The organism is Pseudomonas fluorescens, assembly GCF_018614775.1.
GTDB lineage: Bacteria > Pseudomonadota > Gammaproteobacteria > Pseudomonadales > Pseudomonadaceae > Aquipseudomonas > Aquipseudomonas fluorescens_BY.
The window spans coordinates 1-57671 of sequence record NZ_JAGGOF010000009.1; the positions used below are offsets into that span (position 1 = coordinate 1).

Consider the following 57671-nt stretch of genomic DNA (forward strand, 5'->3'; position numbering starts at 1 on the left):
CTCCGGCATTGCTCCGTGGGCCCGCCGCGAAGGGCCATCCATGGCCCAGCGCGGCTAACCCGGCATCCATGCCGGGTTGCCCACTCCTCAATACCTGCGTTCGGCCAGCGTGGTTAACGGGGCGCCCAAGATCAAAGGCTCGCCGAGGCGGCCTTAGAGCCGACCTGTCTTTGGAGAGTTACGCGTTTCCCCTGTGGGAGCGGGCTTGCTCGCGAAAGCGGTGCAGCAGTCAACCTCATCACCCACTGCCCCACGCCATCGCGAGCAGGCTCGCTCCCACAGGGGCCATTTGTTTACATGCAAATCTGAAGTGGCCCCCGGTCAACTGTGGGAGCGAGCCTGCTCGCGATGACGACAGCACATCCACATCAATACAACCTCACACACCGCGATCGCAAGCAAGCTCAGCGCCTACAGTTTCTGCTAGCATCGACCCCGACATCGACCGTTCGACCCGGCCCATCACTCAGGTTGCCCATGCTCGAGACACCAGCACTGCAAAGGACCGCGACGCTGCCGCCGCCACTGGACACGCGGTATCAGGTTGAAACGCCCGAAGGCATCGACCTGCCGCTGCGCCCGGCGGGGTTGATGGTCCGTTCCCTGGCCTTTGCCATCGACCTGGCGATACGCGGCCTGGTGCTGGGCCTTGTGTTCCTCATTCTGGCGTTTTTCGGTGAGCTGGGGATGGGCCTGGGTTCCATCCTGCTGTTTGTCATCAGTTGGTGGTACATGGTGCTTTTTGAAGTGCTGCACCAGGGACGTTCCCCAGGCAAACAGATCATGGGCTTGCGGGTGGTGCAGGACGATGGCCGGCCCATCGGCTGGTCGGCGTCGCTGATCCGCAACCTGTTGCGCTTTGTCGACATGCTGCCCTTCGGCTATACCTTCGGCGCGATCAGTTGCCTGCAACATCCTGCCTTCAAACGTCTGGGCGACCTGGCGGCCGGTACGCTGGTGGTGTATCGCGAGCAGCCGGTCAAACGCCCCGCGCTGCCCTTGGCAGAACCGCTGCGTGCGCCGTTTGCCCTGAGTGTCGACGAGCAACGCACCGTACTGGGTTTCGCCGAGCGCCAGGCTGATTTGTCCCCCGCGCGGGTCAACGAACTGGCCGTGATCCTGGCCGCGCCATTGAACGTCCAGGCTCACCAGGCCGTTGGCCGACTCAATGGCATCGCCCGTGGCCTGCTGGGGCCCACATGAAGCAAAGCCTTTTCGAAAGCCGCCACCAAGGGGAATGGGATCAACTTTCCCGGCTGCTCGACCAGCTGGAACGCAGCCGCAACGTGCCCGAGGGCAGCGACTTTCCACCCGCCTACCGCCGGCTTTGCCATCACCTGGCACTGGCCCAGGCCCGGGGTTACAGCAGCTTGCTGGTGGACAGCCTGCAACAACTGGCGTTGCGTGGTCACCAGCAACTCTATCGGGACCGCAGCCGTCCCTCAGCCCGCCTGTCGGACTTCATCCTCGCCGGCTTTCCTCGACTGGTGCGCGAACAATGGCGCTTCGTGTTGGCCGCGAGTGTGATGTTCATGGGCAGCCTGGTGGGCATCGGGCTGTTGGTCTATCTGTTTCCCGAATTGGTCTACAGCGTGCTGGGCGCCGACGAAGTCAGCCAGATCCGCAGCATGTACGACCCCGCCGCCGGTCACCTGGGGCGCTCCATCGAACGGGCCTCCAGCGAAGACTGGGTCATGTTCGGCTACTACATCATGCATAACATCGGCATCGCTTTTCAGACGTTCGCCAGTGGCCTGATGTTTGGCCTGGGCAGCGCGTTCTTCCTGTTTTTCAACGGCCTGACCATCGGCGCGATCGCCGGCCATCTGACCCAGATCGGCTCCGGGGGGACGTTCTGGTCGTTCGTGATCGGCCACGGTGCGTTCGAACTCACGGCCATCGCCCTGGCGGGCGCCGCCGGCCTGCAATTGGGCTGGGCACTGATCGCACCGGGACGCCTCACCCGGGGCGAAGCCCTGCGGCTCGCTGCCGGCAAGAGCGTGCTGATCATCGCCGGGGTCGTCCTGTTCCTGCTCATCGCCGCCTTCATCGAGGCGTACTGGTCGTCCAGTGCGGTGACGCCCGCAACCAAATACACCGTCGGCGCCTTGCTGTGGCTGCTGGTGATCAGCTATCTGTCGCTTGCCGGACGGGTCCGCCATGCGCCTGAGTGACGCCACCGTTGTCATCCGCCCCCGCACCACCTGGGAAGCCATGGACCTTGGCGTGCTGATGAGCCAGCAACATCGGCGATTGCTGATGACCAGCTGGGCCATCATTACCTTGCCGGTGTATGCGCTGCTGACGCTGTTGCTATGGAAGTCGCCCTCCCTGGTGGTGTTCCTGTTCTGGTGGCTGAAGCCGGCCTTCGACCGCCTGCCACTGTACATTTTGTCCGAGGCGCTGTTTGGCGAAACGCCGACGTTGAAGCAAGCCTTGCGCCAGTGGCCCGCGCTGCTCAAGCCGCAGCTGTTGGCGAGCCTGACCTGGCGCCGGCTGAGCCTGAGCCGCAGCTTCCTGATGCCCGTGGTACAACTGGAAGGCCTTGCCGGCGAGGCGCGGGAGCAGCGCTTGCGAGTGCTATTGCAACGCAACGGCGGCGCGGCGCAATGGTTGACCATCATCGGCGTGCACCTGGAAACCGTCCTGTGGTTCGGCCTGATGGCCCTGTTCTATCTGTTCGTGCCGCAACAGGTCGAACTGGAATGGGACTGGCAAAAGCTGATTGCCGCGACCGAACAGGACTGGCTGTGGTTTGAACACCTGCTCAACGTGCTATATCCGCTGTTGCTGATCGTCTGGGAGCCGATCTACGTCGCCTGCGGTTTCAGCCTCTACCTGAACCGCCGCACGATCCTCGAAGCCTGGGACATCGAGCTGGTGTTCCGCCGCCTGCGCCAGCGCCTCAGCGGCGTGGCCCCGGTGTTGATGCTGCTGGCCTTGACGCTCGTGCCGCTGGCGCCTCCGGCCTGGGCCGACGAGGCCAGCATCGCCCCCGACAGCCCGCGCCTGCTCAACCAGCCGCTCACCAGCGAAGCCTCCCGGGACAGCATCAAAGCGATCCTCGAAGCGCCACCGTTCAAGAATCCGGAGACGATCACCCGTTATCGTTTTGACGATGAAACTGCCGAGTCTCCCGACACCAACACCCAGTCGAACCCGGGCTGGCTCAAGGCATTGTTCAAATGGCTGGCCGGTCAACGCTTCGACCTCGTCGCCGGGCTGATCCAGATTGTGCTCTGGGCCTGCCTGGTGGGCGCGATCGTCTGGTTGGCCTGGCGTTATCGTGAACGATTCAAGGCCCTGGTGATTCGCCGCCCAGCCCAACAACCGAGCATCGAGCGACCGGCACCGGCGCGCATGTTCGGCCTGGATATCCGCGAAGAGAGCCTGCCGGTGGACGTCGCGGCCAGCGTCGAGCAACTGTGGTCAGCCAATCCACGAGAGGCCCTGGGCCTGCTGTACCGGGCGCTGCTGAGCCGCTTGCACCACGACTTCAAGGTCCCGTTGAAAGCTGCCGACACCGAAGGCCAGGTGCTGCAACGGGTCGAACAGCTTGAACATGAAAGCCTGCTGGGGTTCAGCAAAAACCTGACCCTGCATTGGCAGAACATTGCCTATGGGCACCGGGCGCCCCCGTCTGACGTGCAACAGCAGCTGTGCGACGGTTGGCGCGGGCTGTTCGGCCCGGGGGCGCCCCAATGAGCCGGCGCACGGGATGGCTGGTCGTGGCCCTGGTGGTGGCGCTGACAGGCGCCCTGGTCATGTACCTCGGCGCCAAGGCCGTGCCGTACCAGGAAACCATCGATCACGGCCCGTCTCCTGAAGCCCAGGCGAACCCTTACCTGGCGGCCGAACACTTCCTGCGTCAACAGGGCATCAGCGTTGCACACGCCAACAACCTCGATGTCCTGCCCACCCTTGAACCGCGCCAGCACAGCCTGTTGTTGCTGGGCGAACGCACCAACATGACGCCCCGACAAGTCGAGCAGGTGCTGAACTGGACCCGCGCCGGTGGCCGCCTGTTGTTTGTCGCCGAAGCCCTGTGGGATGACAGCACCGGCAGCAGCGGCGACTTGCTGCTGGACCGCGTAAGCCTGCACCAACTCATGAGCAAGGACCTCAAGGAACCGGCACCGGACCTCATCAAGGACCCTTACCCCAAGCTGACCAAGTTGTACCTGGAGGATGAAGAGGCGCCGGCGTATGTCGACTTCGACACCGACTTCCACCTCGAAGACCCGCACAACCTGGCCCAGGCCTGGGCGAACAGCGCCCTGTCGACCCACATGATGCAAGTCAACCATGGCCTGGGCTCGATCACCGTGATCACCGACGCCGAGCTGTGGAAGAACGACCATATCAGTCAATACGACAACGCCTGGCTGCTCTGGTACCTGAGCGCCGACACCACCGTCACGCTGCTGTTCAACACCGACCACGACAGCCTGCTGACCCTGCTGCTGCGTTATTTCCCCCAGGCGCTGGTGGCGCTGGCGGCCTTGATTGCGCTGTGGCTCTGGCGTTCGGCGGTGCGCCTTGGCCCGACCCAGCAACCCGCGTCCAAGGCCCGGCGCCAACTGGAGGAACACCTGCAGGCCAGCGCCGGTTTCCACTTGCGTCACAACGGCCGGCAACACCTGCTGCACGCCCTGCAACAGGACGTACTGCGCCGCGCCCGCCAGTTGCATCCAGGCTTCGACCAATTGGCCGTGGCCGAACAATGGCAAGTCCTCGCCCGCCTGACCCGCCAGTCGACGCGAGCCATCAGCCAAGCCTTGAGCCCACGGCCGAAACAACGCCTGTCCCACGCCGAGTTCTGCCGCCAGGTCGCCCATTTGCAAACCCTCAGGAATGCCTTATGAACGGCAGCGGGTCCCGAATGACTCAATCGTGGTTTTGCGCAGAAAAATCCGCAAAACCGCTGGCTTATTTCCAACGAAAAATATCACTATACCTAGCGATTACGGGCATTAGCGGCTGTTTATTTTTCCGCATAAATTTCCGCAAATATTTTCGAATAGATGGCCGTTTTTGTTCGTTGGAAGCCAGACAATGATTACCTCGAAAACATACCTTGACCCGGTACTGCCAGAAAATCTGCCCGACTCGATCATTCAGGCCGCAGATCAGTTGCCGCGCAAGGCAGAGTTTCTTGCAGGACGGCTGGCCGATGAGACGTCCAGGCAACTGGCAGGCCTGTTGCGCATTACCAACACCTACTACTCGAACCTGATTGAAGGTCATCGAACCGAGATTGCTGATCTCCAGGCCGCCCGCACAACACCCAAACGGGAAAGAAAGCAGCTCAAAGAGCTTGCTGTGCAACACATGACCCAGCAGGAGGTGATGGAGCGAATGCTTCGCATGCGACCAGCGGACAGCTTCTCTGCCATGTTCGATCCCAAGTTGATCGCTGCCATTCATCGCCGTCTGTTCAAAGCCGCGTCCACAGAAGAACTGCCCCTTGGCGATGGCCGCTTGATGGAGCCGGGCAGACTGCGGGCCGAAGAGGATGAACAGGTCCAGGTCGGCGTTCATGTCGCTCCAGCGGCCGCAGCTGTATTGCCCATGCTTCAGCACCTGCAGTTGCACTATGGGCGAATCAGGGATCCGCGTCGCCAGTTGATCGCTGCCCTGGCAGGTCATCACCGAGTGGCGCTTGTTCACCCCTTCCTGGATGGTAATGGCCGGGTGACCCGGATGCTCACCCACCTGCAACTTATTCACCTCGGGCTCAAACCTTTCCTCTGGTCACTGTCTCGTGGCCTGGCTCGCAGGCAGGATGACTACTATCGCTTCCTGGCGTTGGCTGATCGTCCCCGTGAAGGTGATTATGACGGGCGCGGCCAACTCTCACAGCGCCACTACTTCAACTTCATCGAGTTCATGCTCGATGTCTGCCGCGACCAGATTGAATACATGACGACCTCGCTGAACCCGGCCAAGTTGCGCGAGCAGGTTGTTCATGTGTTCTCGACGGATCCTGGCCTTCATCGTGCCGGCATCCGGCCTGGCAGCGCCGCTGCTGTGTTGGCGCTTCTTACCCAAGGTGCTATGCCGCGGGCGGAGTTCAAAGTGTTCACAGGATTAAAGGATCGACTTGCAACGGAGGAGCTGGGCCGCCTGATCGAAGCGGGAATAGTGGTCAGTAGCACCCCCAGATCCCGCACGGTGGAAGCGGGTTTGCCGGCACGCTTCGCTGGATTGATCTTTCCGAACCTGCATTTCCAAATGAGTTAGATGTGCCAGATAAGTGCACGTCCTCACAAAATCGCGCGGCCCTGATGTTTTATAAAAGGGTATTAGGATTCAACCGTTATGAGAGCGCCAGAACCGATGACTGAACAAAACGAACCTGTCGACGGCCAGGCCCACGCCGTCCAGCAGCGCCAGCGCGCCAGTCAGCTGGCCCAGGCCATCCGCACCGAGTTGCACAAAGCCGTGGTCGGCCAGGTGGCGGTGATCGACGATGTGCTGACGGCCTTGATTGCCGGCGGTCATGTCTTGCTCGAAGGCGTTCCCGGGTTGGGCAAGACCTTGCTGGTGCGTGCCCTGGCCCGCTGTTTCGGTGGCGAGTTCACGCGCATCCAGTTCACCCCCGACCTGATGCCCAGCGACGTCACCGGGCACGCGGTGTACGACTTGCAGACCGAGCAGTTCAAGCTGCGCAAGGGCCCGGTGTTCACCAACCTGTTGCTGGCGGATGAGATCAACCGCGCGCCGGCCAAGACCCAGGCCGCGTTGCTCGAAGCCATGCAGGAGCGCCAGGTCACCCTCGAAGGCCGCGCCCTGCCCATCGCCCAGCCGTTCATGGTGCTCGCCACCCAGAACCCCATCGAGCAGGAAGGCACTTACCCGCTGCCGGAAGCCGAGCTCGACCGCTTCATGCTCAAGGTGCGCATGGACTACCCGGACGCGGAGCGCGAGCTGGACATGGTTCGCCAGGTCAGCCGCTCGACCCGCGCCGACATGCTCGACGTGCAGCCGCTGCGCACGGTGTTGCAAGCCAAGGACGTGCAAGCGCTGCAACGCATCGCCAGCGATCTGCCGATGGACGACCAGGTGCTCGACTACGCCGTGCGCCTGGCCCGCACCACCCGCAGTTGGCCGGGCCTGACCCTCGGCGCCGGGCCACGGGCCTCGATAGCACTGGTGCGTTGCGCGCGAGCGCGGGCGCTGTTGCGCGGTGGCGAATTCGTGGTGCCGGACGACATCAAGGGCTGCGCCCTGGCCGTGCTGCGCCACCGGGTGCGACTGGCGCCAGAGCTGGACATCGAAGGGCTCTCGGTGGACCAGGTGCTGGGGCAATTGCTCGATCAAGTGCCGGCACCGCGGTTGTGAAGCCGAATATCATGACAACGATGCCCACTGTGACAGACGCCATCGTCAGTGGAACGCGCCCATGAAACCCTCGCGCCTGCTGCTGATCTGGCTCGCGGTCCTGCTGGCCGCGAGTGTCCTGCCGGGCGCATTGCGGGCGCTGGGGATTGCCATTGCGCCGACGCTGCTGTCGATCAACTGGGGCTTGATGCTCGCCCTGCTGGCCCTGGCGCTGCTCGACGCCGTGCGCCTCAAGCGCTTGCCCTCGCCCCAGGTGCGGCGGCAGATGCCCGGCAGCCTGGCGCTGGGACGCTGGGGCGAAGTCCGGCTGGAACTCGCGCATGATTTTACCCAGCCCTTGCACATCCAGGTCTTCGACCACGTACCGGACGGACTGGACTTTGAAAACCTGCCCCTGATGGTCGAGCTTCAACCCGGCCAACGCAGCCAGGTCGGCTACCGCTTGCGGCCACTCAAGCGCGGTCACTTCCGCTTCGAACGCTGTGAAATCAGCCTGCCGAGCCCGCTGGGGTTGTGGTCTGACCGACGTCTGCTGGCCGCGCTCGACGCCACCCGCGTCTACCCGGACTTTGCCCGGCTCTACGACGGTCAACTGCTGGCGGTGGACAACTGGCTCAGCCAACTGGGCATCCGCCAGCGTCAACGGCGCGGCCAGGGCCAGGAATTCCATCAACTGCGCGAATTTCGCGAGGGCGACAGCCTGCGCCAGATCGACTGGAAGGCCACGGCCCGCCACCGCGCGCCGATTGCCCGGGAGTACGAAGACGAGCGCGACCAGCAGATCATCTTCATGCTCGATTGCGGCCGGCGCATGCGCAGCCAGGACGGCGAACTGTCGCATTTCGACCACGCCCTCAACGCCTGCCTGCTGCTCAGCTACACCGCGCTGCGCCAGGGCGATGCCGTGGGCCTGAGCACCTTCGCCAGCGACCAGGCCCGCTACCTCGCACCGGTCAAGGGCAGCGGCCAGCTCAACGTCCTGCTCAACACGGTGTACGACCTGGACAGCAGCCAACGCCCCGCCGACTACCAGGCCGCCGTGACCCAACTGCTGGCCCGACAGAAACGCCGGGCGCTGGTGGTGCTGGTGACCAACCTGAGGGATGAGGACGACGCGGATCTGCTCGGGGCCGTGAAACGGCTGGGGCAACAGCATCGGGTGCTGGTGGCCAGCCTGCGAGAAGAGGCCCTCGATCGGTTGCGCCAGGCACCGGTGCAAACCCTGCCCGAGGCCTTGGCCTATTGCGGGACAGTGGATTACTTGAATGCACGGGCCGAACTGCACAAGCAGTTGGCGGCCCACGGCGTCCCGGCTCTGGACTCGCGCCCCAGCGAGTTGGGCGCGGACCTGGTGACGTTGTACTTGGGATGGAAGAAGGCGGGGAATTTGTAGGTAATCGACAGTGAATATCAACGATCCCTACGCCGTAACCGCTTCCCTAGTTCTCTCCGATGAAAAATCTATAAGGCGGTGATTCCGTCCAGCCACCGCCAATGTCGCTAAATTTTTGAACCGCGCTCAAGTCGTGACGACCAAATACCCAGCTCTCGATTGCCTCCCATTTGCCATCGATCACTGACGCCATGATCAGCCTCGGGGAAACGGGACCGGAGAGGACTGTAATCTGAACCAATGCGCCGGTATCGCCTTCGCCTGAAAACTTGATCGTAGTGTCAGTTGGGTAGGTAACGTTGATATGGGTCAATGCGCCAGGACGAACGTTGAACGACCGGGGAACGCCAGGGGAGGTTTCTTCTGCACCATTCTTACCGATCGCGACCAATGACCGGATACCCGGACGGACCGTAACAGCACAACGCCAGTCATCGTCTATCACCAGATCGCTTACGCCGACTGGCTGGTTTTCTTCGTCGAAAATGTGAATTCTGTCGTTCAGTCGTGCGTTGGAGCCAGTCAAAGTAAACGACGTGGATTGGTAAGAACCCTCTGCGGGTTCAGTAATGACAGGATCGGCAAGGAACCTTATAGGAATAAGAACTCCCGGCGAATACACCTCGTCAATACTCTGCGAGACAGCAAACGTATATCCCCCTGTCACAGGAACGGGAAAGTACACCGTCGTACGCCAGCTCCCATCCTCCTCAACCGGCACTTTTAAAAGGTGAGTTTCAGCCCCCTTTACAAGATAGCCAATATCCACATACGCCCCGGGTACACCGGTGCCAGAAAAAATCGTCCTTCTGCGCATCTCCGAATTTGGGCGTGGGGCTTCAACGCCCGGCACGGTCACTACTGTTGCGGTGACATGGGGGGCCCAATCCGAGTATTCGACTGCTAGCCTCTGTCTGGCCGTTAGGGTGATTTCTCCCCCCACGAGCAAAGACGCATTCAAAAACGTCTCCCAAACACCATTGACGACAAAAGTCTCATCGGACAGTACTTGGCCGCCCTGCCGGAAAACCTGCACAAAAGCGTTTGACTCACCCGTGCCACGCAAAAGACTGGTCGTAGTGAAAACGCCCCCTTCTTCAGGGAATGTAATGCGCGGTGGCGGGACAACCCTCATGGCGTCTTCAGGGCGGCTGTTCTTGAAATCATCATTGGTGTCCATGATCAATGCCTCGATAGGAAGCGAGCGCCAGCAACGTGCCAGCAGACCTTGAGGCCTATTGAATAACGAGGCGGACAAACCCTACACCTGTCAAACCTGACAGGTCCGACAGACGTAGCCCCCCGGGTGCATGGAAATGTCCGGGTGGCTACAGCGTCTTGCGCAACGGACTACAGATCCGCCAGAATCCGCCGACTTGTGCGCCTTGGCCTTGCCCCGTAACTTGATTCGCGTCGCTGATCTCCAGCGATCGGGTTTAGTCGCCCGGTGGTAAAAGTGGTGCGCACAGGCTTCATCCAGTCGGGTTCCCCTATCCCCGTACTTGATGGTGGCTGTTCGCAGGGCGCCCTCGGGCGCGCCGGGCTTCGCTTTTCCACCGGTCGACTAACCTGCGTCCAGCCGCCACCCCTCGTTTAGTCGCGAATTGGGTGGCAGCCACATCATGGAAAAGTGAATCATGATCAAGCCAACACCGAATCCTCCGCACACTGATCCGCTCCTAGATCCCGAAAAACTCGAACAGGCTACCCAAAGGGCCCTGGACTATTACCTCAAGCCCCACGCCGAGCAACCCGACCCGAAAACTGCCAAGCAACTGGACTACTTCATCGTCGCCCCGGATGCCGACCCCGAAGGCATGCTCGCGCACACCTACGAAACCTTCTGCTCGGTGAGCACGCTGATCCTGGATTTATCCGAAGACCTGGAAGGCGCCCCGCGCAACCTGGCCCTGGCGATTCACCAGATGGGCGAGATGGGGGTGTTGTTGCTGGAGCGGATGCTGGATAACGAGGCGAAGGTTCAGCGCTGATACAACAGCCGGTGACGAAATGACCTGTGGGAGCGAGCCTGCTCGCGATGGCGGTGTATCAGTCGACAGCGTTGCCAACTGATCTACCGCCATCGCGAGCAGGCTCGCTCCCACAAGGGATTAGGGCTATCCCGACCATCAAGCCGAAGCCGGCAGCGTGTGGAAACTGAAATACTGTTGCAACGCGCAGACCAGTTGGCCGTACTCCGGCGGCGCCCAGTGCAGGCTGAAACCGGCGTCGAAATGTTGCGGCGTTACGTCCTCCCGGCACCACAGGCAATTGGCTCTCAACACAATGTGCTGCAGGCCATCATCGCCAGGGACTTTCAGCAACAGATCAAAATCCGCGCCCACCATCAACGGCAAATGGCTGATCAACATCAGACCATCCTGGGACACATTGCCCAGGAAACCGATGGGTTTGTCGTTGATGCCATTGAATACTTTCAGAAAACACGGCAGTTGCTGCCGCTCTATGCGCCGCTTTTTGTACATGTCTTGTATCGCTTTTTGAACGCCCCAATAAGGGGCACCCGAATACTTCGGAACGAACCCAAACGGCTCGCTCTCCCCGATCCCGGTGCCAGACGCTTGCCAGCGTTTTGGCCTTACTGCTGCCGGTCACAGGTGCCCCTTGCTCTAGAGGGTTAGCTCTAGCAACTTGTACAAATATAGCTCAAGGTTGCGACGCAACCACCCCTGAGACGAATCTTTCATCTCGGACAATGCGCCGACGCATAAGTGACCGGGAATTTTACCGGGCCGGGTTCGGAGGGGCAGTATCAAGACGCCGCAGGGCGGATGGCCGTAGCACTGCGCGTCGGGTAATGGCCCAGGCTCTGCAAGGTTTCGAGGCGGGCGCGGGCACGGAACGCGTATTCGCTGGTGGGGTATTGCATGATGATGAACTGGTAGGTCTGCGCCGCGTCGACAAACAGTTTCTGCCGTTCCAGGCACTGGCCGCGCAGCATCGAGACTTCCGGCTGCATGTAGCGCCGGGCACGGCTGGCGCGATCGACCTGGGACAGCTCGAGCATCACCTGCTCGCAATTGCCACGGTCATAGGCTTTGTAGGCCAGGTTCATGTGATGGTTCATCGACCACCGGGTGCAGCCCGTGATGCTCAGGGCCAGGGCAATAAAAAGCACGAATCGCATGGGAGGTTCTCCTGTCTTGAGCACTGTATCGACCCGTTTGCAGAAATCTTCAGTGCCGAATCCGTGGGAGCACAGGCCATCCCTCGGAACAGGCGTGAATATTTTCAGGAATGTTCATTTCGAAAAAGAAACGAATAAGTAGTGCATATGAACAATGACTACACCCTAAGAGCATAGTAGCCTTCGCTGGCGCTTGAACTTGAGGAGTCTTGCATGTCCGTCCGTCGCACCAAAATCGTCGCTACCCTTGGCCCGGCCAGTAACTCGCCGGAAGTTCTCGAACAGCTGATTCTGGCTGGCCTGGACGTTGCCCGTCTGAACTTCTCCCACGGCACCCCGGAAGAGCACAAGGCTCGTGCCAAGCTGGTGCGCGACCTCGCCGCCAAGCACGGCCGCTTCGTTGCCCTGCTGGGGGACCTGCAAGGCCCTAAGATCCGCATCGCCAAATTCGCCAACAAGCGCATCGAGCTGAAGGTCGGTGACACCTTCACCTTCTCCACCAGCCATCCGCTGACCGAAGGCAACCAGCAGGTGGTCGGTATCGACTACCCGGACCTGGTCAAGGATTGCGGCGTGGGCGACGAGCTGTTGCTCGACGACGGTCGCGTGGTGATGCGCGTCGATACCGCCACCGCCACCGAACTGATCTGCACCGTGACCATCGGCGGCCCGCTGTCGGACCACAAGGGCATCAACCGTCGTGGCGGTGGCCTGACGGCGCCGGCCCTCACTGAAAAAGACAAGGCCGACATCAAGCTGGCCGCGGAAATGGAAGTCGACTACCTCGCCGTGTCCTTTCCCCGTGACGCCGCCGACATGGAATATGCCCGTCAACTGCGCGACGAAGCCGGCGGCACCGCCTGGCTGGTGGCGAAGGTCGAACGCGCCGAAGCCGTGGCCGACGACGAAACCCTCGATGGCCTGATCAAGGCGTCCGACGCCGTGATGGTCGCCCGTGGTGACCTGGGCGTGGAAATTGGCGATGCCGAGCTGGTGGGCATCCAGAAAAAGATCATCCTGCACGCACGCCGCCACAACAAAGCGGTGATCGTGGCGACCCAGATGATGGAGTCGATGATCCAGAACCCGATGCCGACCCGTGCCGAAGTGTCCGACGTAGCCAACGCTGTGCTCGACTACACGGACGCGGTGATGCTCTCGGCCGAAAGCGCCGCCGGCCTCTACCCGCTCGAGGCAGTGCAGGCCATGGCGCGCATCTGCCTGGGTGCGGAGAAACACCCTACCAGCAAGACCTCCAGCCACCGCATCGGCAAGACCTTCGAGCGTTGCGACGAGAGCATCGCCCTGGCAACCATGTACACCGCCAACCACTTCCCCGGTGTGAAGGCGATCATCGCCCTGACCGAAAGTGGCTACACGCCGCTGATCATGTCGCGCATCCGCTCCTCGGTGCCGATCTACGCGTTCTCTCCGCACCGTGAAACCCAGGCCCGCGCGGCCATGTTCCGGGGTGTCTACACCGTGCCGTTCGACCCGGCCGCCCTGCAACCCGGCGAAGTCAGCCAAGCGGCGGTGGATGAGCTGGTCAAGCGCGGCGTCGTGCAGACCGGTGACTGGGTCATCCTGACCAAGGGCGACAGCTACCACACCATCGGCGGCACCAACGGGATGAAAATCCTCCATGTCGGCGACCCGATGGTCTGAGTGACCGGCTGACAGACAAAAGCCCCGCCAGGTAAATGGCGGGGCTTTTTGGTTTCCGGGCTGGGGGATGTGTTGCTTGGTCTACCGCTATCGCGAGCAGGCTCGCTCCCACAGGGATCTGTGTTGACCCGAATATTGCCAATCACCGCCAACCCTGTGGGAGCGGGCTTGCTCGCGAATGCGGTGGCACATTCAACATGGATGCAAGCTGACCCGGCGCTTTCGCGAGCAAGCTCGCTCCCACAGTGGTTCAGGGGTGACCTGGGGGATTGGGCAACACAAATCCCTTGTGGGAGCGAGCCTGCTCGCGATGACGCCAGCCCAAACGCTACAAAACCTAAGACCTGTTGATAAACCCCAACAACGCCGCCATCGCTTCCGGCGAGCGCAACCGCTGGATGAACAACGCCCCCTCCTCTTCAATCGCCCGACGCAGCGCTTCGCGGTCCGGTGCTTTCATCAGTTGCTTGCTGACGCGCATCGCTTCAGGCGGCAGCGACTCGAAGCGCAGCGCCACTTCCCGGGCCTTGGCCAGGGCCGCTTCACCCGACTCCAGCGCCTCGCTCGCCAGGCCCCAGGCGGCCGCCTGCTCACCACTGAAGCCCTCGCCCAGCAGCAACAATTGCGCGGCCCTGGCCTGGCCCAGCAACCGTGGCAGGATCAGGCTGGAACCGAATTCCGGGCACAGCCCCAGGTTGACGAACGGCATGCGCAGGCGCGCGTCCCGACTGACGTAAACCAGGTCGCAATGCAGCAACATCGTCGTGCCGATACCCACGGCCGGCCCGGCCACGGCGGCGATCACCGGTTTGCGGCATTCGAGCAGCTTGAGCATGAACTGGAACACCGGGTTGTCGAGGTCGTTCGGCGGCTGCTCAAGGAAATCGAGGATGTCGTTGCCAGCGGTGAAGCAGTCGATCGAGCCGGTGAGCAGCACTGCACGAATCTGCGGGTCGGCATCCGCCGTCGCCAGGGCCTGGGCCAATTGACTGTACATGGCCCGGGTCAGGGCGTTTTTCTTGTCCGGGCGATTCAGCCGCAAGGTCAGCAGGCCGCGCTCACGGTCATGTAGCAGGGTGTGTGTCATGGTCGGTCTCGCGTCTGGAAATCAGCGCTCAACCACGGGGCAGGAAGACGTCAGCCAGCAGTTGGTTACGCGGCAGGCCGGCCAAGTACAGGCGCTTGGCAAAGGCCTCGACCCGGTCGGGATGGCCGCAGAGTAAGGCTTGGGTTTGCCGGGAAACAAGCCGCAGTTGTGCCAACGCCGACGACGCCTCGGCCGCGGTGAAAAGCTCTACGCTGAGGTTTTCATGCTTGGCCGCCAGTGCCGCCAGGGGTTTGGCCAGATAATGTCCGGCAGCGTCATGGGCGACGTGAATGAGGCGGATTGCGCCTTGGTGATGCTGGCGCAGGGCTTCACGAAGCAGGCCGAACAGCGGCGCCAGGCCTGTACCGGCGGCGAGCAGCCACAGCGGCCTGGCGTTCCAGTCGGGGTCGTAATGCAGGGCGCCGCCGCGCAGTTCGCCGAGGCGGATCGGATCGCCGGCCTTCAGCAGTCGCGCCGCCTCCACGAACTGGCCGGGCTCGCGACAATCGAGGTGGAACTCCAGGAAACGGTCTTCCTCGGGCAGGCTCGCCAGGGAATACGGGCGCGCCACGTCGCCGGCCCACAGCACCAGGTGCTGCCCAGCCCGGTAACGCAATGGTCGTTCAGGGGTGACCCGCAAACGCAACACTTGGGCACCGAGCCAATCCACCGCCGCCACTTGGGCCGCCCGGCCGTCGCGGTGCGGATCGAAGGTGTGGATCTGCACATCCTCGATGACCTGGCATTGGCAGGCCAGCCGCCAGCCCTGATCGCGTTGCGTCGGGCTCAGGGCATCGGGCCGGCTGTCCCGCACGTCGCCGCCCACGCATTGCACCAGGCAGGCATGGCAACTGCCGGCACGGCAACTGTAGGGCACCGCCACACCGGCCCCATTCAACGCGTCCAACAGGTTACTGCCCGCCGCCACCGTCCATTGCCGGCCAGCGACTGTCAGTTCAGGCATCGACGCTCTCCCAGGCGGCGGCGCACCGATTGCGGCCGTCTCGCTTGGCACGGTACAAGGCCTGGTCGGCGCGTTGCAAGGCGTTGTCCAGGTCATCGCCCACTTCCAGCAGGGTCATGCCCGCCGACAAGCTGAGCGCACCGATCTGCAGGCCGACCAGCTCGACTTCGGTAAACGCCAGCCGCAAGCGCTCGCAACAGGCCGTCAAGCGCGAGGGGTCGCAGGCCGGCAGCAGCATGACGAACTCTTCGCCGCCATAACGGGCCAGCACATCGCCCTCGCGCAGGCACGCCGTAGCGACACTGGCGAACGCCTGGAGCACCTGATCGCCGGCGGCGTGGCCGTGCAAGTCGTTGATGCGTTTGAAATGATCGAGGTCGATCAGCGCCAGGCCATGGGCGACGCCGGGCCTGAGGGTGTTGAGTTCACGGGACGCCAGGCGCAAAAAGTGCCGACGGTTGAACAGCCCGGTCAACTCATCCGTGGCCACCAGATCTTCGAGTTGGCGCATCATGCCGCGCAGCGTGTCCTGGTGCGCCTGCAAGGCAAACCGCCGCTGCCGCATGCGCTGACGTGAGGTCTGGACGTAGCGGGCGTAGAACACCAGCCACACCAGCACCATGAACAGCACGCACACCTGCAACCCGGCCAGCGTAGGGTCGGGAAGCCGGAAGAAGTAACCGTCCCAGAGGGTAATGCCGGTAAAGCTGATAAACACCAGCGTCGCGCAGCGCACGAAGACCCGCCGCGTCAGATGGAACAGGCCGAACAGCAGGATCAACACGTAGAACACCAGGAACACGCCCCGGGCCTCGTCCAGGTGCGCCATCATCCAGGTCTGCCAACCCAGGCCGACCAACACCTGGATTTCGGTGAGGCTGGGGTCGGCGAACCGCAGGTTGCGTCCGGTGATAAACAGCGCGAACAACCCGGCCTGGCACAGCACCACCAACACGCTGCCGATGATGGCACCGCGCAGCGAATCGAGGTAATGACCACTGAAAAACGCCAGCCACAACAACACCAATGCCAGCGCGTAAGTCGCGGCCGCCAAAGCGAAGCGTTTCAGCAAAAGACGTTGGATGGCGTTATGGGTCAATCGTTGACTCACCATGGGAAAGGGGGGAACTGACAGAAGCGTCCTACGCTACAGGCCAGACGCCACTTTAGTGGCGTGCAGGCCAAATGACCATTCAATTCTGGCGCAGAAAAATGGCGTCAAAGCAATGGCCCAGAATGACGCAGGGTTTACCGCACAGGCATGGGACCGGCGCTCAAACTATGGGAGGGTGGCGGTGGAGGCAATGGCAGCTTCTGTGGGAGCAAGGCTTGCCCGCGATGAGGCCGCCACGGTCTTCTGGAGAATCGCAGCGCTGCATCGCGAGCAAGCTTTGCTCCCACCGGTTCGCGCCCCGCATTGCTTACACCAGGCCTCCCACAAAAACTGATCCTTTCCAGTCAGGCGCGATATACTGCCGCGCCTTTTTAGTGTCGCGCCAGCATACCCGGCGTGCCTTGACCCTGAGGGTCCGCTTCAAGCCGCAAGCTTCAAGCGGCAAGCTGAAGCAGTACGCGTACCGCCCTGAACTTGCCGCTTGAAGCTCGCTGCTTGAGGCTGCCTTATAGAATGTTCCCGTCTTTTAGAGGAGCGCGACTCATGACCGTGATCAAGCAAGACGACCTGATTCAGAGCGTTGCCGACGCCCTGCAATTCATTTCCTACTACCACCCCGTGGATTTCATCCAGGCGATGCACGAGGCCTACCTGCGCGAGGAATCGCCGGCAGCCCGTGACTCCATGGCGCAGATCCTGATCAACTCGCGCATGTGCGCCACCGGCCACCGGCCGATCTGCCAGGACACCGGCATCGTGACCGTGTTCGTGCGCGTGGGCATGGACGTGCGTTGGGATGGCGCAACCATGAGCCTGGACGACATGATCAACGAGGGCGTGCGTCGCGCCTACAACCTGCCGGAAAACGTCCTGCGTGCCTCCATCCTCGCCGACCCGGCAGGCGCACGCAAAAACACCAAGGACAACACCCCGGCGGTCATCCACTACTCCATCGTCCCGGGTAACACCGTGGAAGTGGACGTGGCGGCCAAGGGCGGCGGTTCCGAGAACAAGTCGAAGATGGCCATGCTCAACCCGTCCGACTCCATCGTCGACTGGGTGCTCAAGACCGTGCCGACCATGGGTGCCGGCTGGTGCCCACCGGGGATGCTCGGCATTGGCATCGGCGGCACCGCCGAGAAAGCCGCCGTCATGGCCAAGGAAGTGTTGATGGAATCCATCGACATCCACGAGCTCAAGGCCCGTGGCCCGCAGAACCGTATCGAAGAGATGCGCCTGGAGCTGTTCGAGAAAGTCAACCAGCTGGGCATCGGCGCCCAGGGCCTGGGTGGCCTGACCACCGTGCTCGACGTGAAGATCATGGATTACCCGACCCACGCCGCCTCCCTGCCGGTGTGCATGATCCCCAACTGCGCCGCCACCCGCCACGCCCACTTCGTGCTGGACGGCAGCGGCCCGGCGGAGCTGCAAGCGCCACCGTTGGACGCCTACCCGGAAATCGTCTGGGAAGCCGGCCCGTCGGCGCGCCGCGTCAACCTCGACAGCCTGACCCCGGAAGAAGTCCAGAGCTGGAAACCGGGCGAAACCGTGCTGCTCAACGGCAAGATGCTCACCGGTCGCGACGCGGCGCACAAGCGCATGGTGGAAATGCTCAACAAGGGTGAAACCCTGCCGGTGGACCTCAAGGGCCGCTTCATCTACTACGTCGGCCCGGTCGACCCGGTGGGTGACGAAGTCGTCGGCCCGGCCGGCCCGACCACCGCCACGCGGATGGACAAGTTCACCCGCCAGATCCTCGAGCAGACCGGCCTGTTGGGCATGATCGGCAAGTCCGAACGCGGCCCGACCGCCATCGAAGCGATCAAGGACAACAAGGCCGTGTACCTGATGGCCGTTGGTGGCGCCGCTTACCTGGTGGCCCAGGCGATCCGCAAATCCAAGGTCCTGGCGTTCGCCGAACTGGGCATGGAAGCGATCTACGAGTTCGAGGTCAAGGACATGCCGGTGACCGTTGCGGTCGATAGCCAGGGCGAGTCGGTGCACATCACCGGCCCGGCCATCTGGCAGAAGAAGATCAGCGACAGCCTGGCGGTAGAAGTGCAGTAACACACCCTTCGACGCTATGAAAAAGGCCGGTGAGCTTCATGCCCACCGGCCTTTTTTGTGTGTTTTCCCCAATAAAACCCTCTGCGGAACCCTGTGGGAGCGAGCCTGCTCGCGATAGCGGTGGGTCAGCTTGCATCCATGCCGGATGTACCGCCGTCATCGCGAGCAGGCTCGCTCCCACAGGGGGGTTTGTGGTTGCCTGGGAAAATGATGTTCACGCCATGCTATGGTGCCCGCCCGACTTGCAAACTGTTCACACCCGCATGCTGCCAACCACCCGTACCTTGCGTCTGTCGCTGTACACGTTGATGATCCTTGCTGGCGCCGCCGTCGCCGCCACCCTCGCCGTGCGCCACGCCGAGCGCGCAGCCCTGGAGGAAGACGCCCACCGGGCCAGCCAGCAACTGGCGCTGTACGCCAATTCGCTGCACACCCTGATCGAACGCTACCGGGCCTTGCCCGCGGTGCTGGCGCTCGACCCGGAGTTGCGCGCGGCCCTCAAGGGGCCGGTGGAGGGCGCGCGGCAGGACGCGTTGAATCGCAAACTGGAGCAGATCAACGGCGCCGCCCAATCCTCGACCCTGGAACTGCTCGACCACAACGGCCTGGCCGTCGCGGCCAGTAACTGGCGCCTGCCCAGCAGTTATGTGGGGCACAACTATGGCTTTCGTCCCTATTTCATCCAGACCCGCACCCAGGGCTCCGGGCGCTTCTATGCGGTGGGCGTGACCAGCGGCATCCCGGGCTACTTCCTCTCCAGTGCCGTGACCGGCGACAACGGCGAGTTCCTCGGCGCGATGGTAGTGAAACTGGAGTTTCCCGAGCTTGAACGCGAATGGCGCCAGGGCAGTGACACCCTGCTGGTCAGCGATGCCCGTGGCATCGTGTTCATCGCCAATCGTCCGGGCTGGCGCTATCGCCATTTGCAACCGTTGACCGACAGCGACCGCGCCGAACTCAAGGCTACCCGCCAGTACGACAAGCAACCGCTGCAACCCCTGACCCTCGAACCGCTGCGGCGCTTTGACGACAACAGCCACCTGGCCCGTGTCGCAGCCCCCGGCGGCAGTGCCGATTACCTGTGGGAATCCCTGCCGCTGGCGACTGAAGGCTGGACGCTGCACCTGCTGCGTCATCCACAGATCGCCTTCGAAGACCTGCGCAATGCCGGGCTCGCTGCTGCCGGATCATGGCTGGCGCTGGTGTTCCTGCTGCTGTTCCTCAACCAGCGTTGGCGCCTGGCAAAGTTGCGTCAGCGCAGCCGCGAAGAACTGGAGCGCCTGGTGGAAGAACGCACCCGAGATCTGCGCACGGCCCAGGACGGCCTGGTGCAATCGGCCAAATTGGCGGCCCTGGGGCAGATGTCCGCGGCGCTGGCCCATGAAATCAATCAACCGCTCACCGCCCAGCGCATGCAGTTGGCAACCCTGCGCCTGCTGCTGGATCACGGCCGGGTCGATGACGCCTACAAGGCCCTCAAACCGGTGGACGACATGCTGACCCGCATGGCCGCCCTCACCGGCCACTTGAAGACATTCGCCCGCAAAAGCCCCAGCGGCTTGCGCGAACGCCTGGACCTGGCAGCGGTGGTCGATCAGGCACTGCAATTGCTCGACACGCGCCTGCGGGACGAACAGGTCAGCACCGTGCTGCACCTGACGCGCCCGGCGTGGGTGCGTGGCGATGCGATCCGCTTCGAACAGGTATTGATCAACCTGCTGCGCAACGCCCTCGATGCCATGGCCGAGCAACCCCTCAAGCGCCTGGAAGTGCGCCTGGAGGCCGATGAGCAATTGTGGCGCCTGACCGTCAGCGACACCGGCAGCGGGATTGCCGAGGAGCATCTGGCCCAGGTGTTCGACCCGTTCTTCACCACCAAGCCGGTGGGCGATGGCCTGGGCCTGGGCCTGGCGGTTTCGTTTGCGATCATTCATGAATCGGGCGGGCGACTGACCGCAGACAACCATAAGAACGGCGCGGTGTTCTGCGTGACGTTGCCCATCGATCAGGAGGTGCAGTTGCATGCTTAGCCACACCCAACTGAAAAGCGTAACGGTCGTGGATGACGAAGGCAGCATCCGCAGCGCCGTCGAGCAATGGCTGAGCCTGTCGGGGTTCGAGGTGCAACTGTTCAGCCGCGCCGAAGAATGCCTGGCGCAGTTGCCGGAGCATTACCCGGGGGTGATTCTCAGCGACGTGCGCATGCCCGGGCTCAGCGGCCTGGAGCTGTTGGCCGAAGTGCGCCGCCGGGACCCGGACCTGCCAGTGATTCTGTTGACCGGCCACGGTGACGTGCCAATGGCCGTGGAAGCCATGCGTGACGGCGCCTACGACTTCCTGGAGAAGCCCTTCAGCCCCGACGCCCTGCTCGGCAGCCTGCGCCGGGCCCTCGACAAGCGCGCCCTGGTCCTGGAGAACCGCCGCCTGCATGAACTGGCCGACGCCAGGGCCCGGCTCGACGCGACACTGCTGGGTGTTTCACGGGCGCTGCAAAACCTGCGGCGTCAGGTGCTGGACCTGGCGACGCTGCCGGTCAACGTTTTGATTCGCGGTGAAACCGGCAGCGGCAAGGAACTGGTCGCTCGCTGCCTGCATGACTTCGGCCCGAGGGCGAACAAGCCCTTCGTCGCGCTGAACTGCGCGGCCATCCCCGAGCCGCTGTTCGAGGCCGAATTGTTCGGCCATGAGAGCGGTGCGTTTACCGGCGCCCAGGGCAAGCGCATCGGCAAGCTTGAATACGCCGACGGCGGTACGTTGTTCCTCGACGAAATCGAGAGCATGCCCCTGGCCCAGCAGGTCAAGTTGCTGCGGGTGCTACAGGAACAGAAGCTTGAGCGCCTGGGCTCCAACCAGAGCATCCGTGTGGACCTGCGCATCATCGCCGCGACCAAGCCCGACCTGTTGGACGAAGCCCGGGCCGGGCGTTTTCGCGAAGACCTGGCCTACCGCCTGAACATCGCCGAACTGCGCCTGCCGCCGTTGCGGGAACGGCGCGAGGACATTCCCCTGCTGTTCGAACATTTCACCCACAGCGCCGCCGAGCGCCTGGGCCGCCCCGCCGCCCCCCTGAGCGGCCCGCAGTTGAGCCATCTGCTTAGCCATGCCTGGCCGGGTAATGTGCGTGAACTGGCCAACGTCGCCGAACGCCAGGTGCTGGGATTGGATCAGCCGCACACCCTGGACACGGAGCCCGGCCAATCCCTGGCGGCCCAGCAGGAAGCCTTCGAAGCCCAGTGCCTGCGCGCCGCCCTGACGCGGCACAAGGGTGATGTGAAAGCGGTGCTCGAAGAGCTGCAACTGCCCCGACGCACCTTCAATGAAAAAATGCAGCGGCATGGGTTGAACCGGGAGATGTTTTTGCAGGACAGTTGATTTTGGGCGACTGGACTGACGTCATCGCGAGCAGGCTCGCTCCCACGGGGGGCTAGGTGCATGCAGGTAAGACACAGTAAAACCTGTGGGAGCGGGCTTGCTCGCGAAAGCGCTGGGTCAGCTTGCATCAATGCTGGATGTACCGCCGCCTTCGCGGGCAAGCCCGCTCCCACAGGGATTGTGTGTATGCAGGTCAGGATGTCCCTACCGCCGATGCGCCCAGCGCTGGCGCAACCACTCCAGGTCTTCAGGACGGGTGATCTTGATGTTATCCGCCCGCCCTTCAATCAAACGTGGCGCCAGCCCGGCCCATTCCATGGCCGAGGCTTCATCGGTGATGACCGCGTCCGCCACCAGGCTGTCGGCGAGGGCCCGATGCAGGGCGCCGAGGCGGAACATCTGGGGGGTGTAGGCCTGCCAGATCACGCTGCGATCAACGGTTTCCAGCACGCGGCCATGCTTGTCGACGCGCTTGAGGGTGTCCCGGGCCGGGATGGCCAGCAGGCCGCCGACCGGGTCGTTCACCAACTCACCGAGCAGGTTGTCCAGATCGTCCCGGGACAGGTTGGGGCGGGCGGCGTCGTGCACCAGCACCCAATCGTGGTCATCGGCACCCTGCCCGTGCAAGTGCAGCAAGGCATTGAGCACTGAATCCGAACGTTGCTCGCCACCGTCCACGCGCTGGATGCGCGGGTCGCTGGCGCAGCCCAGGGTCGGCCAGTAGGGATCATCGTGGGCAACGCTCACCACCACGCCTTTGACGGTGGGGTGATCGAGGAAACAGCCAAGGCTGTGTTCAAGAATTGTGCGTCCGCCCAGTTGCAGGTACTGCTTGGGACGGTCCGCGGCCATCCGGGCGCCAACGCCCGCGGCGGGAATCACGGCCCAGAAGGCCGGCAAACGAAGACTCATTGGGCCAACTGGTAGAGGGTTTCACCCTCCTTGACCATGCCCAATTCATGGCGAGCCCGCTCTTCAACGGTCTCCATGCCTTTTTTCAACTCGGTGACTTCGGCGTCCATCACCCGATTACGCTCCAGCAACGCCTCGTTCTCGGCATGCTGGTCGGCAATCTGCTGCGTCAGGTCGGCCACTTGCGCCAGGCTGCCATTACCCACCCACAGGCGGTACTGCAGGCCGGCCAGCAACAGGAGCAAGACTAGAAACAACCAATTGGGACTGCGCATCGAATATCAGGTATCCAGTGAAAAAAGACCGCCATGCCAAACTTTGCAGCGTCTGATAGCACGAAGCCTGGAAAACCCAGGCTTGTGCTTGATAAGGCATCAGATTAGAGGGAAAACCACCACCGGGGCGAGTTTTCCGACGCAATCCGCTGTCTTTTTACCATCTACCGCTTAACCACGAAACTCCGCACGACCGTTGTACTTGGCCTTGCCGTTCAACTGTTCTTCGATACGCAGCAGTTGGTTGTACTTGGAAACGCGGTCGGAGCGGCACAGCGAACCGGTCTTGATCTGGCCTGCCGCCGTGCCCACGGCCAGGTCGGCAATGGTCGAATCTTCGGTTTCGCCGGAGCGGTGGGAGATCACGGCGGTGTAGCCGGCGGCCTTGGCCATCTGGATGGCTTCCAGGGTTTCGGTCAGGGTGCCGATCTGGTTGAACTTGATCAGGATCGAGTTGGCGATCTTCTTGTCGATGCCTTCTTTCAGGATCTTGGTGTTGGTCACGAACAGATCGTCACCCACCAGCTGGGTTTTCTCGCCGATCTTGTCGGTGAGGATTTTCCAGCCGGCCCAATCGGACTCGTCCAGGCCGTCTTCGATGGAGATGATCGGGTAGCGCTCGGTCAGGCCCTTGAGGTAGTCGGCGAAACCTTCGGCGGTGAACACCTGACCTTCACCGGACAGGTTGTACTTGCCGTCTTCGTAGAACTCGCTGGCGGCGCAGTCCAGGGCCAGGGTCACGTCGGTGCCCAGGGTGTAGCCGGCATTGGCCACGGCTTCGGAGATCACTTTCAGCGCGTCTTCGTTGGAGGCCAGGTTCGGTGCGAAACCGCCTTCGTCGCCCACTGCGGTGCTCAGGCCACGGGCCTTCAGCACAGCCTTGAGGTGATGGAAAATCTCGGTGCCCATGCGCAGGCCTTCGGAGAAGGACTTGGCGCCTACCGGCTGGACCATGAATTCCTGGATGTCGACGTTGTTGTCGGCATGCTCGCCGCCGTTGATGATGTTCATCATCGGCACCGGCATCGAGTAGACACCCGGAGTGCCGTTGAGGTTGGCGATGTGGGCGTACAGCGGCAGGTCCTGGTCCTGGGCAGCGGCCTTGGCGGCAGCCAGGGAGACGGCGAGGATCGCGTTGGCACCCAGGGTGGCCTTGTTCTCGGTACCGTCGAGCTTGATCATCGCGTGATCGAGGGCTTTCTGGTCGGCAGGGTCCTTGCCCAGCAACAGGTCGCGGATCGGACCGTTGATGTTGGCCACGGCTTTGAGCACGCCCTTGCCCAGGTAACGGCTCTTGTCGCCATCACGCAGCTCCAGCGCTTCGCGCGAGCCAGTGGAAGCACCGGACGGCGCGCAGGCGCTGCCGATGATGCCGTTGTCGAGAAGCACGTCCGCTTCAACAGTGGGGTTGCCACGGGAGTCGAGAACTTCACGACCTTTGATGTCGACGATTTTTGCCATTGTTGTAAACACTCCAAAGTTGACGAAACGCTGTAGGCGCACGGCCGGATGGCGATGGGAGGTCAAGGGCGCCATCGCGGGCAAACCTTGCTCCCACCAAGCCATGCTCCCACAAGGAACGGTGCTTTTAATCGAGCGGTACTTTACCGGAGAAAACCGCGTTACGCGGTTTCTATCGTCGGAAAACCCTTGACCAGGTCGTCCAGCGCCTTGAGCTGAGACAGGAACGGCTCCAGCTTGTTCAAGCGCAAGGCACAAGGGCCGTCGCACTTGGCGTTGTCCGGGTCCGGGTGGGCTTCGAGGAACAGGCCTGCCAGGGACTGGCTCATACCGGCCTTGGCCAGGTCGGTGACCTGGGCGCGACGACCGCCGGCGGAATCGGAACGGCCGCCCGGCATCTGCAGCGCGTGGGTCACGTCGAAGAACACCGGGTATTGGAACTGCTTCATGATGCCGAAGCCGAGCATGTCCACCACCAGGTTGTTGTAGCCGAAGCTCGAACCACGCTCGCAGAGGATCAACTGGTCATTGCCGGCTTCTTCGCACTTGCTCAGGATGTGTTTCATTTCCTGGGGGGCGAGGAATTGGGCTTTCTTGATGTTGATCACCGCGCCGGTCCTGGCCATGGCGACCACCAGGTCGGTCTGGCGCGACAGGAAGGCCGGCAACTGGATGATGTCGCAGACCTCGGCGACGATCGCCGCCTGGTCAGGCTCATGGACGTCGGTGATGATCGGCACGCCAAAGGCTTGCTTGATGTCCTGGAAGATCCGCATGCCCTCCTCCAGGCCAGGACCACGGTAGGAGGTCACGGACGAACGGTTGGCCTTGTCGAAGCTGGCCTTGAAGACGTAGGGGATACCCAGTTTCTGGGTGACCTTCACGTACTCCTCGCAGACCTGCATCGCCATGTCGCGGCTTTCCAGCACGTTCATGCCACCGAACAGCACCATGGGCTTGTCGTTGGCAATCTCGATGTCGCCGACGCGGATGATCTTCTGGGCCATCGTCTTATGCCTTTTTCTGATGTTGAGCCAACGCGGCTTTCACGAAACCGCTGAACAGCGGATGACCGTCCCGTGGCGTCGAGGTGAACTCGGGGTGGAACTGGCAGGCGACGAACCATGGGTGGTCCTGTGCTTCCACCACTTCCACCAGCGCGCCGTCACCGGAGCGCCCGGAGATTTTCAGGCCCGCCTCGATCAGTTGCGGCAGCAGGTTGTTGTTCACTTCGTAGCGATGGCGGTGACGCTCGACGATCACGTCCTTGGCGTAGCAATCGTGCACCAGGGAGCCGGCTTCGAGCAGGCATTCCTGGGCGCCGAGGCGCATGGTGCCGCCCAGGTCGGAGCTTTCGGTGCGTACTTCCACGGCGCCGGTGGCATCTTCCCACTCGGTGATCAGGCCGACGACCGGGTGGCCGCTGGCGCGATCGAACTCGGTGGAGTTGGCGTCTTTCCAGCCCATCACGTTACGGGCGAATTCGATGACCGCCACTTGCATGCCCAGGCAGATCCCCAGGTAAGGCACCTTGTTTTCGCGGGCGTATTGCACCGCGGTGATCTTGCCTTCCACGCCCCGCAGACCGAAGCCGCCCGGCACGAGGATCGCGTCGGCGCCTTCGAGCAGGCCGGTGCCCTGGTTCTCGATGTCTTCGGAATCGATATAGCGCAGGTTGACCTTGGTGCGGTTGCTGATGCCGGCGTGACTCATCGCTTCGATCAGCGACTTGTAGGCGTCCAGCAATTCCATGTACTTACCGACCATGGCGATGGTGACTTCGTGCTCCGGGTTGAGCTTGGCATCGACCACGGCGTCCCATTCGGACAGGTCGGCGCCGGCGCATTGCAAGCCGAAGCGCTCGACGACAAAGTCATCCAGGCCCTGGGAGTGCAGGATGCCCGGGATCTTGTAGATGGTGTCGGCGTCTTCCAGGCCGATCACCGCGCGCTCTTCAACGTTGGTGAACTGGGCGATCTTGCGACGCGACGAGAGGTCGATCGGGTGATCGGAGCGGCAGATCAGCACGTCCGGTTGCAGGCCGATGGAACGCAGTTCCTTGACCGAGTGCTGGGTCGGCTTGGTCTTGGTTTCACCGGCAGTGGCGATGTACGGGACCAGGGTCAGGTGCATCAGCATCGCGCGCTTGGCGCCGATTTCGAAACGCAACTGGCGGATGGCTTCGAGGAACGGCTGGGACTCGATGTCGCCCACGGTTCCGCCGATCTCGACCATCGCCACGTCGGCGTCGCCGGCACCCTTGATGATGCGGCGCTTGATTTCGTCGGTAATGTGCGGGATGACCTGGATGGTCGCGCCCAGGTAATCACCACGACGCTCCTTGCGCAGCACGTGCTCGTAGACGCGTCCGGTGGTGAAGTTGTTGTTCTGGGTCATGGTCGTGCGGATGAACCGCTCGTAGTGGCCCAGGTCCAGGTCGGTCTCGGCGCCGTCGTGGGTGACGAACACTTCACCGTGCTGAAACGGGCTCATGGTGCCCGGGTCGACGTTGATGTACGGGTCCAGCTTGAGCATGGTGACCTTAAGTCCCCGCGCCTCCAGGATGGCCGCCAATGAAGCCGAGGCAATGCCTTTCCCCAATGAAGAAACAACACCGCCCGTGACGAATATGTAGCGCGTCATGAAAAACCCTAGAAGTCTGCGTTAAAGCGGTCCGAGCCGCCGGGGAAAGCGAAGGAAGGCCGAAGCCCCCGATCACCTGCATTAATCACAGTGCACCTTTCAAAAAAACCGCCGCGTTGGGACAGACCGGAAGTGAAATCACCGGTACGTTGCTCGCTACACATTTTTTGGAATCGCCCAGCAAAGACTGCTTGGTAATCGGCAACTGCTGCAATTCAGGCGAATCCACAGAAGTTGTATCAAGAAGGGAGCGTAGTCTACCGGAAAGCCCCTTTCAGCTCAAACCCCGATCTTGGCCTCTGGCTTCCAGATCAGTTGCCAACTGCCATCAGCCGCAGCGTCGAGCCCGGGCAGATTGGCCACTGCCAGCAATTGCTCGCCCCGATACAGCAGCGGCAATCGGCCGCGAGCGAACGCCGGCACCGCGCGTTCATTGAGTAAACGCTTGATATCCCGATGACCACGGCCCGGCAGCTCCAGCACTTCGCCGCCTTGACGATAGCGCACGCAAAGTGGGCCCGCCGGGCGCCTGCCGTTGAGGATGACCCGACCGTTGTCCGGCAACTGCAAGGGTACCGCCGGATCCGCCCATTCGACGGGGCCCGCAGCCGAACGTAGCCAGTGGTCGGATAACCACCAGGCGCGCCCGTCCCCCCGGTGCAGTTCACCGCCGGCCAGCCGCCAGATGGGCCGGGCATCTTCAGCCGCATCGCGCAACGAATCCCAACCGGACCAATGATCACTGTCCGGCAGCGTCGTCATTGACGCCAACCAATGGCTCAAGGCATTGCGCTGACGAGCCGGCGACAAGGCTTTCAACGCTGCCAATTCAAGCGAGGGCAAGCCCAGCCAATCGAACGCACCCGGGGTGGTGGCGCCAGCCAGGTCGAGCCGTGCCAGGTCATCCAGCAAGCCTTGGGCCTCTGTCATGTGCGCAGCGCTGCGAGCCAGGCTCATCGACACTTGGGGCCATTGCTCGGCAAGCAACGGGAACACCCGCTGGCGCAGGTAATTGCGCGAATAACGGTGATCGTCGTTGGACGGGTCGTCGATCCAGCTCAGCCCCTGCTGCGTTGCATAGGCCTGCAGCTCCGCGCGGGACACGTCGAGCAGCGGGCGCAGCAAGTGCCCGGGGCCCAGAGGACGTTGCCGCGGCATCGCCGATAACCCCCTCACCCCCGCCCCCCGCAACAAACGAAACAGCAGCGTTTCGGCCTGATCGTCACGGTGCTGGCCGGTGAGCAGCACTTCGTTGTCGTGGATGGCCGCGACAAAGGCGCCATAACGTGCGTCCCGGGCGGCGCGTTCGATGCTCGCTCCGGGACGGACCTGGACGCTAACCACGCGCAGCGGTACACCCAAGGCCCTACACACCGCGCGGCAATGGTCCGGCCAGGCATCGGCCGCCGCCTGGAGGCCATGATGAATATGGAGGGCGCTGAGTGCGGGCAGGGTGTGGTGTTTCGAGAGAGATGCGAGCAGGTGCAGCAGGACGGTGGAGTCGAGGCCGCCGGAGAAGGCGATGCGCCAAGTGGCGGCGTTGCGCCAGGGGGACAGTTGGGTGAGGAGCCGGGCGGGTAGATCAATCCTGGACTGATTCATAGGAACTGGCCTTCACACCAATCAAATGTGGGAGCGGGCTTGCTCGCGAATGCGGTGTCTCAGTTAACGATTATGTCGACTGACACTGCGCTTTCGCGAGCAAGCCCGCTCCCACAGAGGTACAGCAGTCAGATCAGAGACCGTAGCTCATCAACCGCTCGTAGCGGCGGGTCAGCAGCGCGTCGTTGTCGAACTTCTTCAGCATCGACAGTTGCGAACTCAGCTCGGCACGGATCAGCGCAGCAGCCGCAGCCGGGTCGCGATGGGCACCGCCCACGGGCTCGTTGATCACTTTATCGACGATGCCCAGGCCTTTGAGACGCTCGGCGGTGATGCCCATGGCTTCAGCGGCGTCCGGGGCCTTCTCGGCGGTTTTCCACAGGATCGAAGCGCAGCCTTCCGGCGAGATCACCGCGTAGGTGGAGTATTGCAGCATGTTCAACTGGTCGCAGACACCAATGGCCAATGCGCCGCCGGAACCACCCTCGCCAATCACGGTGGCAATGATCGGGGTTTTCAGGCGGGCCATGACGCGCAGGTTCCAGGCAATCGCTTCGCTCTGGTTGCGCTCTTCGGCGTCGATCCCCGGGTAGGCGCCCGGCGTGTCGATGAAGGTCAGGATCGGCATCTTGAAGCGCTCGGCCATTTCCATCAGGCGGCAAGCCTTGCGGTAGCCTTCGGGACGCGGCATGCCGAAGTTGCGACGGACCTTCTCGCGCACTTCGCGGCCTTTCTGATGGCCGATGACCATGACCGGCTGGTCGTCGAGACGGGCGACACCGCCAACGATCGCGGCGTCGTCGGAGAAGTGACGGTCACCGTGCAGTTCGTCGAACTCGGTAAAGATGTGGTCGATGTAGTCCAGGGTGTACGGACGACGCGGATGACGCGCCAGGCGCGCGATCTGCCAGCTGGTCAGCTTGCCGAAGATATCTTCGGTCAGCGTGCGGCTCTTGTCCTGCAGACGAGAGATTTCATCGCCGATATTCAGCGAATTGTCATTACCGACCAAGCGCAACTCTTCGATCTTGGCTTGCAGGTCGGCGATCGGCTGTTCGAAATCTAGAAAATTCGGGTTCATAGGCGTCCGTCTTGGGTCGACGTCCAAGAGAGCTTGGGCCGGCCGGTTGTCTATTCGCGCCTACCTTAAGGGAGAGGCGCGTTCAGGTCGAGATTAAAAATTCGGGTCGAGATCAGGGGCGTTCCAGTTTCAGGAGTGGCCCCTGGCCGTCAACGGTATTGGAGGAAGACGTTGTCTTTGCCGAACTGGTCACGCAAGGCTTGAATCAACGCATCCGCCGGATCGATCCGCCAGCCTTCGCCAAACTGCAACACGGCCTTGGCGTCGGGGCGCACGTACTCCATGGTGATCGGGCAGGCACCGCGATGGCGCTTGAACAACTCGCCCAACCAGCGGAGCTGATCGCCCTTGAGGTCCTGGGTCTGCAGCTTGAGGCGCAGGCTCTCGGCCAGGTTGGTCCTGGCATCTTCCATGCTCATCACCCGCTTGACCCGCAGCCGCAGGCCACCGGAAAAGTCATCGTTGCTGACCTCGCCTTCCACCACCACCATCGCGTCGGTCTGCAACAGCGATTGCGCCGAGTGGAACGCATCGGCAAACAACGACGCCTCGATGCGCCCGGAGCGGTCATCGAGGGTGATGAAGCCCATCTTGTCGCCCTTTTTGTTCTTCATCACCCGCAGGGCGATGATCATGCCGGCGACGGTTTGCGTGTCGCGCGCCGGCTTCAGGTCAATGATGCGCTGACGGGCGAAGCGGCGGATCTCGCCTTCGTATTCGTCGATCGGGTGCCCGGTGAGGTACAGGCCCAAGGTGTCTTTCTCACCCTTGAGGCGTTCCTTGAGGGTCAGCTCCTTGGCCTTGCGGTGGTTGCCGTAGACGTCGGCATCTTCCTCGACGAACAGCCCGCCAAACAGGTCGGCGTGACCGCTGTCGTGGGTGCGGGCGGTCTGCTCGGCCGCCTTGATCGCTTCTTCCATGGCCGCCAGCAACACCGCACGGTTGCGGTCGATGTTGGCCTGGTAGGCCTTGGACTCGTCGTGGAAGTACGGACCGAGCCGGTCCAGCGCGCCACTGCGGATCAAGCCGTCGAGGGTGCGCTTGTTGATGCGTTTGAGGTCAACCCGGGCGCAGAAGTCGAAGAGGTCCTTGAACGGACCGTCCTGGCGCGCTTCGGTGATGGCTTCCACCGGCCCTTCGCCGACGCCCTTGATCGCGCCGAGGCCATAGATGATGCGGCCCTCGTCGTTCACGGTGAACTTGAACTCCGAGGCGTTCACGTCCGGCGCGTCGAGACGCAGCTTCATGGTCCGCACTTCTTCGATCAAGGTCACGACCTTGTCGGTGTTGTGCATGTCCGCCGACAGTACCGCGGCCATGAACGGCGCTGGGTAATGGGCTTTCAGCCAGGCGGTCTGGTACGACACCAGACCATAAGCGGCAGAGTGGGATTTGTTGAAGCCGTAGCCGGCGAATTTTTCCACCAGATCGAAGATGTTGCCCGCCAGGTCCCCGTCGATGCCGTTGTTCGCACAGCCTTCGATAAAGCCGCCGCGCTGCTTGGCCATCTCCTCGGGCTTTTTCTTACCCATCGCCCGGCGCAGCATGTCTGCACCGCCGAGGGTGTAGCCGGCCATGACCTGGGCAATCTGCATCACCTGTTCCTGGTACAGGATGATGCCGTAGGTCGGCGCCAGTACCGGCTTGAGGCCGTCGTACTGGTAGTCCGGGTGCGGATACGCCAGCTCGGCGCGGCCGTGCTTACGGTTGATGAAGTCGTCGACCATGCCCGATTGCAGCGGGCCCGGACGGAACAGGGCCACCAGTGCGATCAGGTCTTCCAGGCAGTCGGGCTTGAGCTTCTTGATCAGCTCCTTCATGCCCCGGGATTCCAGCTGGAACACTGCCGTGGTTTCGGCTTTCTGCAACAGGCTGTAGGTCGGCTTGTCGTCCAGCGGGATGAAGGCGATGTCCAGCGGCGCTTCGCCAACCTTGGCCCGGTCACGGTTGATGGTCTTCAGCGCCCAGTCGATGATGGTCAGGGTCCGCAGGCCGAGGAAGTCGAACTTCACCAGCCCTGCCGCCTCGACGTCATCCTTGTCGAACTGGGTGACCAGGCCGTCGCCCTCTTCATCGCAATAGATCGGCGAGAAGTCGGTCAGCTTGGTCGGCGCGATTACCACGCCACCGGCGTGCTTGCCGACGTTACGCACCACGCCTTCAAGCTTGCGGGCCATCTCCCAGATTTCCGCAGCTTCTTCGTCGACCTTGATGAAATCGCGCAGGATTTCTTCCTGCTCGTAGGCCTTTTCCAGGGTCATGCCGACTTCGAACGGGATCATCTTCGACAGACGATCCGCCAGGCCGTAGGACTTGCCCTGCACCCGCGCCACGTCACGCACCACTGCCTTGGCGGCCATGGAACCGAAGGTAATGATCTGGCTCACCGCGTTGCGGCCGTACTTCTCGGCCACGTAATCGATCACCCGGTCGCGACCGTCCATGCAGAAGTCGACGTCGAAGTCGGGCATGGAGACCCGTTCCGGGTTGAGGAAACGTTCGAACAGCAGGTCATATTCCAGCGGGTCGAGGTCGGTGATCTTCTGCACATAGGCCACCAGCGACCCGGCGCCCGAGCCCCGGCCCGGCCCCACCGGCACGCCATTGCTCTTGGCCCACTGGATAAAGTCCATCACGATCAGGAAGTAACCGGGGAACCCCATCTGGATGATGATATCCAGTTCGAAATTCAGCCGGTCGACATAGACCTGGCGCCTGGCTTCGTAATCTTCGGTGGTCTCCTTGGGCAACAGGACGCTGAGGCGCTCTTCCAGGCCGTCGAAGGACACTTTGCGAAAGTACTCGTCGATGGTCATGCCATCGGGGATCGGGAAGTTGGGCAGGAAGTGCTTGCCCAGCTTTACTTCGATGTTGCAGCGCTTGGCGATCTCGACGGTGTTCTCCAGCGCCTCGGGCAGGTCGCTGAACAACTCGGCCATTTCCTCGGCGTTCTTGAGGTATTGCTGGTCGCTGTAATTCTTCGAACGACGCGGGTCGTCGAGGGCGCGGCCTTCACCGATGCAGACACGGGTTTCGTGGGCCTCGAAGTCTTCCTGCTTGATAAAGCGCACGTCGTTGGTGGCCACCAGCGGCGCCCCGAGCTTGTCGGCCAGGGCCACGGCGGCGTGCAGGTGCTCTTCGTCGTTTGGACGGTGGGTGCGCTGCACCTCGATATAGAAGCGGTCGGGAAACACCGCCATCCAGTCACGGGCCAGTGCTTCGGCTTCTTCGGGGTTGCCACTGAGCAGGGCCTGACCGACTTCACCTTCCTTGGCGGCCGACAACATGATCAGGCCTTCGCTGGCCTCGGCCACCCACTGGCGCTCGATGATGATCGAGCCATTGCGCTGACCATCGATAAAGCCACGGGAGATCAGCTCGGTGAGGTTGCGGTAACCGACGGCATTCATGACCAGCAGGCTGATTCGGCTCAGCGGCGCGTCCGGGTCCTTGTTCGCCAGCCACAGGTCGGCGCCACAGATCGGCTTGATCCCGGCACCCATGGCAGTCTTGTAGAACTTGACCAGCGAGCACATGTTGTTCTGGTCGGTGACCGCCACGGCAGGCATGTTCATGCCCACCAGGGTCTTGACCAGTGGCTTGATCCGCACCAGACCGTCGACCAGGGAGTATTCAGTGTGCAGGCGTAGATGGACGAATGAAGCCGGCATAGTGATCCTGCGTTAAGTCATGAAAACAACAAGGCCCGGATTGTACCGGGCCTTGGGTATGAGTGGCGAATGCCCGTCAGTCGGAATACCGACCTTGTGGGAGCGAGCCTGCTCGCGATAGCGCTGGTTCAATCGACAAATGATGTGAGTGATCGATTGCTATCGCGAGCAGGCTCGCTCCCACAGGGGGCAGCACTTGGCTGGATCGGGCCGATGGTTACCAGGCCCTCGCGCGCTTCATAAGCCAGCCGCACCGGCGCAAACGAACGCCGGTGGATCGGCGTGGGTCCGAGGCGAGCCAAGGCTTCCAGATGAACGGGGGTCGGGTAGCCCTTGTGGCCGCCGATGCCGTAGCCCGGGTAGATCAGCTCGAAAGCGCTCATTTCCCGGTCGCGGCTGACCTTCGCCAGGATCGAGGCCGCAGCGATGGCTGGCACCTTGCTATCGCCCTGGATGACCGCTTCGGCGCGCATCGACAGTTTCGGGCAGCGATTGCCATCGATCATCGCCAGCTTCGGCGTGATGTGCAGGCCCTCCACGGCACGTTGCATGGCGAGCATGGTGGCGTGGAGGATGTTCAGCTCGTCGATCTCTTCGACCTCGGCCCGGGCAATGCACCAGCTCAGAGCTTTCTCGCAGATTTCGTCGTAGAGCTTCTCGCGACGGGCCTCGGTGAGCTTCTTGGAGTCATTGAGACCGAGTATCGGCCGGTTCGGGTCGAGAATCACCGCCGCCGTCACCACCGCGCCGCACAAGGGCCCGCGGCCCACTTCATCGACACCGGCCACCAGCGCTTCCGCTTCGGCGACCAGGTTGAAGTCCAGGCCCAACTGCAGCTTCGATTGGCTCATGGTTTTGCGCCAATCAGGGTCAGCACCGCGTCAGCCGCCTGGTTGGAGGCGTCGCGGCGCAAGGTCCGGTGGATTTCATCAAAGCCGCGAGTCTGCTCCTGCCCGCCGTCGATCAGCGGCGCCAGAGTGTCGGCCAGGGCGTCAGCCGTTGCAGCGTCCTGCAACAACTCCGGCACCAGCAGGCGCTGGGCCAGCAGGTTCGGCAAGGAAACGTAAGGGCTCTTGACCATGCGCTTGAGTATCCAGAATGTCAGCGGCGCCAGGCGATAGGCGACCACCATCGGGCGTTTGTACAGCAACGCCTCAAGGGTAGCAGTGCCCGAGGCAATCAACACGGCATCACACGCTGCCAGCGCGTCATGGGAGCGGCCGTCGAGCAGCGTGACCGGCAGATCACGCCCCGCCAGCAGCGTTTCAAGCTGCTCACGACGTTGCGGGCTCGCGCAGGGCAGGACAAACCGCACGTCGGGACGCATCGCCCGCAGGCGTTCGGCGGCGTCGAAAAACAAACCGCCCAGGCGACTGACTTCGCCGCCCCGGCTGCCGGGCATCAACGCCACCAGCGGCCCGCCGACCAGACCCAACGCCTGGCGAGCGGCGTCACGGTCGGCTTCCAGGGGAATGGTGTCGGCCAGGGTATGTCCGACAAACCGCACCGGCACACCCTTTTCCTCGTAGAACCGGGCTTCGAACGGCAGCAGCGTCAGCATCAGGTCGCAGCCTTCGCGGATCTTCAGCACCCGCTTCTGGCGCCAGGCCCAGACCGACGGGCTGACATAGTGCACGGTCTTGATCCCGGCCTGACGCAGCTTCAATTCAATGTTGAGGGTGAAATCCGGCGCATCGATGCCGATGAACACATCCGGTTTTTCCTCGATCAGGGTCGCGATCAGCTTCTTGCGCCGGGCCAGTAGCTCGCGCAAACGACCGAGCACTTCCACCAAACCCATTACCGAGAGGCGTTCCATCGGAAAATAGGACGTCAGCCCTTCGGCTTGCATCAACGGACCGCCGACACCTATGAATTCGACGGCAGGATGCTGCGCCTTGAGCGCGCGCATCAGACCGGCGCCCAGAATGTCGCCGGAAGCCTCGCCCGCCACCAGCGCAATACGCAGACTGGCCATGATTAACGGGTGATGCCGCGGGTCGAAGACTGGATGGAATCGCGGAAGGTCGCAACTTCCGGGTACTGCGCCGAAGACTCGGCCAGCTCGGCGAGCGCCTGCTCGACGGTAAGGCCCTGGCGATAAACGACCTTATAGGCGCGACGCAACGCGGTGATCGCCTCTTCGCTGAAGCCGCGACGGCGCATGCCTTCGAAGTTCATGCTGCGGGCTTCGGCGGGGTTGCCGAACACCGTGACGTAAGCCGGAACGTCCTTGCCGATGGCGGTGCCCATGCCGGAAAAGCTGTGGGCGCCGATATGGCAATACTGGTGCACCAGCGTGAAGCCGGACAGGATCGCCCAGTCATCCACGTGCACGTGGCCGGCCAACGCGGTGTTGTTGACCAGGATGCAATGGTTGCCGATCACGCTGTCATGACCGATGTGCGCATACGCCATGATCAGGTTGTGGTCGCCCAAGGTCGTTTCGGCACGATCCTGAACGGTGCCACGGTGAATCGTCACGCCTTCGCGGATCACGTTGTGATCGCCGATGACCAGGCGGGTTTCTTCACCTTTGTACTTGAGATCGGGCGTGTCCTCGCCTACCGAAGAAAACTGGTAGATGCGATTGTGACGGCCGATCCGGGTCGGTCCCTTGAGAACTACGTGGGGACCGATCACCGTACCCTCGCCGATTTCCACACCTGCGCCGACGATCGACCACGGGCCGACCTCGACATCGGCGGCCAGGACGGCCGTCGGATCGATGATTGCGCGAGGGTCAATCAAACTCATAGTTTGCGTTCCGCACAGATGATTTCAGCGGAGCAGACTGGCTTGCCATCGACCGAAGCCTGGCACTCGAACTTCCAGATCTGGCGCTTGCAACTGATGAACTTGGCTTCGAGGATCAACTGATCGCCCGGAGTGACCGGCTGGCGAAAACGCAGCTTGTCGGAGCCGACGAAGTAATACAGCGTGCCGTCGGCAGGCTTGACGTCGAGCATTTTGAAACCAAGGATCCCGGCAGCCTGGGCCATCGCTTCGATGATCAGCACACCCGGCATGATTGGATGCGCGGGGAAGTGACCATTGAAGAACGGCTCGTTGATGCTGACATTCTTGTAGGCGCGAATGCGCTTGCCTTCAACATCCAGATCCACCACCCGGTCCACCAGCAGGAACGGGTAACGGTGAGGCAGGTATTCGCGAATCTCGTTGATGTCCATCATTTCGGGGGGAAGCCTATGTAAAGATTGGGAGCGCACGAGTGACGCGCACTCCGCTAGCAAATCAAGGAGCCCTAACGGCTGTGCACACTTGATATGGAAATGGTATCAGCCATCTGATGAAGCATTACCGCCAGGGGTCACGTCCCCTACACGCTTTTCCACCTGTCGCAGACGTCGCGCGATGTCGTCGAGCTGACGGATACGGGCCGCGCTCTTGCGCCATTCGGCCGCCGGCTGCATCGCCGTACCGGAAGAATAGGCTCCCGGCTCGGTAATCGAGTGGGTCACCATGGTCATCCCGGTCAGGAACACGTTGTCACAGATATCGATATGCCCCACCAGTCCCACGCCACCGGCGAGCATGCAATGCTTGCCGATTTTGGTGCTGCCGGAGATGCCCACGCAGGCTGCCATGGCGGTATGGTCACCGACCTGGACGTTGTGGGCGATCTGGATCTGGTTGTCGAGCTTGACGCCGTTGCCGATGACGGTGTCAGCCAAGGCGCCACGGTCAATCGCGGTGTTGACGCCGATCTCGACGTCGTCGCCAATGGTGACGCCACCGATCTGGGCAATCTTTTGCCAGACACCCTTTTCGTTGGCAAAGCCGAACCCTTCACCGCCCAGCACTGCGCCGGACTGAATCACCACGCGCTTGCCGATGCGCACGTCGTGGTACAGGGTGACGCGCGGAGCCAGCCAGCCGCCTTCGCCAACTTCGCTGCGCGCACCAATGAAGCAATGGGCGCCCAGGGTGACACCGGCACCGATTCGCGCGGCGCTTTCGACCACCACGAAAGGACCGATGCAGGCCGTGGGGTCAACCACCGCATCCGCGGCGATCACCGCGCTGGGATGAACACCTGCGGTCGCTTTGGGCTTGGGATCGAACAGGTGGGAAATGCGCGCATACGCCAGGTACGGATCGGGCACGATCAGGGCGGCGCCGGCAAACCCTTCGGCGTCAGCCGCCTTGAGCAACAGCGCGGCGGCCCGGCTGTCGGCCAGGTACTTGCGGTACTGGGGATTTGCCAGGAAGCTCAACTGAGCTGGGCCAGCCTCTTGCAAAGTGGCTAGCCCAGTGATTGCCTTCTCCGGGTCGCCACGCAGGGTGGCGCCGAGGAACTCGGCCAGCTGGCCGAGCTTGATAGTCGCTGTCATGGATTACTTCAGCTGATTCATGCGCTCGATCACCTGGCGCGTGATGTCGTACTGTGGCTTGACATCGATCACTGCACCACGCTCGAACACCAGGTCAAAACCACCTTTCTTGATGACTTCTTCCACGGCACTGTCGAGTTTCGGCTTGAGCTGCTTGAGCATTTCACGGTCGGCCACGGCCTTGGCTTCGTTCAGTTCCTTGGACTGGAACTGGAAGTCACGGGCTTTTTGCTTGAATTCAAGCTCCAGGCGCTCGCGCTCACCCTGGGCCATCTTGTCACCACCGGCAACCAGACGGTCCTGAATACCCTTGGCGCTGCTTTCCAGGCCTTTGAGCTTGGTCAGTTGCGGGCCGAATTTTTTCTCGGCATCCACGGCGTATTTCTTCGCCGCGTCGGACTCCAGCAAAGCCATCTGATAGTTCAGCACGGCAATCTTCATGTCGGCGAACGCCGGGCCTGCAACCAGTACGGTCGCCAGGAGAACCAATTGAGTCAACTTACGCACGATGTACTCCTACAAAATCCATTGTCGTTGTCTTGGGTCAGACGCTTAGAACGTCTGGCCGAGGGAGAATTGGAACACTTGGGTTTCAGCGTCATCCGGTTTCTTGATCGGCATTGCCAACGCGAAGCTCAAAGGACCCAGCGCAGTGACCCAGGTCACGCCCACGCCGACGGAACTGGCCATGTTGCTCAGGCTGATGTCGTTGCACTGGGTATTGGACTTGGTACCATTCGCGTTGGTGGTGTCACTGCACTTGGAGTCGAATACGTTACCCACGTCCCAGAATACCGAAGTACGCAGGGAACGTTGATCCTTCACGAATGGCATCGGGAACAGGACCTCGACGCCGCCTTGAATCAATACGTTGCCACCGAACGGCAGTGGGTCTTGGTCCGGGTCCTCAACCGTACCCGGATTGGTACCCTTGCTCGGCGTACTGCGCGGGCCAAGGGTACTGTCCTTGAAGCCACGCACCGAGTTGAAACCACCTGCATAGTAGTTCTCATAGAACGGCAGGCCGTCGGTCGAACCGTAGCCATCACCATAGCCGAGCTCGGTGTGCAGGCGCATCGTGTAGTTATCGGTCAACGGCTGGAACAGCTGGCCGCGGTAGTCGAGCTTGAAGAACGACAGGTCGCTGCCAGGCGTAGTGGTTTCCAGCACCAGGCTCTGGGAATGACCACGGGTCGCCAGGACGCCCTTGTTCAGGGTCGATTCGGACCAACCGGCAGACGCCTTGAAGTTCAGGTAGCTGTCGCCTTCTTTTTTGACGAAGTCGAAGATCTCGTCAACGGTGTACTTGCCAGTGTTGATCTTGTCCTGCTGGGCAGTAAGTCCGAAGGTCAGGCGCGAGGTCTCGCTGATCGGGTAGCCGATGTTGGCGCCCACACCGTAGCTGTCCACGGCATAACTGGAGATGTCAGCATCGAGCTCTTTGTAGTCGGTGGTGCGGTAGAAGGCGTTGTAGCCCAGGCTCACGCCATCAGCGGTCCAGTAGGGGTCTACGTAACCGAAGTTGTAGCGGGTCTGGTACTCACTGCGGGTCAGGCCGATGCTGACCTTGTTACCGGTACCCAGGAAGTTGTTCTGGGTGATCGAACCGCCGAGGATCAGGCCGGCGCTCTGGGCGAAGCCGACGCTGGCGGTGATCGAGCCGGAAGCCTGCTCTTCGACGCTGTAGTTCACATCGACCTGGTCATCGACGCCCGGCACGGCCGGTGTCTCGACGTTGACCTCCTTGAAGAAGCCCAGGCGCTCCAGGCGGGTCTTGGACTGGTCGATCAGGTAGGTCGAGGCCCAGCCACCTTCCATCTGGCGCATTTCACGGCGCAGCACTTCGTCCTCGGACTTGGTGTTGCCACGGAAGTTGATGCGGTTGACGTAGGCACGCTTGCCCGGGTCCACGGCGAAGGTGATGTCGACGGTGTGGTCTTCGTCATGCGGTTGCGGCACGCCGTTGACGTTGGCGAAGGTGTAGCCCTCGTTACCCAGGCGACGGGTGATCAGCTCGGACGTGGTGGTCATCAGCTTGCGCGAGAACACCTGGCCCTTCTGCACCAGCAACAACGACTTGACCTGGTCTTCAGGTACCTTCAGGTCACCGCTGAGCTTGACGTCACGAACGGTGTATTTCTCGCCTTCGTTGACGTTGACGGTGATGTAGACGTGCTTCTTGTCCGGGGTGATGGACACCTGGGTCGAAGCGATGTCCATGTTGATGTAGCCGCGGTCCAGGTAATAGGAACGTAGGCGCTCCAGGTCACCGGAGAGTTTTTCACGGGCGTACTTGTCGTCGTTCTTGAAGAACGACAGCCAGTTGGTGGTCTTGAGCTCGAACAGGTCGATCAGGTCTTCATCCGGGAAAACCGTGTTGCCCACCACGTTGATGTGCTGGATGGCCGCCACGGTGCCTTCGTTAATGTTGACCTTCAGGCCGACGCGGTTGCGCGGCTGCGGCACCACTTCGGTGTCGACGGTGGCCGAGTAGCGGCCCTGGGCAACGTACTGGCGTTGCAGTTCGTTACGCACACCTTCGAGGGTGGCACGCTGGAAGATCTCGCCTTCGGCCAGGCCGGATTGCTTGAGCCCCTTCATCAGGTCTTCAGTGGAGATCGCCTTGTTGCCTTCGATCTCGATGCTGGCGACCGACGGGCGCTCAACGACCGTGATGACCAGGACGTTGCCGTCACGGCCCAGTTGGATATCCTGAAAGAAGCCGGTCTTGAACAGCGCACGCGTGGATTCCACCAGGCGCCGATCATCCGCCTGCTCGCCGACGTTCAACGGCAAGGCACCAAAGACGCTACCCGCGGAGACCCGCTGGAGGCCGTTGACGCGAATATCAGAGATAGTGAAGGACTCGGCGTGAACTTCGGCGATCATCAGTACGGTGAGAACCGCAGTTAGCAGCAGACGTTTCATGAAGTCCTTTCTTATTCCAACTGGCAATAAACAAACTGCCGCAAAATGCGGCAGATTCGCAATTCGGCGAAGCGTTACAAACGACCCAGATCGTTGACGAGGGCAAGCAGCATGACCCCGACCACCAAACTGATACCGATCTGTATCCCCCAACCTTGCACCCGATCCGACAAGGGACGACCACGCGCCCACTCGATCAGATAAAACAGCAGATGCCCCCCATCCAGTACCGGAATGGGCAGCAAATTCAGAACCCCCAGGCTAATGCTCAGATAAGCAAGGAAATTCAGGAAATCAGCAACGCCCGACTGGGCAGAAGCGCCCGCCACTTTAGCAATGGTTATCGGTCCACTCAAGTTTTTTACCGAGAGCTCGCCGAACAACATTTTCTTCAGTGAGTCGAGGGTCAGGACACTCATGGTCCAGGTGCGCCGCGCACCCTCGCCAATCGCCGCCACCGGACCGAAACTGACTTCGCGGATCATTTCCGGCGGCCACTCGACTGCCTTGACGCCAGCCCCCAGGTAGCCGGTCGGCGCCTTGCTCTCGCCACGGGCGGCCAAGGTGACCGGGACGTCGATTGGAGCACCGTCGCGCTCGATGCGCAGCACAATTTTGGTATCGGGACGTACACGAACCGAATCGACCACCTGCTGCCAGTCGCTGACCGGCTGGCCATCGAGTGCCAGCAACCGGTCGCCGGTCTTCAGGCCGGCGGCCTGGGCCGGGCCTTTCGGATCAAGCTCGGCGAGTACCGGTGGCAACGCAGGGCGCCATGGGCGGATACCCAGCGAGCGAATCGGATCCGGCTCGTCGGCGCCCTTGAGCCAGTTATCCAGCAGCAGTTCCCGGGGCGAGTCCACCGTGGAGCCCTGCTCGCGTACCTGCACTTGCAACGAACCGCTCTCGCCCAGGCGCCGCACCAGTTGCAGGTTGACCGCGGCCCAGCCCGACGTCGGCTCACCGTCGATCGCAACGATTTCCTGCCCGGCGCTCAAACCGGCCCGAGCGGCCACACTGCCGGCTTCCACGGCCCCGATGACGGGGCGCACCTGCTCGCTGCCGAGCATGGCCAGGACCCAGAAAAAAACCATCGCCAGCAGAAAGTTGGCGATCGGCCCCGCCGCTACGATGGCGATGCGCTGACGGACGGTCTTGCGGTTGAAGGATTGATCGAGCTGATCGGCGGGAACTTCGCCTTCGCGCTCATCGAGCATTTTCACGTAGCCGCCCAACGGGATGGCTGCTACCACGAACTCGGTGCCCCGCTTGTCGTGCCAGCGCAGCAAGGGCATGCCAAAGCCCACGGAAAAACGCAGGACCTTGACGCCACAGCGACGCGCGACCCAGAAATGACCGAATTCGTGAAAGGTGACCAACACCCCTAGCGCAACCAGGGTGCCGACAATCATATAGAGCGCGCTCATCTGTTTTCTCCGCAATCCTGCCCAGGGCAAGCCTGGTTAACGTAGCGCAGCTTCAACGCCCGTGGCGTCTGAGCCATTGGCCCGCCAAGTCACGGGCCCTGGCATCCGCCGTGAATACTGCGTCGAGATCATCGAGCGAAACCACCGCTTCGAGATTCAAGACTTCTTCGATGATACTCGCGATCTCCAGGTAACGGACACGTCCATCGAGAAACGCCGCAACCGCCACTTCATTGGCCGCGTTCAGCATGGCCGGGGCACTGTCGCCCGCCTCGGCCGCCTGTCGCGCCAGGCGCAGGCAGGGGAAGCGCTGTTCGTCAGGCGCCTGGAAATCCAGGCGGGCGATGGCGAACAGGTCCAGCGGCGCCACGCCCGAATCGATCCGCTCCGGCCAGGCCAGTGCATGGGCGATCGGGGTGCGCATGTCCGGGTTGCCCAACTGGGCCAACACCGAGCCGTCTACATAGTCCACCAGGGAGTGAATCACGCTCTGTGGATGAATGACCACTTCGACCTGGGAAGGTTTGGCGTCGAACAGCCAGCAGGCTTCGATCAGTTCCAGTCCCTTGTTCATCATGCTCGCCGAGTCCACGGAAATCTTGCGCCCCATGGACCAGTTCGGATGAGCGCAGGCCTGCTCAGGTGAAACATGCACCAATTCTTCCAGCGGCGTCTGCCGGAAAGGGCCACCAGAAGCTGTCAGCAGAATCCGCCGAACCCCCACCGCCCCCAGGCCTCGGGAAAAATCCCGCGGCATGCATTGGAAAATCGCATTGTGTTCGCTGTCGATGGGCAGCAGCACCGAGCCGCTTTTGCGCACCGCCTGCATGAACAGCGCGCCAGACATCACCAGCGCTTCTTTATTGGCCAGCAGGATCTTCTTGCCGGCCTCCACCGCTGCCAGCGTCGGCCGCAAGCCCGCCGCGCCGACGATCGCCGCCATCACCGCGTCGACTTCCGGGTCGCAAGCCACCTGGCATAGACCCGCCTCTCCCACCAACACCCGCGTGGACAAGCCGGCCGCCCGCAGGTCATCCTGCAACGCGCGCGCGGCACCCGTCTCGGGCACCACGGCAAACTGCGGCGCGTGGCGAATGCACAGGGCCAACAACTCACTCAGACGGGTAAAGCCGCTGAGGGCAAAGGCCTGGTAGCGCTCCGGGTGTCGACCGATGACATCCAGCGTACTGAGGCCGATCGAACCGGTCGCCCCCAGGACGGTAATCTGCTGGGGACGGCTCACGAAGCGGCCATCCACAGCAGCACGGCGAAGATCGGGATCGCGGCGGTCAGGCTGTCGATGCGGTCCAACACGCCGCCGTGACCGGGTAGCAGGTTGCTGCTGTCCTTGATCCCGGATTGACGCTTGAACATGCTTTCAGTCAGGTCGCCGACCACCGACACAAAGACAATGAGGGAGGCGCCAAATAGTCCCATCAGCAGTTGCGCGACGGTCCAGTCGCGAACGAAGCCGACCACGGTCGTGATCACCAGGCTCAAGGCCAGGCCGCCATAGACGCCCTCCCAGCTCTTGCCTGGGCTGACTTTCGGCGCCAGCTTGCGCTTGCCAAAGGCCCGACCGGAGAAATAGGCACCCACGTCGGCGCCCCAGACCAGCACCATCACGGCCATGATCTGCCAGTTGCCCAGCGCACCTTGCTTGATCCAGATCAGCCCTTGCCAGGCCGGCAGGAGGATCAACAGGCCGATCATCAGCTTGGTGGCCGTGTTGGCCCAGTGATGCGAGGTCCGTGGATAGGTCAATACCAGGAACGTTGCCGTCGCCCACCACAGCACCGCCGCACCCAGCACCCACGGCGCAAGGCCAGGCACCACGTACATGATGAACAGCATGACGGCCACGGCCACGGCGTAGGCCACGCGCGCCGACTGCGCAGGGAAACCTGCCAGCCGCGCCCATTCCCAAGCCCCAAGCGTCACGACCAGCCCGATGAACAGGGCAAAATTCGCACCCTCGAGCAGAAAAAACCCACCCAAGGCGATAGGCAACAGGATCAGGGCAGTGATGATTCGTTGTTTAAGCATTAAACCCGGGCTCCAGCTTCGATCTGCTCGCTCGTTTTACCGAAGCGACGCTGACGGGAAGCGAAATCGGCCAGTGCAGTGCGCATGGCTTCGTGTTTGAAGTCCGGCCAGAACAGGTCGGAGAAGTACAACTCGGCATACGCCAACTGCCAGAGCAGAAAGTTGCTGATGCGGTGCTCGCCACCGGTACGGATACACAGGTCCGGCAACGGCAGCTCGCCGGTAGCGAGGCAAGTCTGCAGCAGTTCGGGGGTGATGTCTTCCGGCCGCAAGTGGCCGGCCTGGACTTCCCGCGCCAGCCGCTGGGCAGCCTGGGCGATGTCCCACTGGCCGCCGTAGTTGGCGGCAATCTGCAGGACAAACCGATCAGCACCCGCCGTCGCGGTTTCGGCTTCGCGCATCGCGGCCTGCAACTCCGGATGAAAGCGCGAGCGATCACCGATGATGCGCAGGCTGATCTTGTTCTCGTTGAGGCGCCTGGCCTCGCGGCGCAGGGCCTTGAGGAACAGATCCATCAAGGCACTGACTTCATCGGCCGGGCGCTGCCAGTTCTCGCTGGAGAACGCGAACAGGGTCAACACCTCGACGCCGGCCTCGGCACACACCTCGATGACCGCGCGAACCGCATCGACCCCAGCCTTATGCCCGGCTACGCCAGGCATGAAGCGTTTCTTGGCCCAACGGTTATTGCCGTCCATGATGATCGCCACGTGGCGGGGCACCGCGAACGGCAAGGCCTGCTTGGTCTTTTCCATGAAAACGAGACCCTTATACGGCCATCAGGTCCGCTTCTTTTTGCTTGGTGGCCGCATCGATATCAGCTTCTGCCTTGTCGGTCAGTTTCTGGATATCGGCCGCTGCACGACGCTCTTCGTCTTCGCTGATTTCCTTATCCTTGACCAGCTTCTTCAGCTCGCCCAAGGCATCGCGACGAATGTTGCGCACGGCAACGCGAGCGTCCTCGGCGGCGGCACGCGCCTGCTTGGTGAAGCCCTTGCGGGTTTCTTCGGTCAGGGCAGGCATGGAGATCAGCAGCAACTCGCCCAGGTTGGTCGGGTTGAGGTTCAGGCCGGCGCTCTGGATCGCCTTGTCGACCGCCGCGAGCATGTTGCGCTCAAAGGCCACGACCTGCAGGGTCCGCGAGTCCTTGACGGTGACGTTGGCGACGCTGCTGATGGGCGTGTCGGTACCATAGTAAGGCACCATCACACTGCCCAGGATGCTCGGGTGTGCCTTGCCAGTACGAATCTGGCCAAACGCATGGCTCAGAGACTCCAGGGATTTCTGCATACGCGCTTGGGCGTCTTTCTTGATTTCGTTGATCATTGTTGGCCTTCCTCGATCAGAGTCCCTTCCGCGCCGCCGTGTACGATATTCAGCAGGGCGCCGGGCTTGTTCATGTTAAAGACGCGCAACGGCATCTTGTGGTCGCGGCACAGACAGATGGCCGTCAGATCCATTACACCCAGCTTGCGATCCAGCACTTCATCGTAGGTCAGATGATCGAACTTCTCGGCATGCGGGTCTTTGAACGGGTCGGCGGTGTAGACACCATCGACCTTGGTTGCCTTGAGCACGACATCGGCATCGATTTCGATCGCTCGCAGGCAGGCCGCCGAATCCGTGGTGAAGAACGGATTACCGGTACCAGCGGCAAAAATCACCACTTCCTTGGCATTGAGGTGACGCATGGCTTTGCGGCGGTCGTAATGGTCGGTCACGCCCACCATGGAAATGGCCGACATCACGATGGCCGAGATATTGGCACGCTCCAGGGCGTCGCGCATAGCCAGGGCGTTCATCACAGTAGCCAGCATGCCCATGTGGTCGCCCGTGACCCGGTCCATGCCGGCCGCGCTCAGCGCAGCGCCACGGAACAGGTTGCCACCGCCGATGACCAGGCCGACCTGAACGCCGATGCCGACCAACTGACCGACTTCCAGGGCCATGCGATCCAGCACCTTCGGATCGATCCCGAACTCTTCCGAGCCCATCAGGGCCTCGCCGCTAAGCTTGAGTAGAATGCGTTTATAGCGAGCCTGATAACCACTGCCCTGCTGAGCCATTGCGAATCTCTCCTGCGGCGTATTTACGAAAATTCTCGGCAAACTGTTTGCAGCCTGCACTCACTCTAAGTGACGCTGAGACAGCGCCATCGGAACACGGCTTTGTAAGCCAGTTCCGACAGGAAACCAATAGAAATCGGCATCCTCATCCAAAAAGAGGCTGCGCGCGTGAGCGGGCAGCCTCTTCTGGGCGACAGTTGTAAAAACCTGTCTTATTGCTTGCTGGCAGCAGCTACCTGGGCGGCAACTTCTTCAGCGAAGTTGTCGACCGGCTTCTCGATACCATCGCCTACCTTGAAGTAGGTGAAGGAAACGATTTCAGCACCGGCTTTCTTCGCCAGGTCACCGACCTTGACTTCAGGGTTCTTGACGAACGCCTGCTCAACCAGGCTGGCTTCAGCCAGGAACTTGGAGATACGGCCAGCCACCATCTTCTCGGCGATGTCTGCAGGCTTACCCTTGAGCTTCTCTTCGTTCAACTGCAGGAAAACGCCTTTTTCGCGCTCGATCGCGTCGGCCGAAACGTCCGAAGGCAGCAGGAACTCAGGGTTGGTCGCGGCTACGTGCATGGCGATGTCTTTCGCCAGCTCGGTGTCGCCGCCCTTGAGGACAACAGCCACGCCGATCTTGTTACCGTGCAGGTAAGTACCGACCACGTCACCTTCAACGCGAACCAGGCGACGGATGTTGACGTTTTCGCCGGTCTTGCCGACGAGGACCAGGCGCGCTTCTTCCTGAGCCGCGATCAGCGGAGCTGCGTCGGTCAGTTTGTCAGCGAATGCCTTTTCGACGCTGGCAGCAACGAATGCCTTGAAGTCGTCTTGCAGAGCCAGGAAGTCGGTCTGGGAGTTGACTTCCAGCAGAACGGCGGCTTTGCCGTCGTCCTTGATGGCGATGGCGCCTTCAGCGGCAACGTTGCCGGCTTTCTTGGCGGCCTTGATGGCGCCCGAAGCACGCATGTCATCAATGGCTTTCTCGATGTCGCCGCCAGCCTTGGTCAAGGCTTTCTTGCAGTCCATCATGCCTTCGCCGGTACGCTCGCGCAGTTCTTTGACCAACGCTGCAGTAATCTCTGCCATTTCAAAATCCTCTTGGATAGGTTTTCAACCATTCCACCCGATCGAACGGGCGATCAATTCTTCCTGGAAAACCATCGTTATAGGCCGCGACACGTTACAAACAGGTAGCTGCGCTGGCGACAATTGGTTTTCGAGGTGGCAAAAAGGGGGCCAAGCCCCCTTTTTGCTTACTGAGTCAACGCCAGGGCGTCGATTACTCAGCGGCTGCTACCGGAGCTTCTTCAGCGAAGACTTCGGTGCCGCCATTTACATTGTTGCGACCACGGATAACAGCGTCAGCCATCGAACCCATGTACAGCTGGATGGCGCGGATGGCGTCATCGTTGCCTGGGATGATGTAGTCAACGCCTTCCGGGCTGCTGTTGGTATCGACAACGCCGATGACCGGGATGCCCAGCTTGTTGGCTTCGGTGATCGCGATGCGCTCGTGATCAACGTCGATCACGAACAGTGCGTCAGGCAGACCGCCCATGTCCTTGATACCACCCAGGGAGCGGTCCAGCTTCTCAAGATCGCGAGTGCGCATCAGCGCTTCTTTCTTGGTCAGCTTGGCGAAAGTGCCGTCTTCGGCCTGGACTTCAAGATCACGCAGACGCTTGATGGAAGCGCGGATGGTCTTGAAGTTGGTCAGCATGCCGCCCAACCAGCGGTGATCGACGTACGGCGAACCGCAACGGGCTGCTTCTTCAGCAACGATCTTGCCAGCGGAACGCTTGGTGCCGACGAACAGAATCTTGTTTTTGCCCTGGGCCAGGCGCTCTACGAAGGTCAGTGCTTCGTTGAACATCGGCAGGGTTTTTTCAAGGTTGATGATGTGGATCTTGTTGCGCGCGCCGAAAATGTACTTGCCCATTTTCGGGTTCCAGTAACGGGTCTGGTGACCGAAGTGCACACCGGCCTTCAGCATATCGCGCATGTTGACTTGGGACATGATAGTTCCTTGATAAGTCGGGTTTGGCCTCCACGTATCCCAATGACCAACCAGCGGCTATAGAAGCCAAAGGCACCCAGGTCATCGTGTCGACACGTGTGTGGATTTAAGCTTACGGGGTCATCCCCGGAAAGCGGCGCATTTTATACCACAGCAAGGGCGAAAACGGAACACGGATTCTGCCGAGCAGATAAAACACCTCAACCGGACATAAACCCGGACGCGGATTTGCCCCGATCGTCTGTTAGAATCGCCTCTTTCAGGGCCGCCCGGAACATCATCCGCCGCCCATTTCGTTTTGGACAGCGCCGTCGGGCGCAGAGAGAGCCTGTATGACCGTTACCCTCAAGACGCCCGAGGACATCGCCAAAATGCGTGTCGCCGGAAAACTCGCCGCCGATGTACTGGAAATGATCGCCGACTACGTCAAGCCGGGCGTGACCACCGATGAGCTGGACCGCATCTGCCACGACTTCATCGTCAACGAGCAGAAGGCCATCCCGGCGCCGCTCAATTACAAGGGTTTCCCGAAGTCGATCTGCACGTCGATCAACCACGTGGTCTGCCACGGCATCCCCAATGAAAAACCGTTGAAGGATGGCGACACCCTGAACATCGACGTCACCGTCATCAAGGACGGCTACCACGGCGACACCAGCCGCATGTTCCATGTCGGCAATGTGCCGGAGTGGGCCCAGCGCCTGTCGAAAGTCACCCAGGAATGCATGTACATGGCCATTGAACTGGTGAAACCGGGCTGCCGCCTCGGGGACATCGGCGAAGTGATCCAGAAGCACGCCCAGAAGAACGGCTTCTCGGTGGTGCGCGAATTCTGCGGCCACGGCATCGGCAAGGTGTTCCACGAAGAGCCTCAGATCCTGCACTACGGCCGGGCCGGTACCGGCATGGAGCTTCAGGCAGGCATGACCTTCACCATCGAGCCGATGATCAACCAGGGGCGCGCCGACACCAAGGTGCTGGGTGACGGCTGGACTGCCATCACCAAGGACCGCAAGCTGTCGGCCCAGTGGGAGCACACCTTGCTGGTGACCGAGACCGGCTATGAGATCTTCACCCTGCGCAGCGATGACACCATCCCACGCGTTTCCGCCTGATCCGAAACCAGCCTATAGCTACAGATAGAAAGGAAAGCCATTCAATGCCGCAGGTGGATCCCGAACTCTTCGACCGCGGCCAGTTCCAGGCTGAACTGGCCCTGAAGGCAAGCCCCATCTCGGCGTTCAAGAAAGCGATCCGCCAGGCCCGCGAAGTGCTCGACCAGCGCTTTCGCGCTGGCCGGGATATCCGTCGGCTGATCGAGGACCGCGCCTGGTTCGTCGACAACCTCCTGCAAAAGGCCTGGGACCAGTTCGACTGGAGCGAGGACGCCGACATCGCCCTGGTAGCGGTAGGAGGCTACGGGCGCGGCGAACTGCACCCGTACTCCGACATCGATTTGCTGATCCTGCTGGACAGCGCCGACCATGAGGTTTTCCGCGATTCCATCGAGCGCTTCCTGACGCTGCTCTGGGACATTGGCCTGGAAGTCGGCCAGAGCGTGCGTTCGGTGCAGGAATGCGCCGACGAAGCCCGCGCCGACCTGACGGTGATCACCAACCTGATGGAAAGCCGCACCATCGCCGGCCCCGAACGCCTGCGCCAGCGCATGCTTGATGTCACCAGCACGGCGCACATGTGGCCGAGCAAGGACTTTTTCCTCGCCAAGCATGCCGAGCAGAAGGCCCGCCACCACAAGTACAACGACACCGAGTACAACCTGGAGCCCAACGTCAAGGGCTCGCCGGGCGGCCTGCGGGACATCCAGACGATCCTCTGGGTTGCTCGCCGCCAGTATGGCACGCTGAACCTGCGCGCCCTGGCCGGCGAGGGTTTCCTGGTGGAAAGCGAAAACGCCTTGCTGGCCTCCTCCCAGGAGTTCCTGTGGAAGGTTCGCTACGCCCTGCACATGCTCGCCGGGCGTTCCGAAGACCGCCTGCTGTTCGATCACCAGCGCTCCATTGCCGGGCTGCTGGGTTTCGAGGGGCAGGATGCCAAGCAATCGATCGAAAACTTCATGCAGCAATACTACCGGGTGGTGATGAGCATCGCCCAGCTCAGCGAACTGATCATTCAGCACTTCGAGGAAGTCATCCTCGCCCCCGAGGACGAAGAGCCGCCGCAGCCGATCAACTCGCGCTTCCAGTTGCACGACGGCTACATCGAGGCGCGCAGCGCCAATATGTTTCGTCGCACGCCATTCGCCATGCTGGAAATCTTCGTGCTGATGGCCCAGCGACCGGAGATCAAGGGTGTGCGCGCCGACACCATTCGCCTGCTGCGGGAAAACCGGCACCTGATCGATGAAGACTTCCGCCACGACATCCGCAACACCAGCCTGTTCATCGAGTTGTTCAAGTGCAGGATCGGCGTGCACCGCAACCTGCGGCGCATGAACCGCTACGGGATCCTCGGGCGCTACCTGCCGGAGTTCGGCTTCATCGTCGGGCAGATGCAGCACGACCTGTTCCACATCTATACGGTCGATGCCCACACCCTGAACCTGATCAAGCACCTGCGTAAGCTGCAGTACACCCAGGCGTCCGAAAAATTCCCGCTGGCCAGCAAGCTCATGGGCAAGCTGCCCAAGCCCGAACTGATCTACATGGCCGGCCTGTACCACGACATCGGCAAGGGCCGTCAGGGCGATCATTCCGAAATCGGCGCGGTGGATGCCGAGGCGTTCTGCCAGCGGCATAAACTGCCCGTGTGGGACAGCCGGCTGATCGTCTGGCTGGTACAGAACCACCTGGTGATGTCGACCACCGCCCAGCGCAAGGATTTGTCCGACCCGCAGGTGATCCACGACTTCGCCCAGATCGTTGGCGACGAAACCCGCCTGGACTACCTCTACGTGCTCACCGTGGCCGACATCAACGCCACCAACCCGAGCCTGTGGAATTCCTGGCGCGCCAGCCTGTTGCGCCAACTCTACACCGAGACCAAGCGCGCCTTGCGCCGCGGCCTGGAAAACCCGGTGGACCGCGAAGAGCAGATCCGCCGCACGCAAAGCGCGGCCCTGGACATCCTGGTACGCGGTGGCACCGATCCGGACGACGTCGAACAACTCTGGTCGCAACTGGGCGATGACTATTTCCTGCGTCACACCGCGGGCGACGTGGCCTGGCACAGCGATGCGATCCTGCAACAACCGGCCGACGGCGGGCCGCTGGTATTGATCAAGGAAACCACCCACCGCGAGTTCGAAGGCGGCACGCAGATTTTCATCTACGCGCCGGACCAGCACGATTTCTTCGCCGTGACCGTGGCCGCGATGGACCAGCTCAACCTGAACATCCATGACGCCCGGGTCATCACCTCCAGCAGCCAGTTCACCCTCGACACCTACATCGTGCTCGACACCGACGGCGACTCGATTGGCGACAACCCGGCGCGGATCAAGCAGATCCGCGATGGCCTCACCGAAGCCCTGCGCAACCCGGCGGATTACCCAACCATCATCCAGCGCCGGGTGCCGCGCCAGCTCAAGCACTTCGCGTTTGCCCCGCAGGTGACAATCCACAACGACGCCCTGCGCCAGGTCACGGTGCTGGAACTCAGCGCCCCGGACCGCCCGGGCCTGCTGGCGCGGGTCGGCCATATCTTCCTGGAGTTCGACCTGTCCCTGCAGAACGCCAAGATCGCCACGCTCGGCGAACGGGTGGAAGACGTGTTCTTCATCACCGACGCCGACAACCAACCGTTGTCCGATCCACAACTGTGCAGCCGCTTGCAGGAAGAGATGGTCCGGCACTTGAGCGTCAACCAGGAACCCGATGCTCACCTGACACGTATCAACATCTGAACCAATATATGTCCCCTGTGGGAGCGGGCTNNCAAGCCCGCTCCCACAAGGACAGCGCCCACATTGAACGAGGCCCCCGATGAACAACGCCCTGAACCAGTTGCAGCCCTACCCGTTCGAAAAGCTTCGCGCCCTGCTGGGCGGCGTCACGCCGAACCCGGACAAGCGGCCGATTGCCCTGTCCATCGGCGAACCCAAGCATCGTTCGCCAAGCTTTGTCGCCGAGGCCCTGGCTGGCAACCTGGATCAGATGGCCGTTTACCCGACCACCCTGGGCATTCCCGCCCTGCGTGAAGCCATCAGCGGCTGGTGCGAGCGACGCTTCAACGTGCCGAACGGCTGGCTGGACCCGGCGCGCCACGTGTTGCCAGTCAATGGCACCCGTGAGGCGCTGTTCGCCTTCACCCAGACCGTGGTCGACCGTGGCGACGATGCGCTGGTGGTCAGCCCGAACCCCTTCTATCAGATCTATGAAGGCGCGGCTTTCCTCGCCGGCGCCAAGCCGCATTACCTGCCGTGCCTGGACGAAAACGGCTTCAATCCGGATTTCGATGCCGTTTCGGCCGACATCTGGAAACGTTGCCAGATCCTGTTCCTGTGCTCCCCCGGCAACCCGACCGGCGCGTTGATTCCGGTGGACATGCTGAAGAAACTCATCGCCCTGGCAGATGAGCACGACTTCGTGATCGCCGCCGACGAGTGCTACAGCGAACTGTACTTCGACGAACAGACCCCGCCACCGGGCCTGCTCAGCGCCTGCGTCGAACTCGGTCGCCAGGACTTCAAGCGCTGCGTGGTTTTCCACAGCCTGTCCAAACGCTCCAACCTGCCGGGCCTGCGCTCCGGTTTCGTGGCCGGCGACGCGGACATCCTCAAGGGCTTCCTGCTGTATCGCACCTACCATGGCTGCGCGATGCCGGTGCAGACCCAACGGGCGAGCATCGCTGCCTGGAACGACGAAGAGCACGTACGAGCCAACCGGACGCTGTACCGGGAAAAATTCGACGCCGTACTGGACATCCTCAGCCCGGTGCTGGACGTGCAACGCCCTGACGGCAGCTTCTACCTGTGGCCAAACGTGGCAGGCGATGATGCAGCGTTCTGCCGCGACCTGTTCGAACAGGAACACGTGACCGTGGTGCCAGGCTCCTACCTGTCCCGCGACGTCGATGGCGTCAACCCGGGCGCCGGCCGCGTGCGCATGGCCCTGGTCGCACCATTGGCGGAATGCGTGGAAGCGGCGGAGCGGATTCGGGCGTTCATCCAGCGTCGGGGTTGAGGGCGGTATCGAGCTGAAGAGGACCGCTATTGTGGGAGTCGAGCTTGCTCGCGATGACGGAGGCACAGACAACATCATCGCAGGCTGGCCCACCGCATTCGCGAGCAAGCCCGCTCCCACACTGAATAGCGAGCAGCCACAGATTTCTGGAACTCACTGAACAAAATTCATCAACGCGCTGGTTGAGCGATGCACCTATTTCGGTACACTCCACTAATGACTGAGGTACCGCAAATGAACAAGCATATTGGATCTGATTTTGACGATTTCCTCGCCGAGCAAGGCATCGCCGAAGAAGTTTCCGCTGCTGCGCTCAAACGCGTTATTGCCTGGCAGATTGCCGAAGCAATGAAGCTTCAGAAAGTGACCAAAAAGGCCTTGGCACAACGGATGCACACCAGTCGCACGGCCATTGATCGTGCGCTCGACCAAAACGATGCGGGCATGACGCTGGCAACACTTGCCAGCGCGGCGCGTGCGCTGGGCCAGCGAGTGGAAGTGAAATTGGTACCGGAGCGCGAAGAAGCACACGTATAGCGCCCCGACGCTGGATCACTGGTGCTCACAACCTCCGGTAGCGACACTAAAACCCCTGTGGGAGCGGGCTTGCTCGCGAAGGCGTCAGTTCAGTCGCCTTCACAACAACTGACATACCGCAATCGCGAGCAGGCTCGCTCCCACAGGGTCTGGTGTCGACCACAAGTCTTGTGAACCACCAAAATCCACTGTGGGAGCGAGCCTGCTCGCGATGAGGCCGGCACTTATTGCATCAGGCCCGAACCTCTACCCGGTCCAAAGCCTTGTCCGCCAGCAGTGCCCCCAATTCGATCATCTGCACCACCCCCAGCGCCACATGCCGCCGCGAACCGTCCAGATCGAACGCCAAGTCACTCAGCATGGCGTTGGCGGAGGCCAGGGTTTCGCTGAAATTTGCTAATAAAACCTCGGTGTCGACACTGTCCACGACCGTGAACAACTGCGACGAGGGTGGGGGTTCTGACTCGCTGTCTTCAGGCTTGAGGTAATGATCCAGCGCACGATCAGCGGCTTCTTGCAGCTTTTCAGGGGCGTAGTCGCCGTAGGGGAACGTGGAGGCTGGTTTGGGTGAGGTTTGAGATTCTTTGGTCATTAAACTGCTACCTAGAGCTGAAGTATGGGAAACCCTGCACTTAATAGCGCAGAGGTATGTGCTCCTAGGGAAGTTCGGATTCTCACGTCCGGTCACTGAATTGGCAGCGACACCCAGAGGCTAGAGTGCTCGCTTCCGACGGGCAACCTTAAAAACTTGTCGCAAACTTCGGCGCGTCTGTCAGACCACGATCGCCTGCTCAGACAAGAAAAGAAATAAAACGTACTGCGATAAGCGAAACCATTGATTTCGTTGGCTTAGTACGTCGACACATCCCAGGCAACGCTGTTTAGAGCGTGCAAGCTGGCTTGAATTCGCTAATACCAGTAGCCATGATCGCCCCGTCCCCAGCGAAGCTGGCAGGAGTCTGGGCCCCTCTCGGGGTTGACCCAGCGGCGCAGAAGGGCAAATCAAGCTCAACTGCGTGTCGATTGAAGCCGCCTTCGGGCGGCTTTGCTTTTTATGAGGGTAAGGATTTGTCCCGTGTGACAAGCAAGGCTAATGCCCCCAATACGGCACACTAACCATCATTTTTAGGCTTAATGGCCTAAATTGGCACATTAAGTGGAGCGAATAACGGGGAACTATTCATGAAACTTCTCAAGGAGACAGAGCGATTGGAGCTGGCCGCGCTGTTACTCCAAAAGATCCTAGACCCTCCTGGCGATCTATTTGCTGTTCGAGGTCTACAAAGCTTTCTGTTAAGACAGGTGAGCAATGTTGAGCGCAGAGTCAACGACTGAAGAGCGCTAGGAACAGACTGGTTTCTTCAAAGCGGAAAGGCTCGACAAAGCGAGATCTGCCATGCTCAAGACACTCGCTTCGGGGGTCGAAGATCCTATCCAAGATCCGCAAGCTGCAAGCTTTTGCTTGTGAAAGCTTGCGCAAGTCCCACCACGGGACTATATTCTCACCCATGAGAATTATCGCCATCAGCCATCTGAAAGCCTTCTGGGAGAAATACCCGGACTCCGAGCAGCAGTTTAAAGCTTGGCTTGACGATGCCAAGCAGGCCGCATGGACCAACCCAAGCGACATCAAGGCACAATACGGTAACGCAAGCATTCTCAAGAGTCGCCGCGTGGTATTCAACATCAAGGGTAACGACTACCGTCTCGTGGTCGCCATCGCCTACCGCTTCGGCGCTGTGTACATCAAGTTTGTCGGGACTCACCAGCAGTACGACAAAATCGACGCAAACACCGTGGAAATGGAGTAATCATTATGAACATTCGCCCAATACGCACCGATGAAGAATACCGGGTAGCTCTCAAAGAGATTTCTCCTCTGTTCGAGAATGAGCCTGAGCTTGGTACCCCAGAAGGCGATGCTTTTGAAGTCATGATCACTCTGATCGAGGCCTACGAAACCAAGCACTTCCCGGTGGATCTGCCCGACCCAATTGAAGCCATCAAGTTTCGCATGGAGCAATCCGGACTCACCGCGGCCGATCTGGCTCCCGCTATCGGAAAAACGAACCGCGTATACGAGGTGCTCAACCGTAAACGCTCGTTAACTCTACCCATGATCTGGAAGCTTCACGATATGTTCGGCATCCCAGCAGAAAGCCTGATAAAGCCAGTAAAAGCTGCCTGATACTAGCCCGGCCCGCCGGGCTTTTTCAAACCAGCAAGGACAAGAAATGACCTCAACCGAAGAGAAAGACATACCAGAGGTCGACCTGGGTGAGTGCGTAAAGCACATCGGGCTTGAGAAATCGGTTCCTGGGCGTTACAGCCTGTTGCTGGCTGCAAATTTTTACGGAGGCACCCTCTCCGGCGCACAAAACCCCGCTAAGATTGTTCGCGAAATTGAAACTCCTTGAGCAGGGAGAGCTAGGGCAGTTAAAGCAGCCGACCCAGAATCGCTATCCCCTCTGAAAGGGCTTTGGTATAAGCATTACATGCAAGATGGCTTGCCCTCTTTGGCGATGAATGTTCGCAAGGGGCTTGATAGACATCGAATCCCAGTCTTTCAGCAGATGATCGATGAAGCCGAAAAAGGTGGTGAAGAGCGATTTGTTGAGCTAACCGATGTACCAGCAATAGTTGAAGACATTGCGAGGGGGAACCGACTTAACAACCGCTGTATTAACAGCTCATCAACCTCGTGCGTTTTAGCCATACTCACCCAGAGCGCGATCCTTTCTTTCGCTAATTCGCTGATTGCCAGCCTTGGCTTTGCCTGCATGGTCGTTGCTCTGCGCTAATTCCGGACGCCAAGAGTAATTCAAAGACAGCAGAAACTGGTACTGGACGAAAAAGCAGATCATTTGTCTGCCCGGTCATACTGGTTGTGCATCTTTGTGCCTAAGGATGAGGCGTGTTCGTTAAAGCCAAGACCCACCGAAGACAATGATCTCTGATGGCCTTCCGTATAGGTGGTGCAGCAAGAATGCCCCAGGGCCGAAGGTCTCGGCATCCTCACCGGGCAACGATGGATCGCGCCCAGAAAAATCCCCGCGTGGTTCGGGTGAACCGTCCGGCCCAACTCCATCACGATCATGTCGCCGCGCTGCGGCTGGTCGACCCGGTAGAAGCCGGCGGCTTCGTAGTTCGCCTCGTACAGGCCGGCGCTGTCCTTGCTCTCCCACCAGCCGTCGGCGCGCTTGCTGTCAGCACCTAGCCCGTCTAGCCGTTGCACTTGTATAGCCCAAGCTCGCCCAGCGGCGGCGTCCACAAGAAGGCCTTTGTGCATGACAGTTTTCTGCACGTCGTCCAGTCGAAGACAAGCGCCAGGATTCGTATCAGCACAGAGCTCAAGCTTGAAT

Annotated in this window: 49 protein-coding genes and 3 pseudogenes (1 of these 52 running past the window's edge); 21 read left to right on the forward strand and 31 right to left on the reverse strand. The window is 61.4% G+C overall.

The window, feature by feature from the left end:
• The first annotated feature begins 477 nt into the window (after positions 1 to 477).
• The 7 genes from J7E36_RS02210 (at position 478) to J7E36_RS02240 (ending at position 8737) form a co-directional block, all read left to right on the forward strand.
• The gene (locus tag J7E36_RS02210; protein WP_214999453.1) at positions 478 to 1203 is read left to right on the forward strand and encodes an RDD family protein; all 726 of its coding nucleotides are present in this window, start codon (positions 478 to 480) and stop codon (positions 1201 to 1203) included.
• A complete protein-coding gene (locus J7E36_RS02215; protein WP_214999455.1) occupies positions 1200 to 2174 on the forward strand; it encodes a stage II sporulation protein M in 975 nt (324 codons plus the stop codon). Before J7E36_RS02210 ends, J7E36_RS02215 begins: the two co-directional genes overlap by 4 nt.
• Entirely contained in the window at positions 2161 to 3705 is a 1545-nt protein-coding gene (locus J7E36_RS02220; protein WP_214999457.1) for a DUF4129 domain-containing protein, read from the forward strand. Before J7E36_RS02215 ends, J7E36_RS02220 begins: the two co-directional genes overlap by 14 nt.
• Complete coding sequence (locus J7E36_RS02225; protein WP_214999459.1) at positions 3702 to 4865, forward strand: DUF4350 domain-containing protein; 1164 nt, start codon at positions 3702 to 3704, stop codon at positions 4863 to 4865. Before J7E36_RS02220 ends, J7E36_RS02225 begins: the two co-directional genes overlap by 4 nt.
• Before the next feature lie 190 nt (positions 4866 to 5055).
• On the forward strand, positions 5056 to 6243 hold the full coding sequence (locus J7E36_RS02230) for a Fic family protein (protein ID WP_214999461.1): 1188 nt from the start codon (positions 5056 to 5058) through the stop codon (positions 6241 to 6243).
• A 96-nt stretch (positions 6244 to 6339) separates the two neighbouring features.
• Complete coding sequence (locus tag J7E36_RS02235; RefSeq protein ID WP_214999463.1) at positions 6340 to 7344, forward strand: AAA family ATPase; 1005 nt, start codon at positions 6340 to 6342, stop codon at positions 7342 to 7344.
• Positions 7345 to 7405: 61 nt separating this feature from the next.
• Positions 7406 to 8737 (forward strand): DUF58 domain-containing protein, encoded by a 1332-nt coding sequence (locus tag J7E36_RS02240; protein WP_214999465.1) that lies wholly within the window; start codon positions 7406 to 7408, stop codon positions 8735 to 8737.
• Positions 8738 to 8783: 46 nt separating this feature from the next.
• Here J7E36_RS02240 and J7E36_RS02245 read toward each other — a convergent pair whose 3' ends face one another.
• A complete protein-coding gene (locus J7E36_RS02245; RefSeq protein ID WP_214999467.1) occupies positions 8784 to 9917 on the reverse strand; it encodes a hypothetical protein in 1134 nt (377 codons plus the stop codon).
• Between the two features lie 457 nt (positions 9918 to 10374).
• Here J7E36_RS02245 and J7E36_RS02250 point away from each other — a divergent pair, with 457 nt between their 5' ends.
• Complete coding sequence (locus J7E36_RS02250) at positions 10375 to 10728, forward strand: DUF6124 family protein (RefSeq protein ID WP_214999469.1); 354 nt, start codon at positions 10375 to 10377, stop codon at positions 10726 to 10728.
• A 138-nt stretch (positions 10729 to 10866) separates the two neighbouring features.
• On the opposite strand, the gene J7E36_RS02255 is transcribed toward J7E36_RS02250, so the two are convergent.
• Together J7E36_RS02255 and J7E36_RS02260 are read right to left on the reverse strand one after the other, a co-directional pair.
• Positions 10867 to 11223 carry a PilZ domain-containing protein gene (locus tag J7E36_RS02255; RefSeq protein WP_214999471.1) on the reverse strand — a complete coding sequence of 119 codons (357 nt, stop codon included), beginning with the start codon at positions 11221 to 11223 and terminating at the stop codon, positions 10867 to 10869.
• Positions 11224 to 11510: 287 nt separating this feature from the next.
• On the reverse strand, positions 11511 to 11885 hold the full coding sequence (locus J7E36_RS02260) for a tetratricopeptide repeat protein (RefSeq protein WP_214999473.1): 375 nt from the start codon (positions 11883 to 11885) through the stop codon (positions 11511 to 11513).
• 213 nt (positions 11886 to 12098) lie between these two features.
• On the opposite strand from J7E36_RS02260, the gene pyk reads away from it, so the two are divergent.
• Positions 12099 to 13550, forward strand: coding sequence for a pyruvate kinase (pyk, locus tag J7E36_RS02265; RefSeq protein ID WP_214999475.1), 1452 nt, complete (start codon positions 12099 to 12101; stop codon positions 13548 to 13550).
• A 337-nt stretch (positions 13551 to 13887) separates the two neighbouring features.
• On the opposite strand, the gene J7E36_RS02270 is transcribed toward pyk, so the two are convergent.
• From J7E36_RS02270 to J7E36_RS02280, 3 genes are read right to left on the reverse strand one after another with little or no spacing between them, the layout of a single operon-like run.
• Positions 13888 to 14637, reverse strand: coding sequence for an enoyl-CoA hydratase (locus tag J7E36_RS02270; protein WP_214999477.1), 750 nt, complete (start codon positions 14635 to 14637; stop codon positions 13888 to 13890).
• A 28-nt stretch (positions 14638 to 14665) separates the two neighbouring features.
• Complete coding sequence (locus J7E36_RS02275; protein WP_214999479.1) at positions 14666 to 15601, reverse strand: iron-sulfur-binding ferredoxin reductase; 936 nt, start codon at positions 15599 to 15601, stop codon at positions 14666 to 14668.
• On the reverse strand, positions 15594 to 16700 hold the full coding sequence (locus J7E36_RS02280) for a GGDEF domain-containing protein (protein WP_214999481.1): 1107 nt from the start codon (positions 16698 to 16700) through the stop codon (positions 15594 to 15596). Before J7E36_RS02280 ends, J7E36_RS02275 begins: the two co-directional genes overlap by 8 nt.
• A gap of 558 nt (positions 16701 to 17258) precedes the next feature.
• On the opposite strand from J7E36_RS02280, the gene J7E36_RS02285 reads away from it, so the two are divergent.
• The 3 genes from J7E36_RS02285 (at position 17259) to J7E36_RS02295 (ending at position 22154) form a co-directional block, all read left to right on the forward strand.
• Positions 17259 to 18782 (forward strand): fumarate hydratase, encoded by a 1524-nt coding sequence (locus J7E36_RS02285; protein ID WP_214999483.1) that lies wholly within the window; start codon positions 17259 to 17261, stop codon positions 18780 to 18782.
• A 221-nt stretch (positions 18783 to 19003) separates the two neighbouring features.
• A complete protein-coding gene (locus J7E36_RS02290; RefSeq protein ID WP_435304149.1) occupies positions 19004 to 20812 on the forward strand; it encodes a sensor histidine kinase in 1809 nt (602 codons plus the stop codon).
• Positions 20805 to 22154 (forward strand): sigma-54-dependent transcriptional regulator, encoded by a 1350-nt coding sequence (locus tag J7E36_RS02295; protein WP_214999485.1) that lies wholly within the window; start codon positions 20805 to 20807, stop codon positions 22152 to 22154. The genes J7E36_RS02290 and J7E36_RS02295 overlap by 8 nt, the downstream gene beginning before the upstream one ends.
• Positions 22155 to 22358: 204 nt before the next feature.
• Here the strand turns inward: J7E36_RS02295 and ispD are convergent, their stop codons facing one another.
• From ispD to rpsB, 23 genes and pseudogenes are all read right to left on the reverse strand, one after another.
• Positions 22359 to 23066 carry a 2-C-methyl-D-erythritol 4-phosphate cytidylyltransferase gene (ispD, locus tag J7E36_RS02300; protein ID WP_214999487.1) on the reverse strand — a complete coding sequence of 236 codons (708 nt, stop codon included), beginning with the start codon at positions 23064 to 23066 and terminating at the stop codon, positions 22359 to 22361.
• Positions 23063 to 23341, reverse strand: coding sequence for a cell division protein FtsB (ftsB, locus tag J7E36_RS02305; RefSeq protein ID WP_003184873.1), 279 nt, complete (start codon positions 23339 to 23341; stop codon positions 23063 to 23065). Before ftsB ends, ispD begins: the two co-directional genes overlap by 4 nt.
• A 171-nt stretch (positions 23342 to 23512) precedes the next feature.
• Positions 23513 to 24802, reverse strand: coding sequence for a phosphopyruvate hydratase (gene eno / locus J7E36_RS02310; RefSeq protein ID WP_003184875.1), 1290 nt, complete (start codon positions 24800 to 24802; stop codon positions 23513 to 23515).
• 161 nt (positions 24803 to 24963) lie between these two features.
• Entirely contained in the window at positions 24964 to 25809 is an 846-nt protein-coding gene (gene kdsA / locus J7E36_RS02315; RefSeq protein WP_214999490.1) for a 3-deoxy-8-phosphooctulonate synthase, read from the reverse strand.
• Between the two features lie 4 nt (positions 25810 to 25813).
• Positions 25814 to 27445, reverse strand: coding sequence for a CTP synthase (locus J7E36_RS02320; protein WP_214999492.1), 1632 nt, complete (start codon positions 27443 to 27445; stop codon positions 25814 to 25816).
• 274 nt (positions 27446 to 27719) lie between these two features.
• A pseudogene (tilS, locus tag J7E36_RS02325) lies at positions 27720 to 29047 on the reverse strand (tRNA lysidine(34) synthetase TilS).
• A gap of 133 nt (positions 29048 to 29180) precedes the next feature.
• Positions 29181 to 30128, reverse strand: coding sequence for an acetyl-CoA carboxylase carboxyltransferase subunit alpha (locus tag J7E36_RS02330; RefSeq protein ID WP_053182408.1), 948 nt, complete (start codon positions 30126 to 30128; stop codon positions 29181 to 29183).
• Positions 30129 to 30277: 149 nt separating this feature from the next.
• Positions 30278 to 33799 carry a DNA polymerase III subunit alpha gene (gene dnaE, locus J7E36_RS02335; protein ID WP_214999496.1) on the reverse strand — a complete coding sequence of 1174 codons (3522 nt, stop codon included), beginning with the start codon at positions 33797 to 33799 and terminating at the stop codon, positions 30278 to 30280.
• 248 nt (positions 33800 to 34047) lie between these two features.
• Positions 34048 to 34635: pseudogene (gene rnhB / locus J7E36_RS02340) on the reverse strand (ribonuclease HII); the annotation flags it as partial.
• 11 nt (positions 34636 to 34646) lie between these two features.
• Complete coding sequence (lpxB, locus tag J7E36_RS02345) at positions 34647 to 35777, reverse strand: lipid-A-disaccharide synthase (protein WP_251030477.1); 1131 nt, start codon at positions 35775 to 35777, stop codon at positions 34647 to 34649.
• Positions 35778 to 35779: 2 nt separating this feature from the next.
• A complete protein-coding gene (gene lpxA, locus J7E36_RS02350; protein ID WP_214999498.1) occupies positions 35780 to 36556 on the reverse strand; it encodes an acyl-ACP--UDP-N-acetylglucosamine O-acyltransferase in 777 nt (258 codons plus the stop codon).
• The gene (fabZ, locus tag J7E36_RS02355; RefSeq protein ID WP_003184897.1) at positions 36553 to 36993 is read right to left on the reverse strand and encodes a 3-hydroxyacyl-ACP dehydratase FabZ; all 441 of its coding nucleotides are present in this window, start codon (positions 36991 to 36993) and stop codon (positions 36553 to 36555) included. Before fabZ ends, lpxA begins: the two co-directional genes overlap by 4 nt.
• A gap of 105 nt (positions 36994 to 37098) precedes the next feature.
• Complete coding sequence (lpxD, locus tag J7E36_RS02360) at positions 37099 to 38154, reverse strand: UDP-3-O-(3-hydroxymyristoyl)glucosamine N-acyltransferase (RefSeq protein ID WP_214999500.1); 1056 nt, start codon at positions 38152 to 38154, stop codon at positions 37099 to 37101.
• Between the two features lie 3 nt (positions 38155 to 38157).
• Positions 38158 to 38661 (reverse strand): OmpH family outer membrane protein, encoded by a 504-nt coding sequence (locus tag J7E36_RS02365; RefSeq protein ID WP_003184901.1) that lies wholly within the window; start codon positions 38659 to 38661, stop codon positions 38158 to 38160.
• Positions 38662 to 38706: 45 nt separating this feature from the next.
• Positions 38707 to 41082: an outer membrane protein assembly factor BamA gene (gene bamA / locus J7E36_RS02370; protein ID WP_214999502.1), complete on the reverse strand. Its 2376-nt coding sequence runs from the start codon at positions 41080 to 41082 to the stop codon at positions 38707 to 38709.
• A gap of 74 nt (positions 41083 to 41156) precedes the next feature.
• Positions 41157 to 42509, reverse strand: coding sequence for a sigma E protease regulator RseP (rseP, locus tag J7E36_RS02375; RefSeq protein ID WP_214999504.1), 1353 nt, complete (start codon positions 42507 to 42509; stop codon positions 41157 to 41159).
• Between the two features lie 52 nt (positions 42510 to 42561).
• A complete protein-coding gene (ispC, locus tag J7E36_RS02380; RefSeq protein WP_214999506.1) occupies positions 42562 to 43752 on the reverse strand; it encodes a 1-deoxy-D-xylulose-5-phosphate reductoisomerase in 1191 nt (396 codons plus the stop codon).
• Complete coding sequence (locus tag J7E36_RS02385) at positions 43749 to 44555, reverse strand: phosphatidate cytidylyltransferase (protein ID WP_214999508.1); 807 nt, start codon at positions 44553 to 44555, stop codon at positions 43749 to 43751. The genes ispC and J7E36_RS02385 overlap by 4 nt, the downstream gene beginning before the upstream one ends.
• Positions 44555 to 45310, reverse strand: coding sequence for a polyprenyl diphosphate synthase (gene uppS, locus J7E36_RS02390; protein WP_214999510.1), 756 nt, complete (start codon positions 45308 to 45310; stop codon positions 44555 to 44557). Before uppS ends, J7E36_RS02385 begins: the two co-directional genes overlap by 1 nt.
• A 13-nt stretch (positions 45311 to 45323) precedes the next feature.
• Entirely contained in the window at positions 45324 to 45881 is a 558-nt protein-coding gene (gene frr, locus J7E36_RS02395; protein WP_214999512.1) for a ribosome recycling factor, read from the reverse strand.
• A complete protein-coding gene (gene pyrH / locus J7E36_RS02400) occupies positions 45878 to 46621 on the reverse strand; it encodes a UMP kinase (RefSeq protein ID WP_003172271.1) in 744 nt (247 codons plus the stop codon). Before pyrH ends, frr begins: the two co-directional genes overlap by 4 nt.
• A gap of 212 nt (positions 46622 to 46833) precedes the next feature.
• Positions 46834 to 47700: a translation elongation factor Ts gene (tsf, locus tag J7E36_RS02405; protein WP_214999514.1), complete on the reverse strand. Its 867-nt coding sequence runs from the start codon at positions 47698 to 47700 to the stop codon at positions 46834 to 46836.
• 193 nt (positions 47701 to 47893) lie between these two features.
• On the reverse strand, positions 47894 to 48631 hold the full coding sequence (rpsB, locus tag J7E36_RS02410; protein WP_214999516.1) for a 30S ribosomal protein S2: 738 nt from the start codon (positions 48629 to 48631) through the stop codon (positions 47894 to 47896).
• Between the two features lie 332 nt (positions 48632 to 48963).
• On the opposite strand from rpsB, the gene map reads away from it, so the two are divergent.
• The 4 genes from map (at position 48964) to J7E36_RS02430 (ending at position 54309) form a co-directional block, all read left to right on the forward strand.
• A complete protein-coding gene (gene map, locus J7E36_RS02415) occupies positions 48964 to 49746 on the forward strand; it encodes a type I methionyl aminopeptidase (protein WP_214999518.1) in 783 nt (260 codons plus the stop codon).
• Between the two features lie 44 nt (positions 49747 to 49790).
• Complete coding sequence (locus tag J7E36_RS02420) at positions 49791 to 52493, forward strand: [protein-PII] uridylyltransferase (RefSeq protein WP_214999520.1); 2703 nt, start codon at positions 49791 to 49793, stop codon at positions 52491 to 52493.
• 79 nt (positions 52494 to 52572) lie between these two features.
• Positions 52573 to 53772: a succinyldiaminopimelate transaminase gene (gene dapC, locus J7E36_RS02425; protein WP_214999522.1), complete on the forward strand. Its 1200-nt coding sequence runs from the start codon at positions 52573 to 52575 to the stop codon at positions 53770 to 53772.
• A 234-nt stretch (positions 53773 to 54006) separates the two neighbouring features.
• Positions 54007 to 54309: an XRE family transcriptional regulator gene (locus J7E36_RS02430; protein ID WP_214999524.1), complete on the forward strand. Its 303-nt coding sequence runs from the start codon at positions 54007 to 54009 to the stop codon at positions 54307 to 54309.
• 232 nt (positions 54310 to 54541) lie between these two features.
• Here J7E36_RS02430 and J7E36_RS02435 read toward each other — a convergent pair whose 3' ends face one another.
• Positions 54542 to 54901: a DUF6124 family protein gene (locus J7E36_RS02435; RefSeq protein ID WP_214999526.1), complete on the reverse strand. Its 360-nt coding sequence runs from the start codon at positions 54899 to 54901 to the stop codon at positions 54542 to 54544.
• A 916-nt stretch (positions 54902 to 55817) separates the two neighbouring features.
• Here J7E36_RS02435 and J7E36_RS02440 point away from each other — a divergent pair.
• The 4 genes from J7E36_RS02440 to J7E36_RS02455 all read left to right on the forward strand — a co-directional run bounded on the left by J7E36_RS02440 (position 55818) and on the right by J7E36_RS02455 (position 57110).
• Positions 55818 to 56120 (forward strand): type II toxin-antitoxin system HigB family toxin, encoded by a 303-nt coding sequence (locus J7E36_RS02440; RefSeq protein WP_214999528.1) that lies wholly within the window; start codon positions 55818 to 55820, stop codon positions 56118 to 56120.
• Positions 56121 to 56125: 5 nt separating this feature from the next.
• Entirely contained in the window at positions 56126 to 56497 is a 372-nt protein-coding gene (locus J7E36_RS02445; protein WP_214999531.1) for a helix-turn-helix domain-containing protein, read from the forward strand.
• A gap of 46 nt (positions 56498 to 56543) precedes the next feature.
• Positions 56544 to 56726 carry a hypothetical protein gene (locus J7E36_RS02450; protein ID WP_214999532.1) on the forward strand — a complete coding sequence of 61 codons (183 nt, stop codon included), beginning with the start codon at positions 56544 to 56546 and terminating at the stop codon, positions 56724 to 56726.
• Positions 56727 to 56804: 78 nt separating this feature from the next.
• Positions 56805 to 57110: a hypothetical protein gene (locus J7E36_RS02455; RefSeq protein ID WP_214999534.1), complete on the forward strand. Its 306-nt coding sequence runs from the start codon at positions 56805 to 56807 to the stop codon at positions 57108 to 57110.
• Between the two features lie 120 nt (positions 57111 to 57230).
• On the opposite strand, the pseudogene J7E36_RS02460 reads toward J7E36_RS02455, so the two are convergent.
• Positions 57231 to 57511, reverse strand: a pseudogene (locus tag J7E36_RS02460) (phage tail protein); the annotation flags it as partial.
• Positions 57512 to 57592: 81 nt separating this feature from the next.
• Between J7E36_RS02460 and J7E36_RS02465 the strand changes: the two are divergent.
• On the forward strand, positions 57593 to 57671 hold the start of the coding sequence (locus J7E36_RS02465; RefSeq protein ID WP_231286523.1) for a hypothetical protein. Its footprint extends 344 nt past the window's final position; only the first 79 of its 423 coding nucleotides appear in the window; its start codon is at positions 57593 to 57595; the stop codon falls past the right edge of the window.

Coding starts and splice junctions, on each gene's coding strand:
- J7E36_RS02210 (WP_214999453.1), top strand. CDS start 478: ATGCTCGAGACACCAGCACTGCAAAGGACCGCGACGCTGCCGCCGCCA.
- J7E36_RS02215 (WP_214999455.1), top strand. CDS start 1,200: ATGAAGCAAAGCCTTTTCGAAAGCCGCCACCAAGGGGAATGGGATCAA.
- J7E36_RS02220 (WP_214999457.1), top strand. CDS start 2,161: ATGCGCCTGAGTGACGCCACCGTTGTCATCCGCCCCCGCACCACCTGG.
- J7E36_RS02225 (WP_214999459.1), top strand. CDS start 3,702: ATGAGCCGGCGCACGGGATGGCTGGTCGTGGCCCTGGTGGTGGCGCTG.
- J7E36_RS02230 (WP_214999461.1), top strand. CDS start 5,056: ATGATTACCTCGAAAACATACCTTGACCCGGTACTGCCAGAAAATCTG.
- J7E36_RS02235 (WP_214999463.1), top strand. CDS start 6,340: ATGACTGAACAAAACGAACCTGTCGACGGCCAGGCCCACGCCGTCCAG.
- J7E36_RS02240 (WP_214999465.1), top strand. CDS start 7,406: ATGAAACCCTCGCGCCTGCTGCTGATCTGGCTCGCGGTCCTGCTGGCC.
- J7E36_RS02245 (WP_214999467.1), bottom strand. CDS start 9,917: ATGGACACCAATGATGATTTCAAGAACAGCCGCCCTGAAGACGCCATG.
- J7E36_RS02250 (WP_214999469.1), top strand. CDS start 10,375: ATGATCAAGCCAACACCGAATCCTCCGCACACTGATCCGCTCCTAGAT.
- J7E36_RS02255 (WP_214999471.1), bottom strand. CDS start 11,223: ATGTACAAAAAGCGGCGCATAGAGCGGCAGCAACTGCCGTGTTTTCTG.
- J7E36_RS02260 (WP_214999473.1), bottom strand. CDS start 11,885: ATGCGATTCGTGCTTTTTATTGCCCTGGCCCTGAGCATCACGGGCTGC.
- pyk (WP_214999475.1), top strand. CDS start 12,099: ATGTCCGTCCGTCGCACCAAAATCGTCGCTACCCTTGGCCCGGCCAGT.
- J7E36_RS02270 (WP_214999477.1), bottom strand. CDS start 14,637: ATGACACACACCCTGCTACATGACCGTGAGCGCGGCCTGCTGACCTTG.
- J7E36_RS02275 (WP_214999479.1), bottom strand. CDS start 15,601: ATGCCTGAACTGACAGTCGCTGGCCGGCAATGGACGGTGGCGGCGGGC.
- J7E36_RS02285 (WP_214999483.1), top strand. CDS start 17,259: ATGACCGTGATCAAGCAAGACGACCTGATTCAGAGCGTTGCCGACGCC.
- J7E36_RS02290 (WP_435304149.1), top strand. CDS start 19,004: ATGCTATGGTGCCCGCCCGACTTGCAAACTGTTCACACCCGCATGCTG.
- J7E36_RS02295 (WP_214999485.1), top strand. CDS start 20,805: ATGCTTAGCCACACCCAACTGAAAAGCGTAACGGTCGTGGATGACGAA.
- ispD (WP_214999487.1), bottom strand. CDS start 23,066: ATGAGTCTTCGTTTGCCGGCCTTCTGGGCCGTGATTCCCGCCGCGGGC.
- ftsB (WP_003184873.1), bottom strand. CDS start 23,341: ATGCGCAGTCCCAATTGGTTGTTTCTAGTCTTGCTCCTGTTGCTGGCC.
- eno (WP_003184875.1), bottom strand. CDS start 24,802: ATGGCAAAAATCGTCGACATCAAAGGTCGTGAAGTTCTCGACTCCCGT.
- kdsA (WP_214999490.1), bottom strand. CDS start 25,809: ATGGCCCAGAAGATCATCCGCGTCGGCGACATCGAGATTGCCAACGAC.
- J7E36_RS02320 (WP_214999492.1), bottom strand. CDS start 27,445: ATGACGCGCTACATATTCGTCACGGGCGGTGTTGTTTCTTCATTGGGG.
- J7E36_RS02330 (WP_053182408.1), bottom strand. CDS start 30,128: ATGAACCCGAATTTTCTAGATTTCGAACAGCCGATCGCCGACCTGCAA.
- dnaE (WP_214999496.1), bottom strand. CDS start 33,799: ATGCCGGCTTCATTCGTCCATCTACGCCTGCACACTGAATACTCCCTG.
- lpxB (WP_251030477.1), bottom strand. CDS start 35,777: ATGGCCAGTCTGCGTATTGCGCTGGTGGCGGGCGAGGCTTCCGGCGAC.
- lpxA (WP_214999498.1), bottom strand. CDS start 36,556: ATGAGTTTGATTGACCCTCGCGCAATCATCGATCCGACGGCCGTCCTG.
- fabZ (WP_003184897.1), bottom strand. CDS start 36,993: ATGATGGACATCAACGAGATTCGCGAATACCTGCCTCACCGTTACCCG.
- lpxD (WP_214999500.1), bottom strand. CDS start 38,154: ATGACAGCGACTATCAAGCTCGGCCAGCTGGCCGAGTTCCTCGGCGCC.
- bamA (WP_214999502.1), bottom strand. CDS start 41,082: ATGAAACGTCTGCTGCTAACTGCGGTTCTCACCGTACTGATGATCGCC.
- rseP (WP_214999504.1), bottom strand. CDS start 42,509: ATGAGCGCGCTCTATATGATTGTCGGCACCCTGGTTGCGCTAGGGGTG.
- J7E36_RS02385 (WP_214999508.1), bottom strand. CDS start 44,555: ATGCTTAAACAACGAATCATCACTGCCCTGATCCTGTTGCCTATCGCC.
- uppS (WP_214999510.1), bottom strand. CDS start 45,310: ATGGAAAAGACCAAGCAGGCCTTGCCGTTCGCGGTGCCCCGCCACGTG.
- frr (WP_214999512.1), bottom strand. CDS start 45,881: ATGATCAACGAAATCAAGAAAGACGCCCAAGCGCGTATGCAGAAATCC.
- pyrH (WP_003172271.1), bottom strand. CDS start 46,621: ATGGCTCAGCAGGGCAGTGGTTATCAGGCTCGCTATAAACGCATTCTA.
- tsf (WP_214999514.1), bottom strand. CDS start 47,700: ATGGCAGAGATTACTGCAGCGTTGGTCAAAGAACTGCGCGAGCGTACC.
- rpsB (WP_214999516.1), bottom strand. CDS start 48,631: ATGTCCCAAGTCAACATGCGCGATATGCTGAAGGCCGGTGTGCACTTC.
- map (WP_214999518.1), top strand. CDS start 48,964: ATGACCGTTACCCTCAAGACGCCCGAGGACATCGCCAAAATGCGTGTC.
- J7E36_RS02420 (WP_214999520.1), top strand. CDS start 49,791: ATGCCGCAGGTGGATCCCGAACTCTTCGACCGCGGCCAGTTCCAGGCT.
- dapC (WP_214999522.1), top strand. CDS start 52,573: ATGAACAACGCCCTGAACCAGTTGCAGCCCTACCCGTTCGAAAAGCTT.
- J7E36_RS02430 (WP_214999524.1), top strand. CDS start 54,007: ATGAACAAGCATATTGGATCTGATTTTGACGATTTCCTCGCCGAGCAA.
- J7E36_RS02435 (WP_214999526.1), bottom strand. CDS start 54,901: ATGACCAAAGAATCTCAAACCTCACCCAAACCAGCCTCCACGTTCCCC.
- J7E36_RS02440 (WP_214999528.1), top strand. CDS start 55,818: ATGAGAATTATCGCCATCAGCCATCTGAAAGCCTTCTGGGAGAAATAC.
- J7E36_RS02445 (WP_214999531.1), top strand. CDS start 56,126: ATGAACATTCGCCCAATACGCACCGATGAAGAATACCGGGTAGCTCTC.
- J7E36_RS02450 (WP_214999532.1), top strand. CDS start 56,544: ATGACCTCAACCGAAGAGAAAGACATACCAGAGGTCGACCTGGGTGAG.
- J7E36_RS02455 (WP_214999534.1), top strand. CDS start 56,805: ATGCAAGATGGCTTGCCCTCTTTGGCGATGAATGTTCGCAAGGGGCTT.